General features: G+C 73.1%; 42 protein-coding genes. 16 read left to right on the top strand and 26 right to left on the bottom strand.

Annotated features, from left to right (window positions below; genetic code table 11):
- Positions 1 to 167: 167 nt before the first annotated feature.
- The 4 genes from ABTW95_RS31205 to ABTW95_RS31190 all read right to left on the bottom strand — a co-directional run bounded on the left by ABTW95_RS31205 (position 168) and on the right by ABTW95_RS31190 (position 3,938).
- A complete protein-coding gene (locus tag ABTW95_RS31205) occupies positions 168 to 1,079 on the bottom strand; it encodes a hypothetical protein (protein WP_500228178.1) in 912 nt (303 codons plus the stop codon).
- A gap of 260 nt (positions 1,080 to 1,339) precedes the next feature.
- Complete coding sequence (locus ABTW95_RS31200; RefSeq protein ID WP_396452988.1) at positions 1,340 to 2,446, bottom strand: ferritin-like domain-containing protein; 1,107 nt, start codon at positions 2,444 to 2,446, stop codon at positions 1,340 to 1,342.
- Between the two features lie 176 nt (positions 2,447 to 2,622).
- Positions 2,623 to 3,231 (bottom strand): LURP-one-related family protein, encoded by a 609-nt coding sequence (locus ABTW95_RS31195; RefSeq protein WP_396452990.1) that lies wholly within the window; start codon positions 3,229 to 3,231, stop codon positions 2,623 to 2,625.
- An 83-nt stretch (positions 3,232 to 3,314) separates the two neighbouring features.
- Complete coding sequence (locus tag ABTW95_RS31190) at positions 3,315 to 3,938, bottom strand: TetR/AcrR family transcriptional regulator (protein ID WP_396452991.1); 624 nt, start codon at positions 3,936 to 3,938, stop codon at positions 3,315 to 3,317.
- Positions 3,939 to 4,089: 151 nt separating this feature from the next.
- Here ABTW95_RS31190 and ABTW95_RS31185 point away from each other — a divergent pair, with 151 nt between their 5' ends.
- The 3 genes from ABTW95_RS31185 to ABTW95_RS31175 are packed head-to-tail and all read left to right on the top strand — an operon-like array spanning position 4,090 to position 7,704.
- A complete protein-coding gene (locus tag ABTW95_RS31185; protein ID WP_500228177.1) occupies positions 4,090 to 5,385 on the top strand; it encodes a GH1 family beta-glucosidase in 1,296 nt (431 codons plus the stop codon).
- A gap of 57 nt (positions 5,386 to 5,442) precedes the next feature.
- Positions 5,443 to 5,856, top strand: coding sequence for a MarR family winged helix-turn-helix transcriptional regulator (locus ABTW95_RS31180; RefSeq protein ID WP_396452995.1), 414 nt, complete (start codon positions 5,443 to 5,445; stop codon positions 5,854 to 5,856).
- 48 nt (positions 5,857 to 5,904) lie between these two features.
- A complete protein-coding gene (locus ABTW95_RS31175) occupies positions 5,905 to 7,704 on the top strand; it encodes a protein kinase domain-containing protein (RefSeq protein WP_500228176.1) in 1,800 nt (599 codons plus the stop codon).
- A gap of 104 nt (positions 7,705 to 7,808) precedes the next feature.
- On the opposite strand, the gene ABTW95_RS31170 is transcribed toward ABTW95_RS31175, so the two are convergent.
- From ABTW95_RS31170 to ABTW95_RS31155, 4 genes are all read right to left on the bottom strand, one after another.
- Positions 7,809 to 8,267: a carboxymuconolactone decarboxylase family protein gene (locus ABTW95_RS31170; RefSeq protein WP_396449359.1), complete on the bottom strand. Its 459-nt coding sequence runs from the start codon at positions 8,265 to 8,267 to the stop codon at positions 7,809 to 7,811.
- Positions 8,268 to 8,327: 60 nt separating this feature from the next.
- Complete coding sequence (locus tag ABTW95_RS31165; protein ID WP_396449360.1) at positions 8,328 to 8,846, bottom strand: hypothetical protein; 519 nt, start codon at positions 8,844 to 8,846, stop codon at positions 8,328 to 8,330.
- A 98-nt stretch (positions 8,847 to 8,944) separates the two neighbouring features.
- A complete protein-coding gene (locus ABTW95_RS31160) occupies positions 8,945 to 10,165 on the bottom strand; it encodes an ROK family protein (protein ID WP_396449361.1) in 1,221 nt (406 codons plus the stop codon).
- Positions 10,166 to 10,299: 134 nt separating this feature from the next.
- Positions 10,300 to 11,727, bottom strand: coding sequence for an MDR family MFS transporter (locus ABTW95_RS31155; protein ID WP_500228175.1), 1,428 nt, complete (start codon positions 11,725 to 11,727; stop codon positions 10,300 to 10,302).
- A gap of 91 nt (positions 11,728 to 11,818) precedes the next feature.
- Here ABTW95_RS31155 and ABTW95_RS31150 point away from each other — a divergent pair, with 91 nt between their 5' ends.
- Complete coding sequence (locus tag ABTW95_RS31150; RefSeq protein WP_396449363.1) at positions 11,819 to 12,415, top strand: TetR/AcrR family transcriptional regulator; 597 nt, start codon at positions 11,819 to 11,821, stop codon at positions 12,413 to 12,415.
- On the opposite strand, the gene ABTW95_RS31145 is transcribed toward ABTW95_RS31150, so the two are convergent.
- From ABTW95_RS31145 to ABTW95_RS31135, 3 genes are all read right to left on the bottom strand, one after another.
- On the bottom strand, positions 12,412 to 13,461 hold the full coding sequence (locus tag ABTW95_RS31145) for an MBL fold metallo-hydrolase (RefSeq protein ID WP_500228174.1): 1,050 nt from the start codon (positions 13,459 to 13,461) through the stop codon (positions 12,412 to 12,414). The genes ABTW95_RS31150 and ABTW95_RS31145 overlap by 4 nt on opposite strands.
- 77 nt (positions 13,462 to 13,538) lie before the next feature.
- Complete coding sequence (locus ABTW95_RS31140; RefSeq protein WP_500228173.1) at positions 13,539 to 14,597, bottom strand: arabinan endo-1,5-alpha-L-arabinosidase; 1,059 nt, start codon at positions 14,595 to 14,597, stop codon at positions 13,539 to 13,541.
- Between the two features lie 398 nt (positions 14,598 to 14,995).
- The gene (locus ABTW95_RS31135; RefSeq protein ID WP_500228172.1) at positions 14,996 to 16,039 is read right to left on the bottom strand and encodes a LacI family DNA-binding transcriptional regulator; all 1,044 of its coding nucleotides are present in this window, start codon (positions 16,037 to 16,039) and stop codon (positions 14,996 to 14,998) included.
- 353 nt (positions 16,040 to 16,392) lie between these two features.
- Between ABTW95_RS31135 and ABTW95_RS31130 the strand changes: the two genes are divergently transcribed.
- Genes ABTW95_RS31130 through arfA form a run of 4 tightly spaced genes read left to right on the top strand, consistent with a single transcriptional unit; the run spans position 16,393 to position 21,009 of the window.
- Positions 16,393 to 17,685 (top strand): ABC transporter substrate-binding protein, encoded by a 1,293-nt coding sequence (locus tag ABTW95_RS31130; protein WP_500228171.1) that lies wholly within the window; start codon positions 16,393 to 16,395, stop codon positions 17,683 to 17,685.
- Positions 17,682 to 18,554 (top strand): carbohydrate ABC transporter permease, encoded by an 873-nt coding sequence (locus tag ABTW95_RS31125; RefSeq protein WP_396449368.1) that lies wholly within the window; start codon positions 17,682 to 17,684, stop codon positions 18,552 to 18,554. Before ABTW95_RS31130 ends, ABTW95_RS31125 begins: the two co-directional genes overlap by 4 nt.
- Positions 18,551 to 19,465 carry a carbohydrate ABC transporter permease gene (locus ABTW95_RS31120; protein WP_396449369.1) on the top strand — a complete coding sequence of 305 codons (915 nt, stop codon included), beginning with the start codon at positions 18,551 to 18,553 and terminating at the stop codon, positions 19,463 to 19,465. The genes ABTW95_RS31125 and ABTW95_RS31120 overlap by 4 nt, the downstream gene beginning before the upstream one ends.
- A 20-nt stretch (positions 19,466 to 19,485) precedes the next feature.
- Positions 19,486 to 21,009 (top strand): arabinosylfuranosidase ArfA, encoded by a 1,524-nt coding sequence (arfA, locus tag ABTW95_RS31115; RefSeq protein WP_396449370.1) that lies wholly within the window; start codon positions 19,486 to 19,488, stop codon positions 21,007 to 21,009.
- Between the two features lie 10 nt (positions 21,010 to 21,019).
- Here arfA and ABTW95_RS31110 read toward each other — a convergent pair whose 3' ends face one another.
- From ABTW95_RS31110 to ABTW95_RS31090, 5 genes are all read right to left on the bottom strand, one after another.
- Positions 21,020 to 21,802: an endonuclease/exonuclease/phosphatase family protein gene (locus ABTW95_RS31110; protein ID WP_500228170.1), complete on the bottom strand. Its 783-nt coding sequence runs from the start codon at positions 21,800 to 21,802 to the stop codon at positions 21,020 to 21,022.
- Between the two features lie 16 nt (positions 21,803 to 21,818).
- Positions 21,819 to 23,582, bottom strand: coding sequence for an SDR family oxidoreductase (locus tag ABTW95_RS31105; protein WP_396449372.1), 1,764 nt, complete (start codon positions 23,580 to 23,582; stop codon positions 21,819 to 21,821).
- Positions 23,583 to 23,704: 122 nt separating this feature from the next.
- A complete protein-coding gene (locus ABTW95_RS31100) occupies positions 23,705 to 24,799 on the bottom strand; it encodes a CapA family protein (protein WP_396449373.1) in 1,095 nt (364 codons plus the stop codon).
- Between the two features lie 130 nt (positions 24,800 to 24,929).
- The gene (locus tag ABTW95_RS31095; RefSeq protein WP_500228169.1) at positions 24,930 to 25,952 is read right to left on the bottom strand and encodes an SPFH domain-containing protein; all 1,023 of its coding nucleotides are present in this window, start codon (positions 25,950 to 25,952) and stop codon (positions 24,930 to 24,932) included.
- Complete coding sequence (locus tag ABTW95_RS31090) at positions 25,949 to 26,404, bottom strand: NfeD family protein (protein ID WP_396449375.1); 456 nt, start codon at positions 26,402 to 26,404, stop codon at positions 25,949 to 25,951. The genes ABTW95_RS31095 and ABTW95_RS31090 overlap by 4 nt, the downstream gene beginning before the upstream one ends.
- Positions 26,405 to 26,551: 147 nt before the next feature.
- On the opposite strand from ABTW95_RS31090, the gene ABTW95_RS31085 reads away from it, so the two are divergent.
- Together ABTW95_RS31085 and ABTW95_RS31080 are read left to right on the top strand one after the other, a co-directional pair.
- The gene (locus ABTW95_RS31085; protein WP_500228168.1) at positions 26,552 to 28,765 is read left to right on the top strand and encodes a molybdopterin oxidoreductase family protein; all 2,214 of its coding nucleotides are present in this window, start codon (positions 26,552 to 26,554) and stop codon (positions 28,763 to 28,765) included.
- 105 nt (positions 28,766 to 28,870) lie between these two features.
- Positions 28,871 to 29,788 carry a Rieske (2Fe-2S) protein gene (locus tag ABTW95_RS31080; RefSeq protein ID WP_396449377.1) on the top strand — a complete coding sequence of 306 codons (918 nt, stop codon included), beginning with the start codon at positions 28,871 to 28,873 and terminating at the stop codon, positions 29,786 to 29,788.
- A gap of 8 nt (positions 29,789 to 29,796) precedes the next feature.
- On the opposite strand, the gene ABTW95_RS31075 is transcribed toward ABTW95_RS31080, so the two are convergent.
- The 3 genes from ABTW95_RS31075 to ABTW95_RS31065 form a co-directional block, all read right to left on the bottom strand.
- Complete coding sequence (locus ABTW95_RS31075) at positions 29,797 to 30,036, bottom strand: DUF8836 family protein (RefSeq protein WP_396449378.1); 240 nt, start codon at positions 30,034 to 30,036, stop codon at positions 29,797 to 29,799.
- Positions 30,037 to 30,115: 79 nt separating this feature from the next.
- Positions 30,116 to 30,895 (bottom strand): sulfite exporter TauE/SafE family protein, encoded by a 780-nt coding sequence (locus ABTW95_RS31070; protein WP_396449379.1) that lies wholly within the window; start codon positions 30,893 to 30,895, stop codon positions 30,116 to 30,118.
- 84 nt (positions 30,896 to 30,979) lie between these two features.
- Positions 30,980 to 31,768, bottom strand: a complete 789-nt coding sequence (locus tag ABTW95_RS31065) for an ABC transporter ATP-binding protein (protein ID WP_396449380.1) — start codon at positions 31,766 to 31,768, stop codon at positions 30,980 to 30,982.
- A 221-nt stretch (positions 31,769 to 31,989) separates the two neighbouring features.
- Here ABTW95_RS31065 and ABTW95_RS31060 point away from each other — a divergent pair, with 221 nt between their 5' ends.
- On the top strand, positions 31,990 to 32,757 hold the full coding sequence (locus ABTW95_RS31060; protein ID WP_396449381.1) for an Rv1486c family protein: 768 nt from the start codon (positions 31,990 to 31,992) through the stop codon (positions 32,755 to 32,757).
- 81 nt (positions 32,758 to 32,838) lie between these two features.
- On the opposite strand, the gene ABTW95_RS31055 is transcribed toward ABTW95_RS31060, so the two are convergent.
- The 5 genes from ABTW95_RS31055 to ABTW95_RS31035 all read right to left on the bottom strand — a co-directional run bounded on the left by ABTW95_RS31055 (position 32,839) and on the right by ABTW95_RS31035 (position 37,129).
- Positions 32,839 to 33,531 (bottom strand): RDD family protein, encoded by a 693-nt coding sequence (locus ABTW95_RS31055; protein WP_500228167.1) that lies wholly within the window; start codon positions 33,529 to 33,531, stop codon positions 32,839 to 32,841.
- A gap of 89 nt (positions 33,532 to 33,620) precedes the next feature.
- Positions 33,621 to 34,025 (bottom strand): DUF2752 domain-containing protein, encoded by a 405-nt coding sequence (locus tag ABTW95_RS31050; RefSeq protein ID WP_396449383.1) that lies wholly within the window; start codon positions 34,023 to 34,025, stop codon positions 33,621 to 33,623.
- Positions 34,026 to 34,481: 456 nt separating this feature from the next.
- Positions 34,482 to 35,267, bottom strand: a complete 786-nt coding sequence (locus ABTW95_RS31045) for a PP2C family protein-serine/threonine phosphatase (RefSeq protein ID WP_396449384.1) — start codon at positions 35,265 to 35,267, stop codon at positions 34,482 to 34,484.
- Between the two features lie 36 nt (positions 35,268 to 35,303).
- A complete protein-coding gene (locus ABTW95_RS31040) occupies positions 35,304 to 35,993 on the bottom strand; it encodes a response regulator (protein ID WP_396449385.1) in 690 nt (229 codons plus the stop codon).
- The gene (locus tag ABTW95_RS31035) at positions 35,990 to 37,129 is read right to left on the bottom strand and encodes a GAF domain-containing sensor histidine kinase (RefSeq protein WP_396449386.1); all 1,140 of its coding nucleotides are present in this window, start codon (positions 37,127 to 37,129) and stop codon (positions 35,990 to 35,992) included. The genes ABTW95_RS31040 and ABTW95_RS31035 overlap by 4 nt, the downstream gene beginning before the upstream one ends.
- A gap of 202 nt (positions 37,130 to 37,331) precedes the next feature.
- Between ABTW95_RS31035 and ABTW95_RS31030 the strand changes: the two genes are divergently transcribed.
- The 5 genes from ABTW95_RS31030 (at position 37,332) to ABTW95_RS31010 (ending at position 44,017) form a co-directional block, all read left to right on the top strand.
- Positions 37,332 to 38,000 carry an SDR family NAD(P)-dependent oxidoreductase gene (locus tag ABTW95_RS31030; RefSeq protein WP_396449387.1) on the top strand — a complete coding sequence of 223 codons (669 nt, stop codon included), beginning with the start codon at positions 37,332 to 37,334 and terminating at the stop codon, positions 37,998 to 38,000.
- A gap of 23 nt (positions 38,001 to 38,023) precedes the next feature.
- Positions 38,024 to 39,370: an MFS transporter gene (locus tag ABTW95_RS31025; RefSeq protein ID WP_396449388.1), complete on the top strand. Its 1,347-nt coding sequence runs from the start codon at positions 38,024 to 38,026 to the stop codon at positions 39,368 to 39,370.
- The gene (locus tag ABTW95_RS31020; RefSeq protein WP_500228166.1) at positions 39,367 to 40,383 is read left to right on the top strand and encodes an S-adenosylmethionine:tRNA ribosyltransferase-isomerase; all 1,017 of its coding nucleotides are present in this window, start codon (positions 39,367 to 39,369) and stop codon (positions 40,381 to 40,383) included. The genes ABTW95_RS31025 and ABTW95_RS31020 overlap by 4 nt, the downstream gene beginning before the upstream one ends.
- A 63-nt stretch (positions 40,384 to 40,446) precedes the next feature.
- A complete protein-coding gene (gene serB, locus ABTW95_RS31015; protein WP_396449390.1) occupies positions 40,447 to 41,646 on the top strand; it encodes a phosphoserine phosphatase SerB in 1,200 nt (399 codons plus the stop codon).
- A 121-nt stretch (positions 41,647 to 41,767) separates the two neighbouring features.
- Complete coding sequence (locus tag ABTW95_RS31010; RefSeq protein WP_396449391.1) at positions 41,768 to 44,017, top strand: FUSC family protein; 2,250 nt, start codon at positions 41,768 to 41,770, stop codon at positions 44,015 to 44,017.
- Between the two features lie 7 nt (positions 44,018 to 44,024).
- On the opposite strand, the gene ABTW95_RS31005 is transcribed toward ABTW95_RS31010, so the two are convergent.
- Entirely contained in the window at positions 44,025 to 44,492 is a 468-nt protein-coding gene (locus tag ABTW95_RS31005; protein ID WP_396449392.1) for a SixA phosphatase family protein, read from the bottom strand.
- 90 nt (positions 44,493 to 44,582) lie between these two features.
- A complete protein-coding gene (locus ABTW95_RS31000; RefSeq protein ID WP_396449393.1) occupies positions 44,583 to 44,705 on the bottom strand; it encodes a hypothetical protein in 123 nt (40 codons plus the stop codon).
- Positions 44,706 to 44,889 lie beyond the last annotated feature (184 nt).

The raw sequence follows: 44,889 nt of genomic DNA, 5'->3' as shown, positions 1-44,889 counted from the left end.
ACTGGGGTTCCGCAACCTGACCAACTACATCGCCAGATCACTACTCGAGACCGGCGGCTTCAAACCGCAACTACACCCTCGATCGTGAAGAGCCGCGAAAGGGGCGTTCCGCGGATGCGGCGGCATCCGCGGAACGCCCCTGTGCGCGCTGGACAGAAGGGTGCGCGTCACCCGATTCCGGGCAGCGCGGGGAGCCCGAGCGGGGCCGCGTCGGGCATGGAGATCGGGCCATCCGACAGCGGGCCGGCCGACAGCGGGCCGTCCGCCGGGCGCGCGGCCGGGTCCTTCCTGGCCTTCAGCACGTCGACGACCTGCCCGACGCCCTGCTCCGTCCGGTCGAGGCCCGCGCCGGCGTCGTTCACGGCGCCGTTCGCCTGGCCGAGGACGTCGTCGGACGGCACCGGCGTGGCGCGCCGGTCGCGCAGCGGGAAGAGCACGGACCCGGCCGGCGGCCCGCCGGGACGCGCGGCGCCGAGCGCGGCCGGCGCGCTCGGCGGGCCGGCGGGAAGCGCCATGCTCACCGGCATGTTCGCGCGGCGCCCGGCCGGCAGCGCGGGGCGCATGCCCGCCACCTCGCCGATCTCGCCGCCGACCTTGCCCGCGCCCTTCAGGAGCTTCCCGCCGGCCTTGCCGGCGGCCCCGGGCGGGACGGGGAGCGGGACCGTCCCGCCGGCGGCGCGCCGGGCGCCCAGGCAGTCGCCCTCGGGCAGCCCGCCGAGCGGGGTCTTGCCGATGGACGGCAGCCGCGTCTCCGGCAGGCGCGCCCCGGTCTCGATGTCGACCGTCCTGCCGGGATTCAGCGCGCAGCGGGCGGCCTGGGACCGGACGCGGGACGTCCCCGGGGCGGCGCGCAGCACGCCGTCGACGGCGCCGGTGGCCGTCTCGGCGGTCTGCCCTCCGGTCTGCACGACCGGGTCCGGCAGGGCCCGGAGCGCCGGGTAGGCGGTGCCGGCGGTGTCGTAGAGGAGCGCGGTGGCCGGGCCGGGCGCCGCGTCCGCCGGGGCGGGCACGGCGGCGACGGCGGCGGCGAGCGGCACGAGGGCGGCGGCGCCCAGCAGACCTCTGACTGATCGGTTCATTCTTTCCCCCGGGGATTTTTCGGCTTTGACCCTGCACGCGGTGTGCGCCGGCGAGAGCACCGGAACGGCGCACCGCCGAGCGGGGACATTAGTACAGCCGGGGGTCCGGCACGGCGAATTCGAGAATCAATTGGTGAACGCCGGAGAGATCTCAGGAATTGATCAGCCGGAATTGCGCCGGACGGCGGGCGAGGAAGATATCCGACAAAAGACGAAGCGGGGGCGCCCCCGTTGGGACGCCCCCGCCCGGCGGGTGCCGGCTACTCGGCCGCGCCGAGGGAGATGGCCTGGTCGACCTCCTCCTTGCGCGCCGCGAGCTCGGCCGCGTACTTCTCCTCGTCGACCTTCTCGGCGATCTCCTCGTCCTGCTTCATCAGCGCTTCGAGGTCGGCCTTGGCGTTGTCGAGGACGCCCATGTCCTGGTAGGCGGCCTGCACCTTGTCGCCCCAGAGGCCCACGTCGCGGACGCACGGGACGATACGGCTGAACAGCAGCGACTGATAGAGGGTGTACATGTCGGAGTTGTCGACGAACTCCATGCACCGCTCGACCGGCATGTCGAGCTGCTCGAAGATCTCGCGCCCCTTGAACCGGTCGCGCATCAGGTAGCAGCCCTCGACGACGAACTCCTCGCGCTCGGCCCGCTCCTTGTCGGTGAGCTCGGCGTAGTAGTCCTTGAGGGCCAGCCGCCCGAACGCGACGTGCCGCGCCTCGTCCTGCATGACGTATGCGAGCAGCTGCTTGACCAGCGGGTTCGTCGACATGTCGCGGTACAGCCCGAACGCCGCGAGCGCGAGGCCCTCGATGAGGACCTGCATGCCGAGGTAGGGGAGGTCCCAGCGGCTGTCCTCCAGCGACTCGGCGAGCAGCTTCGCGAGGTCCTGGTTGATCGGGTAGTACATCCCGATCTTCTCGTGCACGAACCTCGTGTACAGCTCGACGTGCCGGGCCTCGTCCATGGTCTGGGTCGCGGCGTAGAACTTCGAGTCCAGGTCGGGGACGGACTGGACGATCCGCGCCGACACGTTCAGCGCGCCCTGCTCGCCGTGCAGGAACTGGCTGAACAGCCAGGAGCCCTGGTGCCGGCCGAACTCGTCCCGCTCCTTCTGCGACATCTTCTCCCAGATGTCGGACCCGAAGAGCGGGTTGAAGTTCTCCGGCAGCCCGGCGACGTTGATCGGGTCGACCTCAAGGTCCCAGTCGATGCGCTTCTGCGCGTCCCACTGCTTGTCCTTGCCCTTCTGGTACAGGTTCAGCAGCCGGTCGCGCCCCTCGTCGTACTCCCAGGTGAAGCGGGTGTCGCCCGCCATAGGGACGTTCCACGTCTCGGTCGGGACCGGGGTGGAGTAGAGGTCAAAGGAACTCACGGGGGGATCCTCCTCCAGGCGTTGCGCCGCGTCCTCGCGACGCCGGTTGCACCGCCCACGGCTTTACATACCTTCGTAACATGTAAAGCTCGCGGAAACCAGGGTCACGCGCGAACCAAGAGGTGGAAAAGCCGCCGCCCGCGTCCCCGGGCGGGAGACGCGGGCGGCGGCCGATCTCAGCGGGACTGGAGGGCGTCCAGGGCGACGGCCTGGGCGATGACCAGGCGCCGGTCGAGGCGCGGGTCCTTGATGTCGACGGTGTAGCGGTCGCGGAGGCCGAACTTCTTCTCCACCGAGAAGACGACCTGGTCGCCGGCGTAGAAGTCGAAGTGGTACGGCCAGGCGAACGGCAGGCTGTCCACGTACGGGATGAACTGCCAGACCCGCCGGAGCACCGCCACGAACTTGTTGCGCTCGCTGCCGGTGGTCACCCCGAGGCCCGGCTGCTCCAGATGCCAGGTCGAGGCCAGCAGCGACTTCTTGAAGTCCTTGCGGAAGACGCCGATGGGCTGGCCGTGCGCGTCCGTGATGTCGTAGGCGCTGGCCAGGTCGATGCGCTTGCGCGCCTTGAAGCCGAGGATCGGACGCGTCTTGGAGTCGTCCGAGTAGAGGGTGACCTGCTCCTTGAACGCCAGCCGCTTCTGCTGCGCGAAGGCGAGCAGTTCGCCCTCCTCGCCGCCCGGAGCCTCGGCGTGCACCTCGTACTGGTTCACCATCAGGCGCACCCGCTGCCGGATCAGCAGCCTGTTCTGCGCCTGCAGTCTCTCTTCGTCCAGCGGTCTCACCCGTTCTGTCGCGTTGTGCGGTGGGAGTCTGCCACAGCACGTCCGCAACATCACGAGTTTTCCGGCAGCGCACCGGGCGGGAGTCAGGACTCCTGGATGTGGGCGGAGAGGTAGCCGTGGATCAGGCGCTCCGCCTCGGCGAGGATCTCGGGGTCGCCGTCCGGGTCGCGGCGGAACGCCATCTTCAGGACGGCGTCGCCGGCCTCGACCGAGATGGCGAGCGCGGTGGCGAGGCCGGGGGTGTCCTGGACGCCGAACGTCTCCACGATCATCCGGCGCAGCCGGTCGGCGACCACCGCGTTGTTGTCGGCGTCGGAGTCGAGCAGGTTGACGTCGGCGACGTCGCCGAAGCGCAGCACCCGGAAGCCGGGGACCGTGCGGTGCATGTCGACGAAGATCTCGATGATCGCGCCGACCGTGTCGGACCAGTCGTCGAAGCCGCCCTCGGCGAGCCGGGCCGAGATCCGGTCGCCGAACTCCTCCAGGTTGCGCAGCGCGAGGGCCTGCGCGACCGCGCGCTTGTCGGGGAAGAACTGGTAGACCGAGCCGATCGCCACCTCGGCGCGCTGCGCGATGCGCGTCGTGGTGAGGCCGTCGTAGCCGTCCTCGTCGAGGATCTCCGCGCACGCGTCGAGCATCCGCTGGACGCGTTCGGCGCTGCGGCGCTGGGCTGGGCGGCGGCGGAGCGGGGTCCGGATCTCGGTCACCCCGCCATTGTCCCCCGAACGGCGGGCCGCCCGGCATGGACGGTCGCCGTTCGGCACCCCGGGGCCACGGGAGTCTTCCGCCCGCACCACCCCCGCACTAATATCCGAAAGCTATTCGCATTTCGGCGGGCACGCGGGGAGGGGAACTGCGATGGGTCTTCCGGAGGGCTTCCGATGGGGCGTCGCCACCGCCGCCTACCAGATCGAGGGCGCGGTGGACGAGGACGGGCGGGGACCGTCCACCTGGGACGCCTTCTCCCACACGCCCGGACGCGTCCGGGACGGCCACACCGGCGACGTCGCCTGCGACCACTACCACCGCTGGCCGGAGGACGTCGCGCTCATGGCGGGCCTCGGCGTCGGCTCCTACCGGTTCTCGATCGCGTGGCCGCGCGTCCAGCCGCCCGGCAGCGGCCCGGTCAACGCGAAGGGCCTCGACTTCTACGACCGGCTGGTCGACGGGCTGCTCGCCGCGGGCATCGCGCCCGCCGCCACCCTCTACCACTGGGACCTCCCGCAGCCGCTGGAAGACGCGGGCGGCTGGATGGAACGCGACACCGCCTACCGGTTCGCCGAATTCTCCTACCTGGCGGCGGAGCGGCTCGCCGACCGCGTGGACATGTGGATAACCCTGAACGAGCCCGTGGTCGTCACGGCCTACGGGTACGCGTTCGGCGTCTACGCCCCCGGCCGGGCGCTCATGCTGGACGCGCTCCCGACCGCGCACCACCAGCTGCTCGCCCACGGCCTCGCCGTCAACGCGCTGCGCAGCCGCGGCGCCCGCGCCGTCGGGCTGACGAACCACTACTCCCCGGCGTGGGCCGCGTCGCCCGGCGACCAGCCCGCCGCCGACGCCTTCGACGCGTTCATGAACCGCCTGTTCACCGACCCCGTGCTGCTCGGCCGGTACCCGGAGCTGATGGCGGACGCGCCGTTCGTCCGTCCCGAGGACATGCCGGTCATCGCGTCGCCGATCGACTTCCTGGGCGTGAACTACTACCACCCGACGCGGCTCGCGACGGCGTCCGAGGGGCCGCTGCCCTTCGACATCGTGGACATCACCGAGTACCCGACCACCGGGATGGGCTGGCCGATCGTCCCGGACGCGTTCCTGTCGCTGCTCCGCACGCTCGACGCCAGGTACGACCTGCCGCCGCTCTACATCACCGAGAACGGGTGCTCGTTCCCCGACGAGGTCGGCCCGGACGGCACGGTGGACGACTCGTCCCGCATCGAGTTCCTGGACGCCCACATCAAGGCCATGCGCACCGCCATCGACGAGGGCATCGACATCCGCGGCTACTACACGTGGTCGCTGCTGGACAATTTCGAATGGGCGGAGGGCTACCACCCGCGCTTCGGCCTCGTCCACGTCGACTACGAGACGCAGAAGCGCACGCCGAAGAAGTCCTACGCCTGGTACCGGGATCTCATAGCGTCGTCGTGACCCGTTCGCGTCGTCGTGACCCGTTCGCGTCGTCGTGACCCGTTCTAGGCTGGGCACATGGCCGTCGAAGTACAGGTCCTGGGGAGAGCCCTCAAACAGGCCCAGTACCGGCAGCACCGCATGCTCGACAGCAGGCTCGCCGAGATCGGCACGACGCCGGCGCAGTGGGACGCGCTCCGCGCGATCAGCCGCGCGCCCGGGTCGTCCGCGCGGGCGCTGGCCGCGGAGACGTACCAGAGCGAGCAGGCGTTCGGGACGCTCGCCGGGCGGCTGGTCGCCCAGCACCTCATCGAACGGCGCCGCGGGCGCGGCCGCAGCATCGAGCACCACCTCACCCCCGCCGGCGAGAAGGTCCTCGCGGACGGGCACGCCGTCGCCGACGAGGTCCTCACCGAGTTCTTCGCGCCGCTGTCGGACGGCGAGCGGGCCGCCCTCCTCGACCTGCTGCTCCGCCTCGGCGGGGCGGAGTGACCCCGGTAGTCTGCTCTGTCTCCGTTTTTCGCGTCGGGGAGGTCAAGAGTGCCGGAGGCCCGTCCGCTGCGCCCCAACGATCCGCGGGAGGTCGGCGGGTTCCGGCTGACCTCCCGCATCGGCGAAGGCGCCCAGGGCACCGTCTACCTGGGTGAATCGGACACCGGGCAGCGGGTCGCGGTGAAGCTCCTGCACGCCGACTTCGGCCGCGACCCGCGCGCCCGCACCGCCTTCGAGCGGGAACTGGCCGCGGCCCGGCGCGTCGCCCCGTTCTGCACCGCGCGCATCCTCGCCGCGACGGCCGACGGCGACCTCCCGCACATCATCACCGAGTACGTCGACGGGCCGTCCCTCAAGGACATGATCGCCGAGCGGGGGGCGGCGTCCCCCGACGAGCAGGTCAGGCTGGCGATCGGGACCGCGACCGCGCTGGCCGCGATCCACGAGGCGGGCGTCGTCCACCGCGACTTCAAACCGGCCAACGTGCTGCTCGGCCCGGACGGCCCGAAGGTCATCGACTTCGGCATCGCGCGCCCGCTGGACGCCACGTCCGCCACCATGACCGGTGCGGTCGGCACGCCCGCCTACATGGCGCCCGAGCAGGTCGCGGGCTCGCCCGGCGGCGCGCCGGTGGACATGTTCGCCTGGGGCTGCACGATGGCGTTCGCCGCGAACGGGGCCCCGCCGTTCGGGAACGACTCCGTCCCGGCGATCATGCAGCGCGTCCTGTACGCGGAGCCGGAGCTCGGCGCGCTGACCGGCCGGCTGCGCGACCTGGTGGCGTCCTGCCTGGCCAAGGACCCGGCTGCCCGCCTCACGGCCACGCAGGTGCTGCAGCGCCTCCTCGGCATAGGCCCGGACGCGGACCTCCTCGCCGAAGGCACCTCCGCCGCCGGCGCAACCCCGCGCCCGAACGCCGCGCCATCACCGGCCGCAGACGCGAACACCCCGCCCACCCCGGGTTCGCCACCCAACGCGGGCGCGTCGGCCGGGCCGGTGGTGCCGGGGGCGGGGGCGCCGCCGGCGGGCTGGGCGCCGCCTATACCCGGCGGCGGGGTGCAGCCCGGTGGCGGCGGGGTGCAGCCCGGTGCCTGGCCGGGGGCGGGGGCGCCTGCGGGCGGGTTCGCTCCTCCCGCACGGCCGGCGGGCGGGCGGACGTGGCCGATCGTCGGTGCGGCGGCGGCCGCGGTGCTGCTGGTGGCGGGCGGGCTCACCACCGCGATCCTGCTGAACCGCGGCGACGAGGAGAAGGCCCGCAGGCCGGTCGCGCAGGCACCGGCCCCGGGGAAGACGTGCAGCTACCCGCCGGCGGGGAGCGACAACGTCAAGTTCGTGGGAACGCCGCCGAGCCGCGTCCCGGCCTCACAGCCGACCCAGGCCGCGATCAAGACCAACCTGGGCACGCTGGAGCTGAAGCTGGATCCCGCGAAGGCGCCGTGCACGGTGAACTCGCTGGCCTTCCTCGCGGGCAAGGGCTTCTACGACGGCGTCTCGTGCCACCGCTTGACGACGAACGCCGGCCTGAAGGTTCTCCAGTGCGGCGACCCGTCCGGCAGCGGATCGGGAGGCCCGTCGTACGAGTTCGCCGACGAGAACACGTCCGGTGCGTCCTACCGCAGGGGCACCGTGGCGATGGCGAACCGGGGGCCGAACACCAACGGGAGCCAGTTCTTCATCCTGTACGAGGACGCGCCGGACCTTCCGCCCAACTACCCGGTCTTCGGGGAGGTCACGGCCGGGATGGACATCATCGACCGGGTCGCCGCGAAGGGCGTGCAGGGCGGCGGCGACGACGGCCGGCCCGCCCAGAAGATCACGATCAGCCGGTTCACCACCTCCGCGGCGTGATCCCCGCCATGGGACGACCAGGCCCATGGAATCGCCGGCCGAGGTGCGCGGATCGGCGGCGTCGACGGTGAGATCGTCCGGCTGCCGGGCGGGCGCGCCGCCGGTCAGCCGCAGGCGCCGGCGGGCGCCTGGACGGTCGTGTTGATGCGGTTGAACAGGTTCTCCAGCGAGATCACGAGGATGAGCGCCGACCGCTGCCGCTCGTCGAAGTGGGCGGCGACCTCGTCCCACAGCGCGTCCGGCACCGCCGGCGCGGACCGGTCGGCGAGCCGGGTGACGTGCTCGGCGAGGTCCAGCGCCGCCCGCTCGGCGGCCGTGAAGAAGGGCGCGCCCCGCCAGGCCGCGACGGCGGCCGTCCGCTCCGCAGGCTCACCCGCCCTGATCAGGTTGTGGACGTGGCCGTGGGCGCAGGCGCCGCACCCGTTGATCTGGCTGGTGCGCAGGGAGACCAGTTCCTGCAGTTCGTGCGTGAGTCCGCCCTCGTTGACGGCCTGGATCAGCCCCCCGATGCCCTCCATCGCGCTGGGCAGGACGTGGGCCGGGTTCTTCATCCGCGCTTCCATGGCTTCTCCTTCGAGCGGGTCGACACATGGGCGACGGCGAGCACCGGAGGCGATGTGACATCACGCGGCGGCGGGCGCCATGGTGCGGCGGCGCCAGTAGTGGACGGTCAGGATCGCCAGCAGCGGCCCCCAGGCGAGGAAGGGCGCGTAGGCGAGCGTCATCACCGCGCCCGCGAAGCCGTGCGGGCTCTCGCTGTCGGCCATCGCGTCATTCCAGCCGGACGCGCCCGTCACGCCGATCAGCGTGACCGCCGCCGCCCCCAGCGACGCGGCGCCGACGGCGAACGGCACGGGCACCCGGCGCCCGCCGACCCGCGGGAACCAGTGCGGGAACACCTCGCCCCACGGCCGCACCAGCCCGAGCGCGAGCAGGGCGAAGGACTCCGCCACGATGCTGAGCGCGAAGACGTACGGGGTCCCGATGGGGTGCGGGAAGTCGGCCAGCTCGCTGCTCTCCGCGAAACCCACCGGCACGCCGAGGCCCAGCGCGATCCGCCACAGGCCGGACGGCAGGACGGTCAGCGGGATGGCGTGCGCCACCCAGTAGGCCCAGCGGGGCACGGGACGGGCTGTGGTCATGGCGTCCTCCTTGATCGGCAGGACTTCATGCTCACGCGGCCGGGCCGTCCGGCACGTCCCCCGGGAGGGCCGCGGCGTTCCCCCGCGCGGGGGAACCGCTACGCGTTCTCGACGCCGAGGACGCCCAGCGGATCGGCGAGCAGCGGCGCGAAGCCGAGCTCGGCCGCCCCGGCCAGCGTCGCGTCGTAGCCGAGCGCGGCGGTGCGGAGCGCGACGCGCTCCCGGGACACCGGCAGGCCGCCGGTCGTCACCCGGTCGCGGACGACGGCCGCCGCACCCCGGTAGATCTCGCTGAGGATGCCGCCGAAGACGACGACGCCGGGATTGAACAGGTTGATCAGGTTGACCACGCCGATGCCGAGCCAGCCGCCGACCCGGTCGAGGGCCGCGCGGGCGGCCGGGTCCCCGCGCTCCGCGGCCGCCACGACCGCCCGGACGCCCTCCCGCCCGACGGGGCCGCCGGCGCGTCCGGCCGCCTCCAGCAGCGCCGGCTCGCCGACCTCCGCCTCCAGGCAGCCCCGCGAGCCGCAGTTGCACGGGCGGCCGTCGTACGGGTTGACGATCATGTGGCCGAGTTCGGCGGCGTAGCCCTCGTCGCCGTCCAGCAGCCGGCCGCCGACGATGATGCCGCCGCCCACCCCGACGTCCCCGTGCAGGTAGACGAGGTTCTCGCGGCCGGCGCCCGCACCGCGCACCTGCTCGGCCAGCGCCCCCAGATGCGCCTCGTTGCCGACCGCCACGGGCAGCCCGAGGCCGAGCCGCCTGCCGAGCTCCGGGCCGACGTCGAGGTCCGTCCACCCCAGGGTCGGCGCCAGCCGCACCTTCCCGTCGACGGCCCTGATCAGGCCGCAGTAGGACAGGCCGACCCCCACGCACTCCGCCTCCGGAGGCGCGGCGGCCGCGAGCGCGCCACCGAACGAGGCGAGGACTCCGACCACTTCCTCCAGGTCGTCCTGCCCCCGCCGCCGCGGCGCGTCCCTGCGCTCCAGCACGGCGCCGCCGAGCCCGACCCTGGCGGCGGCCACCCGGTCCACCGCGACGTCGAAGGCCAGCACGTACACCCGGCTGCTCTCGGCCCGGACGACGAGCGGCGGCCGGCCCGCCCGTCCCGTCGCCGCCGACGTCTCCTCCCGCACCAGGCCGGCGGCGGCGAGCTTGGCGATCAGCGTCAGGACCGTGCTGCGGTTCACGCCCATCCGCTCGGCGAGCTCGGTGCGCGACACCGCCCCGTCCCGGTGCACCTCCCGCAGCACCGCCCCGAGGTTCCGCCGCCGCGTCGACGGCGATACCCGCCGCGGCGAGACGAGAGAGGAGGACATGTCCCACAAGCTACCCAAGGAGCCTCTCCGGGCCGAGCCGCCCCCGGATCGGAACCCCGCCCCAGGCCGTCCGCGCTCGGATGATCAGGGCGGCGCGCGGCCCCGGCAGGCTTGGGTGCCTGCCGGGGCCTTCTTCAGCGTGCTTCGTGGGCCGGGGTCGGCGGTGCGGGCTCGGCCGGGGCGGGGGCCGGCTGCTGGACGGCGGCTCGGCCGGGGAGCAGCAGGGCCAGCAGGGCGGCCACGCCCGCGAAGCCGGTGGCCCACCAGAAAGACTGGTGGAAGGCGCCGACCGGGTCGCCGGCCGCCATGACGTGCGCCAGGATCACCGCCAGGACCGCCGTCCCGAAGGAGCCGCCTATCTGCTGGGCCACGCGGATCAGGACGCTGGCGTGGGCGATCTGCTCGCGGTCCAGGCCCAGGTACGCGACGGCCATGACCGGGACTGTGACGGCGCCCAGGCCGATGCCGCGCAGGAGCAGCCATGCGGCGAGCGTCCAGGTGCCCGTATGGGCGTCGGCGTAGGCGAAGGGGACGGTGGCGGCGCCGACGACCAGGAAGCCGGCGACGGCGATCGGGCGGGCGCCGAGGCGGTCGGTGAGGCTGCCGGCGAGGGAGCGGCTCAGCAGCGCGCCGATGCCCTGCGGGACGAGCGCGAGGCCCGCGTCGAGGGCCGTGGTGCCGCGGACCTGCTGGTAGAGCAGCGGCAGCAGCAGGACGGCGCCGTAGAGGGCGAAGCCGGAGAAGAACAGCACGGTCGAGGCCGACACCGTCGGGCGGCGGGCGAACAGGCGGACGTCCACGAGCGGGTCGGTGCGGCGCAGCGCGTAGGCGGCGAAGCCCGCGAGGAGCCCGACGCCGACGATCAGCGGGGTCAGGGTGCCGGGCTCCGCGAAGCCCTTGGTGGCGGCCTCGGAGAGGCCGAAGATGGTCGCGGCCAGGCCGGGGGCGAGCAGGGTCAGCCCGGGGACGTCCAGGCGGGGGCGACCGGACGGGTCGTCGCGGTCGAGGTACCGGGCGGCGAGCCAGATGCCGACCACGCAGAACGGGACGTTCACCCAGAACATCCACCGCCAGCTGAGGTGCGTGAGGATCAAGCCTCCCACCAGCGGGCCGAGGATCGGGCCGAGCAGGGCGGGCAGCGCGACGACCGCCGTGGTGCGGCCGAGCAGCCGGCCGCCCGCGGCGCGGACGACCAGGGTGGTCATCACCGGCAGCATCAGCCCGCCGCCGATGCCCTGGACGACCCGCCCGGCGATCAGGGCCGGGGCGTTCCAGGCGGCGCTGGACGCCAGGGAGCCGGCCAGGAACACGGCCAGCGAGAAGATCCACACGCGCTTGCCGCCGAACCGGGCCATCGCCCAGGTGCTGAGCGGGACGGTGATGCCGAGCGCGAGCAGGTAGGCGGTGGTGACCCACTGGATCGTGGCGACCGAGGAATGCAGATCGGCCACCAGCGAATGCAGCGCCACCCCGACGATCGTGGTGTCGAAGACGACGGCCAGGACGCCGACGATCAGCACGCCGGCGGTCCTGAGCACCTTCGAATCGAGACGGTCCCCCATTGCGCACCTCGTTAAGAGTCATCAGTGTTTCTTATCCCCCACGGTAGACTGTCCCATTAAGAAACACAAGTGACTCTTAACGGAGGACGCCGTGGCGGAGGAGCCGGGCCGGCGCCGGCGGGGCAAGGCTCTGGAGGACGCGCTGCTGCGCGCCGCGTGGGACGAGCTGGTCGAGTCCGGCTACGCGGCGCTGACGATGGAGCGCGTGGCGGCCCGGGCGGGCACCAGCCGGGCCGTCCTCTACCGGCGGTGGCCGGGCAAGACCGAACTGGTGATCGCGGCCATCCGGCACCGGAGGGAGACCGATCCGGTCACCATCCCGGACACCGGGAACCTGCGCGACGACCTCATCGCGCTGATGCGGTCCGCGACCCGGCGGCGCATCGACCTCGCCGCCATGATCGGCGCGCAGCTCGGCGGCCTGTTCGCCGAGGCCGGCACCACGCCCGCCGAGCTGCGCGGACAGCTCATCGGCGCGGGGTCGCTCTGGTCGCGGGACATCTACCGGCGCGCGGTCCAGCGCGGCGAGCTCGACCGCGACCGCGTCCCCGGCTCGGTGCTCGCGATGCCGTTCGACCTGCTGCGCCACGACATGCTCATGACGTTCGAGCCCGTCCCGGACGAGCGCATCATCGCCATCGTGGACGAGCTGTTCCTCCCCCTCCTGGCCCGCTACCAGGAGGGTTAGGCGGCGGAAAGGCGGTACGTCGTGCCGCTGCTGCCCTGCACCCAGGCGCCGGGCAGGGCGGAGGCCAGGGCGTGCTGGGCGCGCCAGCCGGTGCAGTGGCCGGGGACGACCAGGCTCGGCGCCAGGTCGGTCAGCGCGGCGACCGTGGGCGGGATGACCGGTTCGAAGGCCGGGCCGCCCAGATGCAGCCCGCCGACGAGCGCGTGCAGCCGGTCGACCCCCGTCAGCCGCCGCGCGTGCCGGACGATGTTGACCGCGCCCGCGTGCCCGCAGCCCGTCAGCACCACCAGGCCCCGGTCGCGGACGTGCACGACGAGCGCCTGGTCGTCGGCCACCAGCGGGTCGTGCACCCAGTCCGACCCCGTCCACGCCTGGTGCGGCGGCGGCATGCCGTGCTCGAACTCGGTGGTGCGGTCGACCTCGCCGGTGATCAGCACGGCGCCGTCCAGCAGCAGGGACGGCTCGCGCCGCTCGATGATCTCGAAGCCCTCCGCGTCCAGCGCCCGCCTGCTCAGCGTCGGCAGCTCCTCCGGCTCCCGGCCGGGCACCGCGAACCGGCGCCGGGTCCACACCAGCGGGTGCAGCACCATCGGCAGGGACCGGACGCCGCGCTTGCCGGCCAGCCCGGCGAGCCCGCCCGTGTGGTCGAAATGGCCGTGGCTGAGCACGACGGCCTGGACGTCCCCGAAGCCGACGCCGAGCCGGTCGGCGTTGGTGACCATCGCGTCCTTGGACCGACCCGTGTCGAACAGCAGCGTGGTCGAGCGCCCGGCCCTGCGCACCGTGACCAGTGCGGCGAAGCCGTGCTCGGCGATCAGCCCGTCGTAGGTGCGGCCCTCCTCGAACAGCGGCGCCTCCACCGCGCCCGCGCCGGCCGCGGCCCGCCGAGTGCGCTCGTCGCTGGTCAGCAGGGAGTCGAAGACGTTGTCGACCAGGGTGACGATCTCGACCTCGTCCACCGGCTCCAGCGCGATCGGATCGACCGCCGGCCCCGGCGCCGGACGCGGCATCGACGCCCGTGCCTCCCCGGCCGCTGTCTCGCACATGGCGGCAGCCTAACCCGGAGGACGGCGGGCCGCCCGCTCCGGCCCGGCGGGGTGGCCCGGGCCGGAACGGGCCGTCGTCAGTAGACGTAGGGCCAGGCGGAGCCGTCCCAGCCGAGCAGGTTGATGCCCAGGTAGGACGCGCCGCTGTCCGCGTAGTAGTGGTAGAAGAGCACGTCGCCGTCGACGTCGCCGAGGACGGCCTGGTGGCCCGGCCCGTGGATCGAGCCGTGGCCCGCGAGCACCTCGGTGCCGCCGCCGCTGTTCATGGGCACGCCGTTGCGGTCGACGTAGGGGCCGGTGACGGACGCCGACCGGCCCACCATGACGCGGTAGGTGCTGGCGGCGCCCCGGCAGCAGTAGTCGAACGACACGAACAGGTAGTAGTAGCCGCCGTGCCGGTAGATGAACGGAGCCTCGATCGGGCCGCCGCCCCGGGACGCGATGGAGCGCACGGACCGGTCGGACGAGGAGCGCAGGCCGCTGCCGGCGTCAAGGCGGATCATCTTGATGCCGGACCAGAACGACCCGAAGGTCAGCCACCACTGGCCCGACCCGTCGACGACGAGGTTCGGGTCGATCGCGTTGTAGTCCACCGAGGAGCTGCTGTCGATGACCATGCCGCGGTGCGTCCAGGTGCCCGACGCGCCGGTGGGACTGGTGGCCAGGAAGATCGCCGAATGCTGCGACCCGAAGGTGGACGCCGAGTAGTACAGGTAGAACTGGCCGTTGTGGTAGGAGATGTCGGGCGCCCACAGGCTCCGGCCGCCATTGGTGTAGGCGCTGGTCCACGGCGCGCCGCCGGGGAAGGCGACGCCGGCGTTCCGCCACGCGGTCCGGTCGGTGGACGTCTTGATCGGGATGTTGTCGCCGGTCGTGACGACGATGTAGGTCCCGCCGGGCGCCCGGACGACGGAGGGGTCGTGCGCGCCGGTCGAGCCGGTGACGTATCCGGGGTTCGGATACCCCGCCGCCAGGGCCTTCCCGGCGGCCGCGCCGGCGAGGCGCACCTGCTCGCCGGCGTCTGCGGACCGGGTGGCCAGGGCAGCCGACGACACCGCCGCGAGCGCGACGGCCAAGGCGATCGCCAAGGCGCGCCAGGGGCGCCGCCGCGCATGCGGCACCAGGGGAGCGGTCATGGGGACTCTCCTTTCGGGTGACGCTGCCGGCCCGAAACACGCGGGGGCGAGCGGCCGGACGGCCGCGGACCCCGCGCATGACAGCGGGTGTGACCGGTAACATCGACGCCGACGTGGCGGCCTTGACTCACCTCCGGGAACGCGGGGCGCCGGCGCACGCAGCCGCGACGGCCGGCGGCGCGCGCCCCGAGTCCGCCGCCGCCGGCAATTGCAGCGCTGCAAAACAGCATGCACCGAACGCCGGAAGGGCGCAAGAACCGTACGAAAGGAACTCGCCGCACGCGCCCCGCCGCCACGCGGCCGCGGCCGGGCGGGCCGCTGCGGCACGCCGCCTCGCGGGCGCGGCCGGGCGAGCCGGTGCGGCACACCGGCGCGCTGGCGCGGCCGGGCGGCGGGGGTCAGTGCGCGGCGGGGGCGGCGCGGCCGGCGGTGCTCTCGCGGACGATCAGGCGGTGCGGCGCCCGGAGTTCGAGCCCCGGCGGCGGCGTCTTGCTGCCGATGCGCAGCAGCAGGCGCTCGACGGCGGTGGCCGCGATCATGCCCTTGTCCGGCGAGATCGTGGTGACCGTCGGGTTGGAGTACCGGCCGTCCTCGATGTCGTCGTAGCCGATGACCGCGACGTCCTCCGGCACCCGCATCCCGCGCGAGATCAGCGTGTGGATCGCGCCCAGCGCGACGAGGTCGCTGTAGCAGAAGACGGCGTCCGGCGGGTCGCCGCGGTCGAGCAGGTGGGCCATGGCCTCCGCGCCGTCCGCCCGGTTGAAGCGGGGCCTGCGGATGATGAGGTCCTCGTGCACCGGGAGCCCGCGCCGCTCGTGCGCCTCGCGGAAGCCGCGGGTGCGCAGCTGGGCCGCCTCGCCCGTCTCGTACGGCTGGTCGCCGATCGCGGCGACCCGGCGGCGGCCGAGGTCCAGCAGGTGCTCGACGGCGTGCCGGGACGCCTCGACGTCGTCGATGCCGACGTGGTCGAACGTTCCATCGCTGACGCGCTCGCCGAGGATGACCAGCGGCAGGTCGGGGTCGCGGTCGGCGAGGGCCTCCTGCGAGAGGCCGAGCGGGCTGAAGATGACCCCGTCGAAGAGCAGCCGGCTGGAGCCGTGGTTGATGAGCATCCGCTCGTGCTCGCGGTCGCCGTCCGTCTGGTCGATCAGCACGTTGTAGCCCTGCACGCGGGCGGCCCGGATGATGTCCTGGAGCAGTTCGGAGAAATACGGCGTGTCCAGGTACGGGACGACCACCGCGATCTGCCCGGACCGGCCGCGCGCCAGGTTGCGGGCGAGCACGTTGGGCCGGTAGCCGAGCTGGTCGACGGCCTCCTGCACGCGCCGCCGGGTGTGCTCGGTGACGTTGGCGTAGCCGTTCACCACGTTGGAGACCGTCCGGCTGGACACGCCGGCGAGCTCGGCCACGTCGCGCAGGGTCACCTCACGTCCTCGTCGCATCCCCGTCCCCTCCGGCTGGTGTCGGTCGGCGGCCCGCTCCGGCCCTCCACAAGCTTCCGGCAGTTCCCTCTTGCCGTCCACTGCCGCGCCGTGCATCCTGTTTGCAGCGCTGCAAAGGATATCCGAAACCGGTGGGCCATGCGCTCACCAGGGCTGACATGCGACTCGCGAGACGCCTCGCGCTCGTGCGGGCACGGGACGTACGCGGGACCTGACAGCCGGTCCTTGGTGTGCCAGCACCAAGGACCGACTTACCCAACACGCGATACCAGCGCGTCGAATCCCCCTGGGAGGGACCAATGAGTGTCAGGCACTCCAGTCTAAAACGCGGACGGCGCCGGCCGGTCCGGGCGATGGTCGCGGTGGTCGCCGCCGCCGCGCTGACCGCCGCGGGCTGCGGCGGGTCCGGCGACGCGGGCGGCAAGCCCGACGGCCCCGTCAAGATCAAGGTCTGGGCCTGGTACCCGTCGTTCAAGCCGGTCGTCGACCACTTCAACAAGACGCACACCGACGTCCAGATCGAGTGGACGAACGCCGGCACCGGCCAGGACCAGTACACCAAGCTGCAGACCGCGCTCAAGGCGGGCAAGGGCGCGCCGGACGTGGTGATGATCGAGTTCCAGGAGATCCCCACGTTCCAGCTCACCAAGCACCTGGTCGACATGGGCGAGTACGGCGCCAACGCCGCCAAGGGCAACTACGTCGACTGGGCGTGGAAGCAGGTCAGCGCCGGCGACAAGGTGTACGCGATCCCGGTCGACGCCGGCCCGATGGCGATGCTGTACCGCAAGGACATCTTCGACAAGTACAAGCTCACCGTCCCGAAGACCTGGGCCGAGTTCAAGGAGCAGGCGCAGAAGCTGAAGAAGGCGTCGCCGTCCAGCTTCATGACCGACTTCGGCGCCAACGACGGCGGCTTCATGACCGGGCTGCTGTGGCAGGCCGGCGCGCGGCCGTTCGACTACACGTCCGCGAAGGCGCCGAACATCGGTCTCAGCCTCAACGGCCCGCAGGCCAAGCAGACGATGTCGTACTGGGAGGACATGGTCGGCACCGGCCTCGCCGACACCACCGCCTTCGCGACGACCGACTTCTACACCGGCCTGACCACCGGCAAGTACGCCACCTACCTGGCCGCCGGCTGGGGTCCCGGCTACCTGGCGAGCGTCGCCAAGAAGACTTCCGGCAAGTGGCGGGCCGCGCCGCTGCCGCAGTGGACGGACGGCGCGAACGCGCAGGGCGACTGGGGCGGCTCCGCGTTCGCCGTCACCGACCAGTCCGAGCACCCGAAGGAGGCGACGAAGGTCGCCATGGAGATCTTCGGGGTCGACAAGGAGGCGTGGCGCATCGGCATCGACCAGGCGTTCCTGTTCCCGACCACGACGCCGATCCTGGAGTGGGACTACTTCCGCGGCAAGGAGTACGAGTTCTTCGGCGGCCAGAAGGTCAACGAGGTGTTCGTGCCCGCGTACAACGGCGTCGGCGAGTTCCGCTGGAGCCCGTTCAACAGCTACTACTTCAGCCAGCTGACGACGGCCCTGAACCAGGCCATCGAGAAGAAGACCTCGTGGCCGGCGGCGCTGGACACCGTCCAGCAGAACCTGACGAAGTACGCCTCGCAGCAGGGCTTCAAGGTCGCGCCGTGAGGATACGCAAGGGACCCGGCCGCCACGCGGCGGCCGGGTGGCTGTTCGTCACCCCCTTCACCGTCCTGCTCGTCGCGTTCCTGCTGCTGCCGATGGCGTACGCGGCCAAGCTCAGCCTGTACCGGTCCACGCTGGTGCAGGGCGAGGTCTTCGCCTGGCTGGACAACTACCGGCAGGCGCTCGGCGACCCCGAGTTCCGCCGCGGCGTCGTCCGCGTGATCGTCTTCGGGGTCGTGCAGACCCCGGTGATGATCGCGCTGGCGCTGGTCTTCGCGCTGCTCATCGACGAGGCCACCTCACGCCTGTCGCGGTTCTTCCGGCTGGCGGCGTTCGTCCCGTACGCGGTGCCGGTGGTGATCGGGACGCTGATGTGGGGCTTCCTCTACAGCCCGCGGACCGGCCTGTTCAGCTCCGCCGGCGGCCTGGACCCGCTGTCCGGCGACACGGTGCTGGTCTCGCTGGGCAACGTCGTGACCTGGCAGTGGGCCGGCTACAACATGATCGTCCTGTACGCGGCGCTGCAGGGGCTGCCGCGCGAGGTGTACGAGTCGGCCCGCATCGACGGCGCCGGGCCGGTGCAGATCGCGCTGCGCATCAAGACGCCGATGATCTCCGCGGCGATCGTGCTGGTCACGATCTTCACGATCATCGGCACCCTGCAGTTCTTCACCGAGCCGCTGATCCTGCAGCCGCTGAACCCGGGCGCGATCACCAACAGCTACACGCCCAACATGTACGCCTACCACCAGGCGTTCTCGTACCAGCAGTACAACTACTCCGCCGCCATCTCCTTCCTGCTGGGCGCGGTCGTCTTCATCGGGTCGTACATCTTCCTGTTCGTCACGAGGCGAAGGAGCGCGCTGCGATGAGCACCGTGACGCTGGACGGCACGTCCACCCGCGCGGCCGAGCGGACGCCGCGCCGGACGGCCCGGTTCGGCGCCGGGCGGATCGCCTCGCACGCCGTGATGGCGGTCATGGCGGTGTACTTCCTGCTGCCGTTCTGGTGGCTGCTGGTGGCGGCGACGAAGAACAACGACGGGCTGTTCGGCTCGCAGCCGCTGTGGTTCGGCGGCGACTTCAGCCTGTTCGACAACCTGTCCCGGCTGTTCACCCAGGACGACGGCGTCTACCTCAAGTGGCTGCGGAACTCGGCGCTGTACTCGGTCGTGAGCGGCTTCGGCGCGACGGCGGTCGCGGCGCTCGCCGGATACGCGTTCGCCAAGCTGCGCTTCCCCGGGCGCAACGCGCTGTTCGCGGCCCTGCTCGGCCTGATCATGGTGCCGATGACGGCGCTCGTCCTGCCGACGTACCTGCTGATGAGCGAGATCGGGCTCACCGACTCGGTGTGGGCGGTGATCCTGCCGTCGCTGCTCAACCCGTTCGGCGTGTACCTGCTGCGCGTCTACGCGCACGACTCGGTGCCGGACGAGATGCTGGAGGCCGCCCGCATCGACGGCGCCGGCGAGTTCCGGGTGTTCCTCAGCGTCGCGCTGCCGGCGATGCGCCCCGCGCTCGTCACCGTGCTGCTGTTCACGATGGTGGCCACCTGGAACAACTTCTTCCTGCCGCTGGTGATGCTCAGCGACGACGACCTGTTCCCGCTGACCGTGGGACTGCGCACGTGGTACCAGTCCGCGACCATCGGCAGCGGCGGCGGGCAGGCCCTGTTCAACGTCATCGTGGCCGGCTCGCTCGTCGCGATCATCCCCCTGATCATCGCTTTCCTCCTGCTCCAGCGGTACTGGCGCGGCGGCCTCACCATCGGCGCCGTCAAGTGACCGCCCCCCGAAGGGAAAACATGCACCTCGCTTCTGTCGTCCTCGATCCCGCCTCGGTCGTGGCCCCGGTCAGCCGCCGCACGTTCGGCTCGTTCGTCGAGCACATGGGGCGCTGCGTCTACACCGGCATCTACGAACCGGACCACCCGTCGGCGGACGAGGACGGGTTCCGCACCGACGTCCTCGCGCTGACCCGCGAGCTGGGCGTCACGGTGGTGCGCTATCCGGGCGGCAACTTCGTCTCCGGCTACCGCTGGGAGGACGGCATCGGGCCGCGCGACCGGCGGCCCCGCCGCCGCGACCTCGCCTGGCACAGCGTCGAGACGAACCAGGTCGGCATCGACGAGTTCGCCCGGTGGGCGGCCAAGGCCGACGTCGAGATCATGTACGCGGTGAACCTCGGCACCCGGGGCGTCCAGGAGGCGCTGGACGTCCACGAGTACGTCAACCATCCCGAGGGGACCACGCTCTCCGAGCTGCGGCGCGCGAACGGGGCCGCCAAGCCGTACGGCATCCGGATGTGGTGCCTCGGCAACGAGATGGACGGGCCGTGGCAGACCGGGCACAAGACCGCCCACGAGTACGGCCTGCTCGCCGCGTCCACCGCGCGGGCGCTGCGGTCGGCGGAACCGGGCCTCGAACTGGTCGTGTGCGGCAGCTCCAGCTCCGCGATGCCGACGTTCGGCACGTGGGAGGCGACCGTCCTGGAGCACGCCTACGACCTCGTCGACTACGTGTCCTGCCACGCCTACTACGAGGAGATGGACGGCGACCTGGGCTCGTTCCTCGCCAGCGCCGTCGACATGGACCACTTCGTCGACAGCATCGTCGCGACGGCCGACAGCGTCGGCGCGCGGCTGCGCAGCAAGAAGAAGATCAACCTGTCGTTCGACGAGTGGAACGTCTGGTACCTGTCCCGCTTCCAGGGCCAGGAGCCCCCCGAGAGCTGGGACGTGGCGCCCCGCGTCATCGAGGACGAGTACAACGTCGCGGACGCCGTCGTCGTCGGCAACCTGCTCATCTCCCTGCTGCGGCACAGCGACCGGGTCACCGCGGCCTGCCAGGCGCAGCTGGTCAACGTGATCGCCCCGATCCGCACCGAGCCCGGCGGCCCGGCCTGGCGGCAGACGATCTTCCACCCGTTCGCGAAGACCGCGGCCCTCGCCCGCGGGGACGTGCTGCGCACGCGCCTCACGTCCCCCACCTACGGGACCGCCAAGTACGGCGAGGTCCCGGTGGTCGACGCCATCGCCACCCACGACGCGGAGACCGGCGAGGTGGTCGTCTTCGCCGTCAACCGCGACCAGAACGACCCCGTGGAACTGACCGTGGACCTGCACCTGTTCGCCGAGGCCCTGCACCTCGCCGAGGCCGACACGCTGACCGACGCCGACCTGGCCGCCACCAACACCCGCGAATCCCCGGACCGCGTCGTCCTCCGCCCCAACGACCGGGTGACGGTCGAAGGCGACACTCTGAAGGCCGTCCTCCCCCGAGTCTCCTGGACCGCGATCCGCCTCCGGCCGGCGGGAGCCGACCGGTGAGCCCGCCGGATCAGGTGGGGAGGTGCAGGGCGGCCTCTATGGCGTAGTGGTCGGAGAGGTGGGCTCGGGCGCCGTCCGGCAGGGTGATCTCGTCGGTGAAGACGACGCGGGGGTCTGCCTTTAGGCCCGGTCTGTGGAGGAGCTGGTCTATCGCCCCGATGTCGGCGCATTCGGGGCGATAGGTCGGTTCTGTGCTGCCGACGAGGGCGTCCTGCAGGCCGGCGGCGGACGCGAACGCCGCGAAGTAGGGGGAGTCGCGGGGAACGTTGAAGTCGCCCACCGCGACCAGGGGTTCGGCCGGGTCGATCCTGCTGACGGCCTGCGCCAGCTGTGCCAGTTCGCCCTGCTCCACCTTCGTGTAGGCGTTGGACGGGGACCAGTCCATGTCCAGGTTCGCGGAGAGGTGCGTGTTCACCACCGTCAGGTAGCCGCTCGGCAGCTTGACGCGGGTGAACAGGGCGCCTTTGTTGAGGAACCATTCCGGACGGGCCGGACGGGCGAGAGCGAACGGCTCGTAGTGGGTGCGGGTGATGGGCCAGCGGGAAAGGGTGACCAGTCCCCCGCGGATGAGCGGGAACCCCCAGGCCCGCGCCATGTGCGGATAGGACGGCGTCGCGCGGCGGAGCCGGGAGAGGATGAACGGCGATATCACCTCTTGCAGGCAGACGATGTCGTAGTCGGAATCGTCGAGAAGCCCTGCCAGGGCGTCCATGCGGGCTCGCGTGCGGCCGCGGAAGAGGGTGTTGAACGTGAGGATGCGCGTCTTCGCGGCGTGACGTTCCTGCGCGGCCATGGCCGCCACTCTACGGTCAGGTCAGCCGTTCTATGGCGTGGTCTCCGGCGCGGCGGCCGACGCGGGCGAGCGCCCTGTTGGCGGCGGGGGACACGCGGGAGAGCAACCGGCCGGCGCGCGCCTCGACGGTGACGGGCACCACCGGGACGTCCTGCCGGACGGCCCGCAGGATCGCCTTCGCCACCTTCTCCGGCGGGAACCCGCGACGCTGGATCGCGCGGCCCATCCGTTCGCGCAGTTCGTCGTCCACACCTGGCGGCAGGCCGACGAAACGGGTCCGGCCCGTGATGGGCGTGTCGATGACGCCGGGGCAGATGGCGGAGACCCCGATCCCGTAGCGGTCCAGGTCCAGGCGGAGACTTTCCGTCATGTGGAGCACGGCGGCCTTGGTCGCGCTGTAGGCGGGCAGTTCGGGGCTCGGCACGAACGCGGCGAACGACGAGATGTTGACGATGTGGCCCCACTCGCCGCGTTCCACCATCTGGCGCCCGAACAGGCGGGAACCGCGATACACGCCGTCGAGGTTGATGGACCGTATGCGCGTCCATTCGTCCTCGGACATCTCCAGCAGGGAACCCGCCACGGCGATGCCCGCATTGTTGACCACGATGTCGGGGACGCCGAACGTTTCCCGGACGTAGTCGGCGAATCGTTCCATCGCGTCCGCGTCGGCCACGTCGACCCCGTAAATGTGGGCTTCGCCGCCGGCCGCCTCTATCTCGTCCATGGTTCGCTTGGCGGCGCCCTCGTCGATGTCGGCGACGACGACCCGCGCCCCCGCGGCGGCGAAGGCGTGGGCGGTCGCGCGTCCGATGCCGCTGCCCGCGCCGGTGACGACGACGAGATCGCCCCCGAACTCCTTGCCGGGCCGTCCCGCCGCGCGCGCGTGGGCGAGGCCCGGCGTCTCCGGGCCGCCCTCGATGTGGTCGACGAACTCGGCGACCCAGCGGGCGATGAGGTCGGGGCGGCTGCGCGCCACCCAATGGCCTGCCGGTGCACGGCGCACGTACAGGCGCGGCACGAGCCCGCGTGCGGACAGCAGCAGCGACTGCGAGCCGTACCGGTCCTTGAGCGGGACGATGAGCTGGACGGGGACGTCCGTCCGGCCGTCGCCGGACGCGCCGCGACCCACGTTCGCGCGGTACAGGCCGAGGCCGTTGCGGGCGTCCGCCGGCAGCGTCTCCGCCGGGTGGCCGGGCCTCGGCTCGGCGCCCTCGCGCAGCCGCATCATCCGCCCGAACCCGGCGGCGAGCGCGCGGGCCGCGGCCTCGCCGACGCGGGGCGCCATGAACACCGGCATGTAGACGCTGCGGCGCGCCTGTCCGAGCACCTCCGCGACGCCCCGCGGCCCTGACCGGACGCCCTCGCGCACCCACCGCGCCATGTGCCGCCGGTCCGGGCCGGAGATCGAGGTGAAGGACGCGATGCGCCTCCGCAGCCGGTCGCCGATGACCGCCTCCCAGCCCTGCACCGACCCCCAGTCGTGCCCCACCAGGTGGACGGGAGCGTCGGCGCCGACACCGTCCAGGACGGCCTCCAGGTCGCCCATGAGCGCGTCGAGGCCGTAATCGAGCGGGTCGGACGGGGCACTCGACGCGCCCGCGCCCCGCACGTCGTACACGACGACGCGGAACCGCGGGGCGAGGCGCTCGGCCACGTCGTCCCACATCGCTCCCGTATCGGGGTAGCCGTGCACGAGGACCACCGTCGGCCGCCCGTCCTCGCCGCGCGTCCGCACCGCCAGCTCGATCTCGCCCGACCTCACCCGCAGCTCTCGCATAAGCCCGAACTTACGCCCATCGGACGCGCCGTCCAATGCGGCCGGCCGCGCGAACCGTCCGACCGGCAGGGGGATCGTCGCCCACAGACCCCACCCGGCCCCTCCGCGGGAGAGTCCAGCCCTCAGGACGGACGCGCCGACAGGCCCGTGCAGCCGCGCAGCCCGTTCCACCGCTTGAGCTCAGCCTTCGCGGCGGCGCCCTTCATCGGGATCGGGATGCCGCCCTGGATGAGCGCCGGGCTCCACTTGTCCTTGACGACCTTGCCGTCCTGCACTTTCAGGAACAGCACACCGGACTTCGCCGTCTGGCCGTTGGCCGAGTAGAACACGAAGTTGCCCATGCCGTAGTGGACGTAGGTGTCATTCAGGTAGCCGCCGCCCAGGGGGATGTGAGCGTGACCCCCCACGATGATGTCGGCGCCGGCCTCCACCAGTTGCCGGGCGAGTTCCTTCTGGCGCGGCAGCGGGCAAGGCTGGAGCTCAGCACCCCAGTGCAGGTGGACGATGACGACGTCCGACCCCTTGCGCGCCTCCTTCACCGCCTGGACCATCCGCGGGACGTTCTTCGCCGACGCGAGACCGCCCTGGCTGTCGGTCGCCGTCCAAGCCTGGATCAGGTTGTCGTCCAGGACCTGCGTCGCGCCCACGATGGCGAGCTTGTTGCCCTTCACCGTCACCCGATACGGCTTGTAGGCGGCGTCGGCGTTCTTACCGATGCCGACGACCGGGAAGCCCGTCCGCTTGATCGCGAGCAGGGAGTCGCGCAGGCCGCCCTGCATGTAGTCCATGCCGTGGTTGTTGGCCATGGAGACGACGTCGACCCCGGCGGCCTTCAGCGCCTTGAACGCGGAAGGCGGCGCCCGGAAGGTGAACTGCTTGCCGGGCGCGGGCGTACCCCCGGTCGTGATGGCGGTCTCCAGGTTGAGCATGGTGAGGTCGGCGGCCCGCAGTTGCTTCGCCACCGGCCCGAGCGCCGTGGACGGGTTGCCGAGCCGCGCCCGCAACTGCCCCTCGAAGTGGGTGTCGCCGCCGAACGCGAGGATGATCGGCTGCTTGGCGGGCGGCGCGGTCTTCTGCCCGCCGCCCTGCGCGCCGGACGTCGCCGGCGGCGGGGTCGCCCCCTTCGCCTCGGAGTCCCCCGAACCCCCGCACGCCGCCGCCGTCAGAGCCGCTCCGGCCATGACCGCGGCCGCGGCCGCCGTCCCCCGCCTGCTCATCGCCTCGCCTCCGTCCGGCCCTCTTGGACCCTGGGTCGGCCAAGCATGGCACGTTAACGCAGGGAGGCGACCACCTGGAACCCCCTATAGGGGGCGGCCCCGCCCGTGTCCAGGTGGCCGAGGCCGAAGATCAGGCCGGTTCCTCCCGGCCGTTGGGCCGGCCGGTGGTCAGCTCGAAGGGGACGTCCGCTTCGGGAAGTTCTTCGGGGCCGCCCTCGGCGGGCTTCGCGTCGTCGCGCGGCTTGCCGGTGTCGAACGGCTTCGCGTCGTCGAGGCTGCCGCCGAAGGCGTGGCTCACGGCCTGCAGGGCGTTCGTCACCTCGCTCGGGATGACGAAGAAGGTGCTGCCCTTGCCCTCGGCCAGTTTCGGCAGGGTCTGGAGGTACTGGTAGGCGAGGAGCTTCGGGTCCGGGTCGGCGGCGTGGATCGCGTTGAAGACCTGGGTGACCGCGGCGGACTGGCCCTCGGCCTCCAGGATCGCGGCCTGCCGGGTGCCCTCCGCCTTGAGGATCGTCGACTGCCGCTCGCCCTCCGCGGTGAGGATCGCGGAGGCGCGGGCGCCCTCGGCGGTGAGGATCGCGGCGCGCTTCTCGCGCTCGGCGCGCATCTGCTTCTCCATCGCGTCCTTGATGGACGGCGGCGGCTCGATCGCCTTGATCTCCACGCGGGTGACGCGGATGCCCCATTTCCCGGACGCGTCGTCCAGCACGCCGCGCAGCGCCGTGTTGATCCGGTCCCGGGACGTCAGGGTGGCCTCCAGGTCGAGGGTGCCGATGACGTTCCGCAGGGTCGTCGCGGTGAGCTGCTCGATCGCCTTGATGTAGTTCACGATCTCGTAGTCGGCGGCGCGCGGGTCGGTGACCTGGAAGAACAGCACGGTGTCGATGTGGACGACGACGTTGTCCTCGGTGATGACCGGCTGCGCCTTGAACGACACCACCTGCTCGCGCAGGTCGATCAGCGGTTTCACCCGGTCGACGAACGGGAAGACGAAGCTGATGCCGGGTTCGAGGGTGCGGTGGTAGCGGCCGAGGCGCTCGACGTTGCGGGCCCGCGCCTGCGGGACGATCCACACCGTCCGCATCACCGCGGTGGCCAGCACGGCCGCGCCGCAGATCGCGGCGATCAGCAGGGCGATGGCGATGTCGGTCATGGCGACTCCTCATCCGTTCCGGACGAGACCGGATAAAGCAGGGCCGTTGCCCCTTCGATGGCGAGGACGTCGGCGGTGGCGCCGGCCGGGATGACGAGGTCGGGATCGTAGGGGCGGGCCGTCCACTCCTCGCCGCCGATCCGGGCGCGCCCGCCGCGGCGGGTGACCTCGGTGAGCGTGTACGCCTCGCGGCCGACCAGCGCGGCCGTCCCGGAGCGCAGCGGCGGCGGCTGCCTGATGTGGCGGGTCGCGATGGGGCGGAGGACGCCGATGCCCGCGACCGACCCGACGGCGAAGACGGCGGCCTGCGCGGCGAGCGGCAGGCCCAGCGCGCCGGTCAGCCCGGCGGCGATCGCGGCGACGGCCAGGATCCCGAGGGCGAACGTGAGGGTGAGCAACTCGGCGATTCCGAGCAGCGCGGCGAGCAGCAACCAGGCGACCCACGGCTCCATAGCAGCTCCCTAGAGGCTGCCGAAAGTCCTCACCTTCAAAGTAACTCCCAAATGTCCGTTACGGCCATGCCTGGGGGGCGGCCATGGTGCGGGGGCGGCCGACCGGTCATCATGGGGCCGACGGTCCCGTTCACAAGGAGTGTCTCGATGGGCGACCGCACGGCGTTCCGCACCTGTCCCCTCTGCGAAGCCCTGTGCGGGCTCGAACTGACCCTGGACGACGCGGGAGCCGTGACCCGCGTGCGGGGCGATGACAAGGATCCGTTCAGCAAGGGCTTCATCTGCCCCAAGGGCGCGACGCTCGGCCGCCTCGACGGCGACCCCGACCGGCTGGCGGAGCCGCTGGTCAACGGCGAGGCGGCCGGGTGGGACGAGGCGTTCGCGGCCGTCCGGCAGGGGCTCGCCGACGTCATCGGGCGGCACGGCCGGGACGCGGTCGCCGTCTACATCGGCAACCCGACCGCCCACTCGATCGCCGGGCCGCTGTACGGCGGCGCGATCGTGAAGGCGCTCGGCACGCGCAACCTGTTCACCGCCAGCACCGCCGACCAGATGCCGAAGCACGTCTCGTGCGGGCACATGTTCGGCGACCCGCTCGCGATCCCGGTGCCCGACCTCGACCGGACGCGGCATCTGCTGATGCTGGGGGCGAACCCGCTGGAGTCCAACGGGAGCCTCGCGTCGGCGCCCGACTTCCCCGGGCGGCTGAAGGCGATCAAGGCGCGCGGGGGCAAGGTCACGGTCGTCGACCCGCGCCGCACCCGGACGGCCGCGCTGGCCGACGAGCACCTGTTCATCCGCCCCGGCACGGACGCGTTCTTCCTCATGGCGCTCGTGCACACCCTCTTCGCCGAGGACCTCGTCGACGACCGCCTGGCCGGGCGGGTCAACGGGCAGGACGACCTGCGCGCCCTCGCCGTCGACTTCGCCCCCGAGCGCGTCGCGTCCAGGACCGGCATCCCGGCGGACGCGATCCGGCGGACGGCCCGGGAACTGGCCGCCGCGGACCGCGCCGCCGTCTACGGGCGCATCGGGACCTGCACGCAGGCGTACGGGACGCTCAACAGCTGGCTCGTGGACGCCCTGAACGTCCTCACCGGGAACCTCGACCGGGAGGGCGGCGCGATGTTCCCGCGCCCCGCGCACGCGCCCGTGTACCGGCGCCGCAAGCCGTTCACGACCGGGCGGTGGCGCAGCCGCGTGCGCGGGCTGCCCGAGGTCAACGGCGAGTTCCCGGTCGCGACCCTCGCGGACGAGATCGAGACCGAGGGCGAAGGCCGGGTCAGGGCGCTGATCACCATCGGCGGGAACCCGGCGCTGTCGGCGCCGAACGCCGCCCGGCTCGACCGCGCACTCGCCGGGCTGGAGTTCATGGTGAGCGTCGACCCGTACCTGAACGAGACGACGCGGCACGCGCAGGTGATCCTGCCGCCGCCGCGCCCCGCGCAGACGCCGCACTACGACATCGCGCTGAGCGGGCTCGCCGTCCGCGACTACGCGCGCTACTCGCCGCCCGTCGTCCCGCTGCCGGACGGGCGCCCCAGCGAGGCCGCCATCCTCGCCCGGCTCGCCATGATCGCGTCCGGGTCGGACGGCGACCCGGCCGCCCTCGACGAGATGATCATCACCTCGACGCTGGCGAAGGCGACCGCGCTCGAAGGCTCCCCGGTGCACGGCCGCGAACCGGACGAGCTGCGCAAGATGCTCGACACCGGCACGCTCACCGAGCAGCGGCTCGACATGATGCTGCGCCTCGGCCCCTACGGCGACGGCTTCGGCGCCGACCCGTCCGGCCTCACCCTGACCCGGCTGCGCACCGAGCACCCGCACGGCCTCGACCTCGGCGCCCTCAAGCCGCGCCTGGACGAGGTGCTCTGCACCACGTCCGGCCGGATCGAGCTGTGCCCGCCCACGTTCGCCGCCGACGTCGACCGGCTGCACGCCGCCCTGCGCGACGCCCCGGCCGGCGGGATGGTCCTGATCGGGCGCCGCCACCTGCGCTCCAACAACAGCTGGCTGCACAACGTCCCCGAACTGGTGCGCGGATCGAACTCCTGCACCCTCCAGCTGAACCCCGCGGACGCCGACCGCCTCGGCGTCCGCGCGGGCGACACGGTCCGGGTCACGTCCCGGACGGGCAGCGTCGACGCCGTCGCCGAGCCCACCGACACCGTCATGCCCGGCGTCGTCAGCCTGCCGCACGGGTGGGGCCACGACCGTCCCGGGACACGGGCGGCCGTGGCGCGCGAGCACGCGGGCGTCAACGTCAACGCCGTCACCGACGAACAGGAGATCGACCCCCTGTCCGGCAACGCCGTCTTCAGCGGAGTACCCGTCACCCTGGCGCCCGCGGCGCCCTGACCCCGTGGTTTAGCCCCTCCCGGCCGCAGGTAGGTATGACTGGCCGCTGGCGAACGCGGAAGACTAATGTCGCACCAGGCGTCTCATGACCGCGGAGGAGGGGACATGCCCCGACGGGTGAACATATTCCGGCGCGGGTCCCGGCCCCAGACGTCCGCGCGGCTGGCGGACGCCCCCGACGCGCTCGCGCAGGCGAGCGGTTTGGACCGTACCATCCGCGTCCTGTCCACGGCCGTGCGCCGCACGGTGCACCCGGGGCCGGTCAAGGACGCCCTGCACGGCGTCCCGCTGGGCCACCCCGCGCACCCGCCGCTCACCGACGTGCCCTTCGGGCTGTGGCTGTCCGCCGCCGTCCTCGACCTCGTGCCGGGGACGCGGCGCGCCTCGCAGGCCCTCGTCGCCGCCGGGCTCGCCGGCGCCCTGCCGACCGCCCTCACCGGCATCGCCGACTGGGGCTCTTTGCACCGCGAGCAGCAGCGCGTCGGCCTCGTCCACGCCGCCGGGATGGCCACGACCGGCCTGCTGTACTCGGCGTCCCTGGTGGCCCGCTACCAGGGCCGCGACGCCGCCGGCCGCGCGTTCGGCTTCGCCGGCCTGTCCACCCTGCTCGCGGGCGGCTTCCTCGGCAGGCACCTCGCCTTCCGGCAGGCCGCGGGCGCCAGCCACGCCGAGAAGGTCGGCCACCTCGTCACGCTCGGCTGGCACGACGTGTGCTCCGCCGCCGACCTCCCCGACGGCTGGCCGGTCACCCGCCGCCTCGGCTACATCAACCTGTTCGTGCTGCGCATCGGCGACGACGTCCACGTCCTCACCGACCGGTGCAGCCACCTGGCCGGCCCCCTCCACCAGGGCCGCATCGTCAACGACGACAACGCCGACGTCTGCGTCGTCTGCCCCTGGCACGGCAGCACTTTCCGGGTAGCGGACGGCTCGGTCGTCCACGGCCCCGCGACCGCCCGCCAGCCGGCCTTCGAAACCCGGGTGACCGAAGAGGGCACCCTCCAGGTCCGCCCCCTGGTCTGAACCGCGGCCTATGACCCGTCGGCCGGCGGCGCGTCCGACGCGGGGTGCTCCACGAGCGCGAGGACGCGGCTGGACATGAAGCGGGCGGTCCGCACCGCCGTGCCGGTGCGGGTCACCTCGCTGACCTCGACGATCCCGCGCCGGTTGGCGATCTCCACGCGGCGCCCGGCGCGGGTCGCGGTCACCTCGTAGGTCCTGGTGGCCGAGCCGCCGACGTCCACCACGATCTCGACCCGGTCGCCCTTCATCCGCGCCGCCCTCCCATGTTCGAACGCACGTTCGATATATACCCGGAACAGGGGCCCGGCAATCCTGCGGCGGCGCGGGTCAGTTGGTCAGCAGCTCGAAGATCGCGATCGCGCCGACGGCCACGATCACGCCGCGCAGCATCAGCGGCGGGATGCGCCGGCCGAGCCGCGCGCCGAGCAGCCCGCCGACGGTGGAGCCGACCGCGATCAGCAGCACCGCCACCCAGCTGATCTCCGTCCGGCCGAGCAGCCACATCACCGTGAACAGCAGCGCGGCCGTGCCGTTGACGATGGCCGCCATCGCGTTCTTGACGCCGTTCAGCACCTGGAGGTCGTCGTCCAGCGCGATGCCGAGCAGCGCGATCAGCACGATGCCCTGCGCGGCCCCGAAGTACCCGCCGTACACGCCGGTGCCCAGCACGCCCAGCCACAGGACCAGGCCGCCGTCCGGCCGGTGCGCGGCCTCCCCGTCCCGGCGCGCCTTCAGCCACGCCTGCAGCCGGGGCTGGACGACCACGAGCACCAGCGCGATCAGGATCAGGCCGGGCACGATGACGTCGAACGCCTCCGGCGGCAGCGCGAGCAGCAGCAGGCCGCCCGCGATCGCGCCGATCAGCGACGCGGTGCCGAGCCGCAGCAGCCGGCGGCGCTGCCCGCGGAGCTCCCGGCGGTACCCGTACGCGCCGCTGATGTTCCCCGACACCAGGCCCACGTTGTTGGAGACGTTCGCCATCACCGGCGGATACCCGAGCGCGACCAGCGTCGGGAAAGTGATCAGCGAGCCGGAGCCGACGATGGCGTTGATCCCGCCGGCGGCGACCCCGGCGGCGAACACCGCGGCCGCGTCAAGGACGTCCAAGGAGCACCCACTCTGGTCCCACGATTACGCAATGCCCCACGATGGTAGGTAACGCCGCAGTTCACCGCGCGGGCAGGGTGCGTTTCAGCGCAGAGAGCGGGCGTACCAGCGCCCGTTCTGCCGGTCGACGGCCAGCGGGAGCCCGAACGTCCCGGACAGGTGCTCCGGCGTGAACACCTCGTCCACCTTGCCCTGCGCGACGATCTCGCCCGCGCGCAGGAGCAGCGCGTGGGTGAAGCCCTCGGGGACCTCCTCCACATGGTGCGTCACCATCGCCATCGTGGGCGCGGCCGGGTCGGCGGCCAGGGCGGCGAGGCGGGAGACGAGGTCCTCCCGGCCGCCGAGGTCGAGGCCGGCGGCGGGCTCGTCCAGCAGGAGGAGCTCCGGGTCCGGCATGAGGGCGCGGGCGATCTGGACGCGCTTGCGCTCGCCCTCCGACAGCGTGCTGAACGTGCGGCGGACCAGGTCGGCGCAGCCGAGCGCCTCCAGCAGCGCGACGGCGCGGTCCACGTCGGTGGAGTCGTACTCCTCCCGCCAGCGGCCGATGATGGCGTACGAGGCGGTCAGCACCAGGTCGATGACCGTCTCGCCGGCCGGGACCTTCTCCGCGACGGACGAGCTGGCGATGCCGATGCGGGGGCGCAGCTCGAACACGTCGGTGCGGCCGAGCTCCTCCTCCAGGATCTCGGCCGTGCCCTCGGTGGGATGCATCATCGCCGCGGCGATCTGCAGCAGCGTCGTCTTCCCGGCCCCGTTCGGGCCGACGATGACCCACCGCTCGCCCTCGTTCACCGTCCATGTGACGCCGCGCAGCAGGGTCGCCGCGCCGCGCCTGACCCCGACTCCGCGGAGCTGAAGTACCTCGCCGGCCATGCGTGCCTTCGTCCCCAATCCGGGTGGTCCGTGATCTCGGTCTCAGGAAAGAACCTATGTGATGCGGGACGGCCGCGGCTCCCCGGATCCCCGGTGGAAACGGCGGTCCCACCGCGCTCCTCCGCCGCGATAGGTCCCTTACGTCCGGTGGAACAGGCGATCCGAGCGCTTATCGTGGTTCGCATGCCCGTTGCGGAGAGTCCGAGAATGAGCACGACAGTATGAGCGGGGCCGTAGCGACGTCCCTGGTCGCCTGGGGCAACGCCTGGCTGACCGGGCACGTCGGCCTGGACGAGGCGGTCGACGCGGTCGAGAAGGCCGCCGGGCCGCAGATCCTCGGCGGCGAGCCCGCCGAGGTGACGCTGCGCCGCGGCCTCGGCGACCTGCGCGTCGGCGGCCTGTCGGCGCTGCGGCTCGCGCTGCCCGAGCCCGGCGACCCGCTGGGGCTGACCGGGCCGCCCGCGTTCAACGCCGCGGCGATCGAGGCGGGCGCCGCGGTCGTCGCCGTCCTGGACGGCCGGGCCATGGGCCTCGTCCCCGCCGAGGACCGGCGCGGCTCGTCCTATGTCGGCGTCCGCTGGACGCCGCACGAGGCGTCGGCGGCCCTGCCCGACGTCCCGTCCCTCGCCGAGGCCGACCGGCGGCTCACCCTCGCCATGCGGGACGCCACCGAGGCGCTGCTGACCGTCGACGACTTCGCGGGCGTGCCGCCCGAGATCGCGGACGCGCTCGTCGACCTGCGCGACCCCGAGCGCGGCGGCCACCCGCTCGCCCCCGGGCACCCGGCCCGCGCGCACCGCGTCGCCGCGCTCGCCGGCCGGCTGTCCCGCGTCGTCGACCTGGCCCGGCGGCTGGACGACCGCGGCCTCAGCGCCGACCAGATGCGCCGCCGCGGCGAGGCCCTGCGCCTCCTGGACGCCGCCGTCCGCCGCGCCCTGGTCGCCGCCTGCAACAGCGCGTTCGACCCGGTCCCCGGGACCGAGCGCTAGCGGGCACGGGCGGACGAGCGCCCCTCCCGACGCGAAACGGGGCGCCCCCGGCCGAGGGCGCCCCGTTCTCGCGGTCGTGGGTCAGGCGCGGACCACGATGGTGTTGCAGATCTTGTCGGCGAAGGTCTGCTTGCGGTCGTCCCACAGCGGCCAGAGGAAGCCGATGTAGCACAGGAAGCTGTCCGCGATGTGGGCGAGCTTCCGGACGAACGCCATGCCGAAGCCGATGGGCTGGCCGGTCTGCGCGCTGACCAGGCGGATGCCCATCTGGCGCTTGCCGATGGACTGGCCGGTGGTGCCCTCCTGGTAGCAGATCCAGAGGCCGCCGGCGATGGAGAGGGCGAAGCCGACCAGCATGAACAGCAGGCCCAGCACCGCCGCGCCGCCGCTGCCGGAGCTCGTCAGCAGCAAGCTGAGCAGGTAGAGGACGAAGACCGGACCGGCGAAGATCAGGTAGTCGATGATGTAGCCACCCGCACGCGAGCCCCACTCGGCCAGCTGGCCGGTCGAGCCGTAGTGGTGGTGGTGGATCTCCTGGTAGCCGGGCTGCGCGGGCGCCGCCGGGGCGCCGTAGCCGGGCTGGGCCGGAGGCTGCTGGCCGTACCCGGGCTGCGCCGCGGGCTGGCCGTAACCGGGCTGCGCCGGGGGCTGGCCGTAACCGGGCTGCGCCGGGGGCTGGCCGTAACCGGGCTGGGCCGGGGGCTGCTGGCCGTACCCGGGCTGCTGCTGCCCGTAGCCCGGCTGCTGACCGTACGGGTCGTAGGGGTTACCCACACTTGCTCCTTATTGATTGACCCTTTGGTATATGTGACGCCCGCCGGACCCGGTGGGCTCCGCAAGTCTGGCCGAGGATCGACCTCGGCTCAAACCCGGAGGACTCCCAACCGGACGAGCTGCCACAGCTCCGACCCCACGAGGACGGTGCCGAGCATCCAGGCGCGGGTCTTCGGCTGGAGTGCCCACCACCGTCGTCCCAGGCCCAGCGGTGCGGCGGCGACGGCGATCGCGCCGGTCAGAGCGACCGGGTTCGCGAGGACGGCCTGGGCCGGGCGGCCCGAGCCGAGCTCGATGAACACGGTCGTGCCCCCGCACATGGGACACGGGATTCCGGTGAGCGCCCGCAGGGGACAGAGCACGCCGGGGTCGTTGACGCGGTGGATCCATGACGCGCCGATGGCCGCGACGGCCATCGCCGCAACGCGCAGCACCGCGCCCATGGGGCCGTGCCGCGCTGCGGTGAGGGTCCGGCTGACGATCCCCCCGAGCACACCGACCGGTGCACCGGTGGCCGCCGCCCCGGGCGCTCCCCCCAACGAATCCTCCGCCTCGATGACAGACAGGTGAGTGACCCGTATACCGGGTGCACCCGGAGCCCGGTCAAGTCCGGGCAACGATCCGCGATAGGACCGTTACCGAACGCGCACTGACACCACTCCACGGGCAAGAGTAAGACAAATCGCCAGGTACGTGGGCGCTCTTTCACGCTAAGAGTTCATGAATTCGTCCGGACGGCGGACGCGGGGAAGGCGATGGCCCGTCTGGCGGAGCAAGGGTGGGGCGGGAGGGAAGGGACAGGGCGCGAGTGAGGGCGCGAAGGGCGTGGCGGGGTCTCGGGCGGTGCTGCGGCCGGATGCGGACGCCGGTCGCCGGCACCGGGTGCTGCGGGCTCGGGCACGCGCGTGCGCTCCGAGGGCGCGGGCCGCTCCCGCCTGGAGGGGTGGGGCTCAGGACTGCGCGGCGGCGCCGACGACGATGGGGCCCTCGCCGCCGTGGAAGTGCTCGGCCTCGACGACGTCGGCGATGACCGCGGTGATGTTGTCGGGGCCGCCGTTCTCGCGGGCCAGCTCGATCAGCCGGTCCACGGCGCGCTGCGGATCGGCCTCCGCCGACACGACCTCGTAGATCGCCTGCGCGTCGACCGGGCCGCTCAGGCCGTCCGAGCACAGCAGGTACCGGTCGCCGAGCCGGGCCTCGCGCAGCCGCAGGTCGGGCTCGCGGTCCTCCCGGCCGTCCAGCACGCGGTAGAGGACGTGCGACAGCCGCGACGTCTCGGCGGGGTCGGCCTGCTGGCCCTGCTCCGCCGCCTCCGCTTTGAGCAGCTCGTCCATGGTGTGGTCCTGCGTCATCTGGAACAGCTCGCCGTCGCGCAGCAGATAGCCGCGCGAGTCGCCGACGTGCGCCAGCGCCACGGACTCGCCGGACCAGAGCATCGCCGTGAGCGTGGTGCCCATCCGGCTGAGGTCGGGCCGTTCCTCGCGGACGATGCGGAGCTTCTCGTTGGCCTCGGCCACGGCGCGGCCCAGCACCTCGACAAGATCGTCCTGGGGGGCGGCGGTGTCGAGCGAGCGCAGCGAGCCGATGACGGTCGAGCTCGCGACCTCGCCGCCCGCATAGCCGCCCATGCCGTCCGCGACCGCGATCAACCGCGCACCGGCGTAACCGGAGTCCTCGTTGTTCTCCCGGTTGCACCCGATGTCGCTGCCTGCTGCGTACCTGATTGCTACGTTCATACCGATTTCGATGACGATCCTGTCAGAGGAGTTTTATCAGTAGCGGACGGTGGATTCCCCGGTTTCCCCGGCCGCGCCGGACGTTCCGACACCGTGCCGGACCGCGTAGAGCGCCGCCTGCGTCCGATCCTGGACTCCCAGTTTCATGAGCAGATTACTGACGTGCGTCTTGACCGTCTTCTCGGACACCACGAGAGCGCGCGCGATCTCCCGGTTGGACCTGCCTCGCGCGATGTGCACGAGCACCTCCCGTTCCCGTTCGGTCAGCGCGGCCAGGCCGCGGTCGTCGTCCCGTCCGGCCGTCCCGTCCCGCAGCATCGCCTCGGCCGCGTCCGGCGCGAACAGGACGTGCCCGTCGTTGACCGCCCTGATCGCCTGGACGAGCGCCTGCGGGTCGACGTCCTTGTACAGATACCCGGCCGCACCCGCCTGCACGGCCGGCAGCACGTGGCCGCGCTCCGTGACGCTGGTGAGGACCAGGACCCGTGCCTTCACCCCACGAGCCCGCAGCTCCGTCAGCGCGGCCAGACCGTCGGCGCCCGGCATCTTGAGGTCCAGGAGCACGATATCGGGCTCCAGGGATTCGGCCAGTGTCACGGCCGACGCGCCGTCCCCGGCCTCGCCGACGACCTCGATGTCGTCCTGGATGCCGAGGAACGTGCGCAGGCCCTGCCGGACGACCGGGTGGTCGTCGGCGATCAGCACCTTGATGGTCCCCGCGCTCACAGCGGCACCTCCAGCCGGACGGTCGTGCCCTTCCCCGGCGCGGCGTCGATCGTGAGTGCGCCGCCGATGGAGTATGCCCTGTCGCGCATGGAGGCGAGCCCGAGCCCGCCCTGCGGGTCGGAATCGGACGCGTCGAAACCGTCCCCGTCGTCGGCGACCTCCAGCAGGGCCCGCCCGTCCTCCACGGCGAGGCGGACCTCGACGGTCTCCGCGCGGGCGTGCCGCAGCGCGTTGTACAGCGCCTCCTGGGTGATGCGGAACGCGACCGCCTCGTGCTCCTCCGGCAGGACGACGGTCTCGTCCGCGGCGAGGCGGACCGTCGCCTCGTGCGCCCGGTCGAGGACCTCGACGTGCTTGCGCAGCGACGCGACCAGGCCGTCCGCGAGGTCGGCGGGCCGCAGCTCCCAGATCACGGCGCGCAGCTCGGCGAGGGCGTCGGCGGCGAGCCGCTCGACCTGCTCCAGCTCCCGGACGGTCCGCGCCGGGTCGCGCTCGGCCAGCGCGGACGCGGTGCGCGCGGTGAGCCGCAGCGAGAACAGCTTCTGCGCGACGGCGTCGTGCAGCTCGCGGGCCATCCGGTTGCGCTCAGCGACGACCGTCAGCTCGCGGTTGTGCTCGTAGAGGCGGGCGTTCGCCATCGCGATCGCCGCGTGCGCCGCGAACAGGGTGAGCACTTCCTCGTCGTCCTCGGTGAAGCCGCCCGGGGTCCGCTTGTTGGCCAGGAAGATGATGCCGAGCACGTCCTCGCCGTCGCGGATCGGGACGCCGAGGAAGTCCTTCAGGACGGGATGCGCGACCGGCCAGCCCTCGAACTCCGGCTCCCGGCGGATGTCGCTCAGCCGCTTCGGCGCGTCGCCCTTCAGCATCGCGGCGAGCATGCCGTGCTGGCGGGGCAGCGGGCCGATCCGCTCCCACTGCTCGTCCGAGACGCCCGCGACGACGAACTCGGCGAACGAGCCCTCGTCGTCGGGGACGCCGAGCGCGGCGTACCGGGCGTCCAGCAGCCGGGCGGCCGCCCGCACGATCACCTGCAGGACCTCGTGCACGGACAGGTGCCGGGTCACCGCGAGCACGGCGGAGCTCACGGCGTGCAGGGTCGCGCCCTGGCCGTCCCGGCGGCCGCCGTCGGTCTCCATCCCGGCCTCTCGTTCTCCCCCCGCGAGCGCACTGCGGTGCCCACTTGTGAAGACCGTACTCTCTGGGCGGGTCTTCCCGAATCAGCCTGGACGAGGATCGGTGTTCTCCCGGACGGGACCCTGGTCCTAGGACCATCTGACCAGCCACCCGGGAACGGCCGGCCGATGCCCCGGGACGGCACCCGTTCCTAGCGTCGGAGGCATGAGAACGGCACTGATCACAGGTGGTTCGCGGGGGCTCGGCCGGGCGCTCGCCCGGGAACTGGCGCGGGACGGCTGGACCCTCGTCATCGACGCGCGCGATCCCGCCGCGCTGGCGGCGGTCGCGGAAGAGACCGGCGCGACCGCGATCGCGGGGGACGTCGCCGACCCCTCGCACCGGGCCGACCTCGTCCGGGCGGTGCCGGGCGGGCTCGACCTGCTCGTGAACAACGCGAGCACCCTCGGCCCGACGCCGATGCCGCGGCTCGCCTCGCTGCCGGTCGGCGACCTCGCCGAAACCTTCGCGACGAACGTGCTGGCGCCGCTCGCACTGATCCAGGGCTTCCTACCGGGCCTGCGGGGGCGGCGCGGCGCGATCCTCAACATCACGTCGGACGCGGCCGTGGAGGACTACGAGACGTGGGGCGGCTACGGGGCGTCCAAGGCGGCGCTGGAGCAGCTGTCGCACGTCCTGGCGGCCGAGGAGCCGGACGTCGCCGTCTGGTGGGCCGATCCCGGCGAGATGAACACGGACATGCTGCGCGCCGCCGGGGAGGACGCCGACGCCGCGCCGCCGCCGTCCGCGGCCGCCGCCGCGCTCCGCCGGCTGATCGGCTCCCGGCCGCCGAGCGGCCGGTACCGGGTGGCCGACCTGGCGGAGGCGCGATGACGGCCGTCCTCGATCATGAGCGGATGCCCGCTCCGGGGCGGGGCGTGCTCTCCGCCGGGTTCCGGGGGGCGACGTTCGGGATCGTCCTCGTCGTCACGCTGCTGGCGTTCGAGAACATGGCCGTCGGCACCGTCATGCCGGTGGTGGCGGACGACCTGGACGGGCTCGCGCTGTACGCGTGGGGCTTCAGCGCCACGCTGATCATGAGCCTGCTGTCCACGGTGCTCGCCGGCGGCTGGGTCGACCGGTCCGGCCCGTCCCGCCCGTTCCTGATCGGGCTCGGCGCGTTCGTCACCGGGCTGGTGGTCGCGGGGGCCGCGCCGTCCATGGGGCTGTTCGTGGCCGGCCGCGCGGTGCAGGGCCTCGGCACCGGCGTCTCGCTCGTGTCGATGTACGTCGTGATCGCGCGGGTCTACCCGGAGGACCTGCGGCCCCGGGTGTTCGCGGCGCTGTCGGCGGCGTGGGTGCTGCCGTCCCTGATCGGCCCGGCGGTCGGCGGGATCGTCGCCGAGCACGTCGGCTGGCGCTGGGTGTTCCTGGGCCTCGTCCCCCTGGTGGTCCCGCCCGTCCTCGCCCTGGTGCCCGCGCTGCGCGGCATCGGCCGCCCCGCCGGGGAGAGCGCCCCGGCGGGCGGCGGCCGGGCGGGGGAGCGCGCCCTGGCGGCCGTCGCGGTCGCGGCGGGCGCGGGGCTGCTGCTCTACGGGCTGGACGGGACCGGCCGCGCGGCGCTCGCGGCGGCCGCCGGGCTCGCCGGCCTGGCGTTCGGCCTGCCCCGGCTGCTGCCCGCCGGGACGCTCCGGTTCCGGCGCGGGCTGCCCAGCGTCGTCCTGGCCCGCGGCCTGCTGTCCGGCGCGTTCGTCGGCGCGGAGGTGTTCATCCCGCTCGCCCTCATGCGGCTGCACGGGTTCAGCGCGGCGGAGGCCGGGATCGTGCTGACCGCCGGATCCCTGGGCTGGTCGGTCGCGGCGCAGGTCCAGGGCAGGTCCGCGCGGTCCCGCGAGTTCTATGTGCTGCTCGGCGCGCTGTGCATCATCGCGGGTGTCGGCTCCGCCACGGTCGCGCTCCAGGTCTCCGGATGGGCCGCCGTCCCCTCGTGGATCGTCGCGGGGGCCGGGATGGGCTTCGCGATCGGCAGCCTGTCCGTCCTGCTGCTGCGGCTGTCGCCCGCGGGCGAGCAGGGCGTCAACACGTCCGCGATGCAGATCGGCGACACCCTCGGCTCGTCCCTCGCCGTCGGCGTCGCGGGCGCCCTCGTCACCGCCTTCGGCGCCGCCCGCCTCGGCACCGGCCTGGCCGTCGCCGGGACGCTGTGCGCCGCGATCGCCGCGGCCGGCGCGTTCGCCGCCCTGCGGCTGGAGGTCCCGAAATGACCGTCGAGTTCACCCTGCCCCCCTCCCTGGAGGCCCACGAGCCGCCGGAGGCGCGCGGCCGCGCCCGCGACGGCGTCCGCCTCCTGGTCTCCCGGCGCGCGGACGGCTCGGTCGCCCACCGGGCGTTCCGCGACCTGCCGTCGCTGCTCGACCCGGGCGACCTCCTCGTCGTCAACACCTCGGCGACGCTGCCCGCCGCCGTCCGGCTCGACCGGATCAGCGTGCACTTCTCCACCCCGGTGCCGGACGCCGGGAACCGGATGTGGCTCGTCGAGCTCCGCCGCCGCACCGGCAAGGCCACCCGCCCCTACTCGGGCGGCTGCCCCGGCGAGTGGATCCCCCTGCCCGGCGGCGCGACCCTCACGCTCGTCCGGCGGCGGACGAAACGCCTGTGGGAGGCCCGGCTGAGCACCGACGTCGTCCCCTACCTGCGGCGGCACGGCGCGCCGATCAGGTACGGGTACGTCCGCCGCGACTGGCCGGCCGCCGCCTACCAGACCGCCTTCGCCCACGACCGCTCCGCGGGCGGCGCGGAGATGCCGAGCGCGGCCCGCCCGTTCACGCCGGACCTCGTCACGCGCCTCGTCTCCCGCGGCGTCCTGATCTCCCCGATCACCCTCCACACCGGGGTCGCGTCCCCGGAGGCCCACGAGCCCCCGTACGCCGAGCGGTACAGCGTCCCGGAGCCGACCGCGGCGCTGGTGGAGCACGTCCGCGCCCGGGGCGCCCGGGTGATCGCCGTCGGCACGACCGCCGTGCGCGCCCTGGAAACGGCCGTGGACGCCGCGGGACGCGTCCGGGCGTCCTCCGGCTGGACCGAGCACGTCGTGACCCCGGAGAACGGCGTCCGGGCCGTCGACGGCCTCCTCACCGGCCTGCACGAGCCCAGGTCGTCCCACCTGATGATGCTCGCCGCCATCGCGGGCCGCGACCTGCTCGCCGCCACCTACGAGGCCGCCCTGGCGGAGCGCTACCTCTGGCACGAATTCGGGGACCTCAACCTGATCATGTAGCGTCCCGCATGCTGGACCTCGCGGACGGCGCGCATGTCACGGCCGGTACCGTGGATGACAGTTATGGACGGGTCAGCGCAGCGCACGCTGCTCATCACACTCACCGGACGCGACCGCCCCGGCGTGACATCGCGTCTCTTCCGGACACTCGCGGAATTCCCGCTCACGGTCGCCGACGTGGAGCAGGTCGTGATCCGCGGCCGCCTCGTCCTCGGCGTCCTGCTCGCCTACAGCGAGGGCGCCGACATCGGACGCGTCTGGAACGCCGCCGAGCACGTCGCGAACGACCTCGACATGGAGATCGAGCTCTCCACGGGCCGCAACCGGCGGATGCCCAAACGGATCGGGCGGCTCCACGTCACGGTCCTCGGCTCCCCCCTCAAGCCCGCCGCGATGGCCGGGATCGCGGGACGCATCTCCGCGCACGGCGCGAACATCGACCGCATCGAGCGGCTCGCGCAGAACCCCGTCACCTGCATCGAGATGGACGTCTCCGGCGCCGACCCCGACGCGCTCCGCGCCGCCCTCACCGCCGAGGCCGCCGAGCAGCAGGTCGACGTCGCCGTCCAGCAGAGCGGCCTCAGCCGGCGCGCCAAGCGCCTCATCGTCATGGACGTCGACTCCACCCTCATCCAGGGCGAGGTCATCGAGCTGCTCGCCGAGCACGCCGGCTGCCTCGACGAGGTCGCCAAGGTCACCGAGGCCGCCATGCGCGGCGAACTCGACTTCGAGGGCTCCCTCCGCGAGCGCGTCGCCCTGCTCGCCGGGCTGGACGCGTCGGCCATCGACGACGTCCGCGGCAAGCTCCGCCTCGCCGCGGGCGCCCGCACCATGGTGCGCACCCTGAAGCGCCTCGACTACAAGTTCGCGATCGTCTCCGGCGGCTTCACCCAGGTCACCGACGCCCTCGTCGACGACCTCGGCATCGACTACTCCGCCGCCAACACCCTGGAGATCGTCGACGGCAAGCTCACCGGGCGCGTCACCGGCCGCGTCATCGACCGCGCCGGCAAGGCCGCCGCCCTCGAACGCTTCGCCCGCGAGGCCGGCATCCCCATCAGCCAGACCGTCGCCATCGGCGACGGCGCCAACGACCTCGACATGCTCCAGGCCGCCGGCCTCGGCATCGCCTACAACGCCAAACCGGTCGTCCGGCAGGCCGCCGACACCGCCGTGAACGTCCCCTACCTGGACACGATCGTCTTCCTCCTCGGCATCTCCCGCGAAGAGGTCGAGGCCGCCGACGCCGCCGACTCCCGCTGAGCCCCCTTCCACCGCGCCCCCGTACGGGTCGCATGCCATAGGCGGGTGATCATCGGGGTACGGGTGAGGCGCGGGGTGGACGATCTCCGCGGGCGGGCTAGCGAAGGCGGAGGGGCCGGCGGTGCTGAAGCGTGCGCGGGAGGCGTACGTGCAGGCGAACGGGCAGGCGAGCCCCATGTACGGGGCGGCCGCCGCCCTCGCGGTGGCCGTGCCGCTGATCGCCGGGGCGCTGACCGGGCACGCCGCGCAGGGCTCGATGATCGCGCTCGGCGCGTACCTGGTGGCGCTGCGGGCGCCCGAGGGCCCGTACGGGGCGCAGGCGCGCAGCCTCGCGGTCGGCGTCGCGGTCGTCGCGATCGGGGCGGCGGTCGGCGGGCTGCTCAGCGGGCACCTGTGGCCGACCGTGGTCGTCGTCCCGCCGCTGATCGCGCTCGGCGTCGCGGTGCCGCGGATCGGGTCCACGGCGGGGCTGGCGGTGCTGCTGAGCGCCGTCCGGCCGCCGTCCGCGGACGTCCTCGCCGTCGGGCTGCTGGAGCTGATCGGCGGGCTGCTCACCGCCGGGCTGCTGCTCGCGCCGTGGCCCGCCCGGCGGCTGCGCCCCCTGCGGGCGTCGCTCAGCGAGTGCGCCGACGCGGTCGCCGAGGCGCTCGACGCCGTCGCGGAGGACGTCGGCGCGCACGACCCGGAGCCGCTGGAGGCCGTCGAGCTCACCGACCCCGACCTGCTGGCCGTCACGCGGGTGCCGGACTGGGAGAAGAAGCGGCGGGCCGCGTCGGAGGCGCTGACGGCGGCCCGCGCCACCTACCGGCTGTACCGGACCGGGCGCGGCAGGAGCGACCCGACGCGGCCCGAGCGGCTCATCGACGGGCTGGCGCGCGTCCTGCACGAGACGGTGACGCTGCAGGCCGTCCTGGAGGCGGCGAAGAACTACCCGCCCGACCGGGAGTGGCGGCTGGAGACGCAGACCGCGATCTCGGCGCTCGCCGCGCGGCTGCGGCTGCTCGCCGGCGGGATCGCGACGGCCGGGGAGGCGCCGCTCGGCCGGGAGGAGTCCGCGGCCGTCCGGCGGATGGGGCGGGCCGCCGAGCAGATCCGGCGCGCCGGGCTCGCCGGCGACGAGGACCTCATCGCGGTCGCGCTGATCAGCCAGGTCCGGCGCTCCATCGACCGCATCGCCGGCGAGGTCGCCGCCAACCGCCGCATCGTCGCGGCCGGCCTGCGGATCGGGCTCGGGCCGCCGCGGATGCCCGGCACCCTCGACCCGATGCCGGTGTGGGAGCGGGCGCGGCGCGCCGTCCGCACCAGGTCCCCCGCCTTCCGGCAGGTGTCGCGGGTGTTCGTGACGGCCGTGGCGTCCATGGCGGTGGCCGCCGCGGCGGGCCTCTCGCACGGGCACTGGGCGACGATCACCGCGATGCTGAGCCTGCGCGCCACCTACGGCGAGACCGTCGACCGGCTCGTCCAGCGCGTCGGCGGCACCGCGGCCGGCGCCGCCATCGCCGCCGTGATCCTCACGCTCGCGCCCGGGCAGGTCACCGTCGCCGTGATCGCCTTCGTGTTCGCGATGGCCGGGTTCGCGATGCGGTCGGTCAACTTCGCCTACTGGGCGCTGTTCGGGACGCCGCTCGCGATGATGCTGCTCGACTTCTCCACCCCCGCCGACTGGCGCACCGCCGGGGAGCGGATCGCGCTGACCGTCGCCGGGACGGCCATGGCGTACCTCGCCGTCCGGCTGCTGTGGCCCGCCGGGCACCTGGAGCGGCTGCCGCGGCAGCTGGGGCGGCTCCTCGACACGCACGCCGGGCTCGTCCGCTCCACGGCGGACGTCCTCGCGGGCGAGGAGACCCGGCTGCCGCACGACCGGATCGTCGCGGCGGAGCGGGCGGCGGAGGCCGTCGCCGAGACCCGCGCCCGGCTCGGCCACGAGCGGGTCCCCGACAAAGAGCTGATCGCCGAGCTGGACAGAGCCGTGCACGCCGCGCACCGCACCCGCGACCACCTCATCGCGGTCGCGCGGCTGTCCCGCGCGGAGGCCGTCGACACCGGGCCCGTCCCGGAGATCCTCGACCGGATCGCGGACCGGTTCGAGGAGACCGCGACGCTGGTGGAGGACCCGGAGGAACTCGGCGCGCAGGACGCCCGGCCGGTCGAGGAGCTGGACGAGGAGCTCGCCGACCTCGACTCGCACCTGTCCGCGATCACCCGGCGGCGGCGCGCCGAGATCAAGGCGGGCGTCGACCGGGAGGAGGTCACCCCGCTGCGGCAGGCGCTGCTGCAGGTGTCCGGCACCCGCCACACGATCCGGTCGCTGCGCCGGGACGCCGGGACGGTCGTCGAGTCGTCCCTCGCCGCCGCGGCTCCCCGCCCCTGACCGCGGATCAGCCCTTCGGGGTGCGGACGGTGCGGAGCGTGCCGAGGCCCGGCCGGGCGTCGCTCCACGCCCCCGGCAGGTCGATCACGGCGATCGCGCACGTGGGGAAGGACTCCGGGGCCCGGCCGGTGAGGTCGTGGACGAGCTGGTGCACGGACGGGTTGTGCCCGACCAGCAGCAGTGTCCCCGCTTCCTCCGGCGCCTCGGTGATCAGGGCGAGGAGCCCCTCGGGGTCGTTGTCGTAGATGCCCGGCTCGTGGCTCACCTCGGCGCCGACCGCGAGCAGGCCGAGCGTCTCGCGGGTGCGGGCGGCGGGGGAGCACAGCACGTGCTCGGGGACGAGGTCGTTCGCGCGCAGCCACTCCCCGGCCGCCGCGGCGTCGCGGCGGCCGCGGTCGTTGAGGACGCGGTCGATGTCTGCCGTGCCGAAACCGGCGACGGCCTTGGCGTGACGGAGCACGATGAGCGTGGGCATGACCGCCACACTAGGACGCCGCGGCCGCGCAGGCGGGTAAGCCGGGGCGGTGAGCGGGCGCGGTGAGCCGGGGCGGTGAGCGGGCGCTGGTCAGGGCGCGACGAGCGCGGCGAGCCCCCACAGCAGGAGGAGCACGCCGAGCATCCCGGCGAGGATGATGGCGAAGCCCTTGGCCCCCGACATCGTCGGCCTGTCGCCGCCGCTGCCTGCCACAGCGCCTCCCGATTTCCCGTACGGGGCGGAACGTCCGGCCCTCGCCCTAAGCGTACGGCCGGTGCCCCGTGGTCGGGACACGACCCCGGGATCGAGTAGGAGGGCCGGGTCGCCCGGCCCTCCTCTCACACCACCGGACATGCGGGCCCGCATCCGGCGGTTCGTCAAGCCGTTGATCTGAGCC

The organism is Spirillospora sp. NPDC127506 (assembly GCF_040302145.1).
Lineage (GTDB): Bacteria > Actinomycetota > Actinomycetes > Streptosporangiales > Streptosporangiaceae > Spirillospora.
This window is presented reverse-complemented; position numbering and strand designations above follow the sequence as displayed.

Bases quoted from the DNA above. Each gene is read 5' to 3' on its own strand.
- ABTW95_RS31205 (WP_500228178.1), bottom strand. From the start codon at position 1,079: ATGAACCGATCAGTCAGAGGTCTGCTGGGCGCCGCCGCCCTCGTGCCG.
- ABTW95_RS31185 (WP_500228177.1), top strand. From the start codon at position 4,090: ATGGGTCTTCCGGAGGGCTTCCGATGGGGCGTCGCCACCGCCGCCTAC.
- ABTW95_RS31180 (WP_396452995.1), top strand. From the start codon at position 5,443: ATGGCCGTCGAAGTACAGGTCCTGGGGAGAGCCCTCAAACAGGCCCAG.
- ABTW95_RS31170 (WP_396449359.1), bottom strand. From the start codon at position 8,267: ATGGAAGCGCGGATGAAGAACCCGGCCCACGTCCTGCCCAGCGCGATG.
- ABTW95_RS31165 (WP_396449360.1), bottom strand. From the start codon at position 8,846: ATGACCACAGCCCGTCCCGTGCCCCGCTGGGCCTACTGGGTGGCGCAC.
- ABTW95_RS31160 (WP_396449361.1), bottom strand. From the start codon at position 10,165: ATGTCCTCCTCTCTCGTCTCGCCGCGGCGGGTATCGCCGTCGACGCGG.
- ABTW95_RS31155 (WP_500228175.1), bottom strand. From the start codon at position 11,727: ATGGGGGACCGTCTCGATTCGAAGGTGCTCAGGACCGCCGGCGTGCTG.
- ABTW95_RS31145 (WP_500228174.1), bottom strand. From the start codon at position 13,461: ATGTGCGAGACAGCGGCCGGGGAGGCACGGGCGTCGATGCCGCGTCCG.
- ABTW95_RS31140 (WP_500228173.1), bottom strand. From the start codon at position 14,597: ATGACCGCTCCCCTGGTGCCGCATGCGCGGCGGCGCCCCTGGCGCGCC.
- ABTW95_RS31135 (WP_500228172.1), bottom strand. From the start codon at position 16,039: ATGCGACGAGGACGTGAGGTGACCCTGCGCGACGTGGCCGAGCTCGCC.
- ABTW95_RS31130 (WP_500228171.1), top strand. From the start codon at position 16,393: ATGGTCGCGGTGGTCGCCGCCGCCGCGCTGACCGCCGCGGGCTGCGGC.
- ABTW95_RS31120 (WP_396449369.1), top strand. From the start codon at position 18,551: ATGAGCACCGTGACGCTGGACGGCACGTCCACCCGCGCGGCCGAGCGG.
- arfA (WP_396449370.1), top strand. From the start codon at position 19,486: ATGCACCTCGCTTCTGTCGTCCTCGATCCCGCCTCGGTCGTGGCCCCG.
- ABTW95_RS31110 (WP_500228170.1), bottom strand. From the start codon at position 21,802: ATGGCCGCGCAGGAACGTCACGCCGCGAAGACGCGCATCCTCACGTTC.
- ABTW95_RS31105 (WP_396449372.1), bottom strand. From the start codon at position 23,582: ATGCGAGAGCTGCGGGTGAGGTCGGGCGAGATCGAGCTGGCGGTGCGG.
- ABTW95_RS31100 (WP_396449373.1), bottom strand. From the start codon at position 24,799: ATGAGCAGGCGGGGGACGGCGGCCGCGGCCGCGGTCATGGCCGGAGCG.
- ABTW95_RS31095 (WP_500228169.1), bottom strand. From the start codon at position 25,952: ATGACCGACATCGCCATCGCCCTGCTGATCGCCGCGATCTGCGGCGCG.
- ABTW95_RS31090 (WP_396449375.1), bottom strand. From the start codon at position 26,404: ATGGAGCCGTGGGTCGCCTGGTTGCTGCTCGCCGCGCTGCTCGGAATC.
- ABTW95_RS31085 (WP_500228168.1), top strand. From the start codon at position 26,552: ATGGGCGACCGCACGGCGTTCCGCACCTGTCCCCTCTGCGAAGCCCTG.
- ABTW95_RS31080 (WP_396449377.1), top strand. From the start codon at position 28,871: ATGCCCCGACGGGTGAACATATTCCGGCGCGGGTCCCGGCCCCAGACG.
- ABTW95_RS31075 (WP_396449378.1), bottom strand. From the start codon at position 30,036: ATGAAGGGCGACCGGGTCGAGATCGTGGTGGACGTCGGCGGCTCGGCC.
- ABTW95_RS31065 (WP_396449380.1), bottom strand. From the start codon at position 31,768: ATGGCCGGCGAGGTACTTCAGCTCCGCGGAGTCGGGGTCAGGCGCGGC.
- ABTW95_RS31060 (WP_396449381.1), top strand. From the start codon at position 31,990: ATGAGCGGGGCCGTAGCGACGTCCCTGGTCGCCTGGGGCAACGCCTGG.
- ABTW95_RS31045 (WP_396449384.1), bottom strand. From the start codon at position 35,267: ATGAACGTAGCAATCAGGTACGCAGCAGGCAGCGACATCGGGTGCAAC.
- ABTW95_RS31035 (WP_396449386.1), bottom strand. From the start codon at position 37,129: ATGGAGACCGACGGCGGCCGCCGGGACGGCCAGGGCGCGACCCTGCAC.
- ABTW95_RS31030 (WP_396449387.1), top strand. From the start codon at position 37,332: ATGAGAACGGCACTGATCACAGGTGGTTCGCGGGGGCTCGGCCGGGCG.
- ABTW95_RS31025 (WP_396449388.1), top strand. From the start codon at position 38,024: ATGCCCGCTCCGGGGCGGGGCGTGCTCTCCGCCGGGTTCCGGGGGGCG.
- ABTW95_RS31020 (WP_500228166.1), top strand. From the start codon at position 39,367: ATGACCGTCGAGTTCACCCTGCCCCCCTCCCTGGAGGCCCACGAGCCG.
- serB (WP_396449390.1), top strand. From the start codon at position 40,447: ATGGACGGGTCAGCGCAGCGCACGCTGCTCATCACACTCACCGGACGC.
- ABTW95_RS31005 (WP_396449392.1), bottom strand. From the start codon at position 44,492: ATGCCCACGCTCATCGTGCTCCGTCACGCCAAGGCCGTCGCCGGTTTC.